Here is a 57005-nt window from a genome sequence, read left to right as displayed (position 1 = left end):
TCGATACGTACAAGTATCACTTGTTCACATACGGCGATGCGAAAGGGCTGGAGAAGCTCCGCCTTACGCTGACTTCCCATTTGGCTGACTCCCAAGTGTTTGCGAAGGCGGAGCGGATCGTGGTGACATCGGGCGTGCAGCAGGCGCTGGAAATTTTGGCGAAAATGCCGTTCCCCAACGGGAAGTCGGCCATTTTGGTCGAGCAGCCAAGTTACGATATTTATTTGCACTTCCTTGAAGCGGAGGGAATCCCGGTTTGCGGCATTGCGCGCAGCGCGGCGGGGATTGATTTGCTGGAGCTCGAGGCCATATTCAAGACCGGCGATATCAAATTTTTTTACACGATGTCCAGACACCACAACCCGTTGGGCACTTCGTACAGCATGGAGGAGAGGAAAGCGATCGCCGCTTTGGCCGGCAAATACGACGTATACGTTGTGGAAGACGATTATATGGCCGACTTGGGCGAAGATCAAGGGTTCGATCCGATTTACGCCTACAACCGGACGTCGCACGTCGTTTATTTGAAAAGCTTTTCGAAAATCATATTCCCAGGCTTGCGGCTCGGCGCCGCCGTATTACCGGAAGCGCTGTTGAGTCCGTTCCAAACGCGAAAAAGATATGCCGACACTTCGCTCCTTTCGCAGGCGGCGCTCGAAGTATATATCAAAAACGGGATGTACGAGCGGCACAAGCGCAAAATTGGCAGCCAATACGCGGCGCGGATTCGCCTGTTGAATGAGGCAGTGAAGCGGCATAACGAAGCGGGACCGATCGCAATAACGGAACAAAGCTCCGGCGTGTACGTGCAATTCAAGCTGCCGCAAACGGTCAATCTGGAGCGTCTGACGAAACGGCTTGAAGCGAGGCATATTCTCGTGATGTCCGGCAAGCGATTTTATTTGTCGGATTACCTGGAGCGGGACAAGTTTTTGCGGATCAGCATTTCCCGGGCGAAGCCGGAGCGGATCGACGAGGGGATACAGGCGATTGTCGAAGAAGCGAAGCGGGGAAGCTGGGAGGAGTAAAAACGTCTATCTGATAAAAAAGCAGTTGACTTTCCACAGCGGTAGAACGTTTATACTTGCTCTGAAGTTGAAAAACGGCATGCCAAGGCCTCGGAAAGGAGAAGCTTATGTTTAAAATCAGCGAGTTTTCCAAGTTGAGTCAAGTCCCGGCCAAAACATTGCGGTTCTACGATCAGCTAGAGCTGCTCAAACCCGCTTATACGGATCAACAAAGCGGCTATCGCTATTATACGAGCGAGCAACTGCTGCAATTGCATCGGATTCTCGCGTTCAAAGATCTCGGTTTTACGCTCGAACAAATCCGGCAGCTGCTCCATGACAACGTGTCTCCTGCGGAAATTCGCGGGATGTTCCGATTGAAGCAAGCCGAGGTGCAGAGACTCGTCCAGTCGGAAATGGAGCGGTTGACCCGCATCGAAGCCAGATTGCATCAGATTGAGCGGGGGGGCGGCGAGCTGCCTTCGCACGAAGTGCTCGTGAAGCGGGTTGCGCCGATCATGGTCTTGTCATTGCGAGAGACGACAAGCCGAGCCAGCATTCCCGGATTGTTCGAAGAAATCGACACGTATTTGCAATGGGCCGGCGTACCGCAGACCGCTCCTCACATGGTCGTATGGCATAGTTGTCTGGAATGCGAGAGCAGCATCAATCTGGAAGTCGCTTGCCCGATTCCGCATCAAGTGCCGGACTCTGCCCGGTATCGGACGAACGTGCTTCCGGAAATGACCGTAGCGTCGGTGACCCACATCAGCCGACCCGAATTGGAATCCGCGGTAAGTGTAGACCTGGGCTCGTGGATTGAGATGAACGGCTACCGGATTAACGACGAAGTACCGAGCCGGGAAATTTATACGCCGATGCAGGAAGACGGCAAGCAAATTTACGTTACCGAAAGCCAAATGCCGATTATCACGGCGGGCGTGGCTCTTTGAGCTCACAAGGCGCTTGTTCGCTAGTTGAGATAACAGGAGATGGAGGATGATGAGCATGCGAACGATGGAGCCAATCGACTCAACCAACGAACTTGGCGGCCGAAGAAGAACGGCGGCGATCCTGATGCTGGCGCTTTGCGTATTCATTATCGGCACAGCGGAGCTGCTGCCTATGGGACTGTTATTGCCCATCTCCGGCGATATCGGCGTAACCATTCCAACGGCCGGCATGCTCGTAACCGGGTACGCACTCGGCGTTGTCTTCGGCGGTCCCGTACTCTCGATCTTGACCGGCCGACTGCCGCGCAAAGCGCTGATGTGCTCGCTGATTGTATTGTTTATGGTGGGCGGAGGCATCTGCGCGGTTGCGCCCACATACGCAATATTGATCATTGGCCGAATCATCAGCGCATTGGCGCACGGCGTCCTGTTCGGAATCATGGTTGTCACGGCAAAAACTATCGCCCCTCCCGGCAAGGAAGGCGCAAGCATCGCTATGGTCGGATCGGGACTTACGATCGCCGTGATCTTGGGCGCGCCGCTTGGGGCTTTCCTCGGTCAACAGTTTGGCTGGCGGCTGCCGTTTCTTGTCGTGACGCTGCTTTCTTTTGCCGCTTTGCTAGGCATAATGAAGCTGGTTCCGTCCATGCCGAGCACCGAAAGCGCACCGATCAAAGGACAGCTGCGCACGGTGAGCCGTCCCCAATTCATCTTGGTGCTGCTGATGACTGTGTTTGGAGCGGGAGGCACCTTCGTCGCCTTTACGTACATTACTCCGATTTTGGAGCGAATCACTTTATTATCCGAAGGAGCTATTTCCGTTGTACTGCTTATTTTCGGTATCGGTTCCATGATCGGCAACTTGCTTGGAGGCAAATGGTCGGATCGACGGCTGCTGCCGACGCTGTTTGGCGGTATGGCGCTGTTGGCCGTATCGATGGCGTTCTTTTCCATAACGAGTCACAATAAAGCCGCTGCGATTGTTACCGTGTTCGTCTGGGGGATGGCCGCGTATAGCATCATTACGCCGCTCAATATCCGCGTGCTCCAGAAGGCAGGGCATGCGCAGGAACTGGCGTCGACTTTGAATATTTCCGCCTTTAATTTGGGCAATGCGCTAGGCGCTTATATCGGCGGGCTTGTCATCGACAGCACGCTGGGACTGCCCGCCGTACCTTGGGCAGCCTCGCTCGTCACCGTTGCAGGCATCGCTTTGACCGCCTGGAGCGTCCATTTGGACCGGCGGGTCGCCGGTTGTACCGAAATCGGATCTGCCGGGATGGGCCGTTGTGAAGCATAGCTTGCAAAAAAAGATCTGGAAATCGTTCCCAACCATTTTAGTTATTTATGGTAAAATACAACGTAAATGACTTGAAATGGAGCGCATTGAACCTTATGGCTTACAAGGTTTGTGACCATTGTAAAGAGGAAAATCCGGAACATGCTTCCGTTTGTTCTAGCTGCAGTCGCCCGCTTCATAACGCTGCATTGTTTGGAACGCCAAGCCATCGTGGGCGGGTTTTAAGTTTTACATGATGACCCGGATAAGAGCAGCGTAGGCAAAGGATTAATTATTTTCGGCTTAGTTATGTTAGTAATCGGATTCATTTTTTTGAACATCATTTTTTAAGATGTTCTTTTTTTTGTGATTTGACAAGTATACAAAGGACCGCTCAGCGCCGTAAGCTCATGCTGCCGCGTTGTTTGTATGCTTGTACGAGACACGGCCTGATACGCAGCTGCTTGTTGACACATATATCGGTCCGACATATAATACATGTATCGATAAGATATATCGATTCGACATATATCGGAGGTATGGTAATGTACGAATTGTTTGTGCTGGGCGAGTTGATGACGGGAGAGAAACACGGCTACATGCTCCAGGAAATACTCAAAAACGCCGCCGGACCGGGTCGGCAGATCAGCTCGGGAACCTTGTACCCGCTGCTGTCCCGATTAGTGGATAGCGGACAGATCCATCTCCGGCACGAGGAAGAATCGGAGGGAGGAAGACTTAGGAAAGTATATGCGCTGACGGAAGCCGGACGCGTCCGATTTCACGAGCTGATGGAGGAACCGCTCGAGTCCAATACCGATACCGAACGGCTCATTAATTTTAAAATGGTCTATTTCCAGTATGTGACGAAGGACGTTCGGCTTGCTTGTCTGAAGCAGTATTTGAACCATCTCCAGACGATACGGAAATACGTGAAAAACTTCGAAACGCAGCTTATTTCGCATAAACCGGAACCGGCCAAACAACGCAACCAGCTGCTTCGCGTGTTCGATCACAGATTGCGTGTCGGCGAGGCCGATATCGAGTGGGTCACAGAGGAAATCGAACGAATCGAAAGGGAGGAATAACGATGGAACGACTATGGACCAGGCCGTTTATTCAAATGACGGTAGCTATGCTGTTCTTGTTTACCGCGCTATATTTGCTGCTTCCAACGCTGCCGCTGTACATTAAGCAGCTCGGAGGAAGCGAGTCGCAGGTCGGACTGGCGGCGGGGGTATTTACTTTGTCCGCCGTCGTGTTCCGGCCGGTCGTCGGGGGGCTGCTCGACCGGTACGGCCGGCGGCCGTTTATTATATGGGGACTGCTCGTTTTCGTGTTGTCGATGTATGTGTACGACTGGATCGCCGGCATTGCGGCGTTGATGGCACTGAGGGTGCTGCACGGCATCAGCTGGGCGTTCTCCACAACCGCTGTCGGCACCACGATCACGGATGTGATTCCGGCCAGCCGCCGCGGGGAGGGGATGGGATGGTTCGGCATGGCGATGACGGCGGCGATGGCGATCGGGCCGGTGCTCGGGATATGGCTGATGAACAACCATTCATCCCATGGGTTGTTTCTTACCGCGGCGGGATGCTCCGCAGCGGCGCTGCTCGTGGCGTTCGCTACAAAAATCCCGTTCCAGCCGAAAGCCGGAACGGGACGTATCGTCCTATTTGAAAAATCGGTGTTGCCCGTGTCGGCGACGACATTTTTTCTGGCCGTCGTGTATGGCGGAATTACGGCATTTGTGCCGCTGTTCTCCGAATCGATCAAGGTGAATCCGGGCACGTTCTTCCTCGTATATGCGCTCGCGCTCACCGTCATTAGGCCCGTCGCCGGCAAACTGTCCGACCGAAGGGGAGCGGCATTCGTTATTGTGCCTTCGCTGATCGTCACGGCTGCCGCTTTGCTCGTGTTAAGCGCTGCCGACGGACTGACCGGCGTCATCATTGCCGCCATTTTGTACGGCATCGGATTCGGCTCGGCGCAGCCGGCCCTTCAAGCGGCCAACTTGCGGCTGGCCGATCCGGACAAACGAGGGGCGGCTACGGCGACCTTCATGACCGCATTCGATTTGGGCATCGGTCTGGGGTCGATCGTACTCGGATGGGTTTCCCAATACGCGGGCTATCCGTTTCTGTTTACGGCCAGCAGCGTCTCGGTTGTCATTTCGCTATTGATTTTTATATTGTTCGTCAGACGGTCACTGTTGAATTATCAAGTGAAACAAAGTATCGCTCCATGAAAATATATTATCCTTGACACTATCCGTTCCTTGCGATCATTTGGGATAGTAAGTGAATCCGGGATGCTTGACGACCGGCGATTTCACTTTTTGCAGATGCTCGATCAGCTCCGGCCCGACGTGCAAATTGTTTTGCACAAGCTGCCGTGGGGTAAGGGCCATCCATTGGTTTAAGGAAATATCGACAAACCGGTCGCTCTTGAATATTTCCAAAAACCATAAGGTTTCATCGCCGGTGTTTTGGATGTAGTGGCCGAAAGCGAACGGAACATAGCCGACGTCCCCTGCTCTATAATCGAAGGTCCGCGCTGCCCCGTTGCCTGCAAATACGGTCATGCGCCCTTGCCCGGTAAGATAATACTGCCACTCGTCGTTATTCGGATGCCAGTGAAGTTCCCGCATCGCGCCGGGCTTGATCTCAACCAGGGCGGCGGCCACTGTTTTGGAGATCGGAAAATTGGTGGAGTCCACAATGCGCACGGATCCGCCGGATGTTTGCAGCGGTGCTTGGGCCAACAGTCGATGCTTGAAGCTCAGAGGCGTCGTGCCGTAAGGGGACTGCACTTCTTGACTGGCTAGCGGACCCGGCGGCTGATCTTGATATATGTACACTTGTTCGGACGGGATGGAATCGAACGCACTCTCGGGGACGCCGAAATTGGCGGATAGGACGTCTTTGGGGGTATGCGCAAACCAATCGGAGATCGATAGCGTATTCAGGTCGGAGAAATGTCCGTCATCGAACACCAGCAAAAATTCGCAGCCTTCCGCAAGCCCTTGAATCGAATGCGGCAAGCCCGCCGGAAAATACCAAAGATCGCCCGGTCCGACGTCCGCGATAAAGTTGCGTCCGTTCGCATCGATCGAAGTAATGCGTGCACCGCCCCAAATCATGTAGGCCCACTCCGCTTGTTGATGCCAGTGCAGCTCGCGTACTCCTCCTGGAGTCAAGCTCATATTAACGCCTGCAAGGGTGGTGGCGATCGGCAAATCCCTCACCGTGATTTCCCTGGACCATCCGCCTTGATTGAGCTGCATGTGAGTGTCGGAGAACGACATTTTCAAATTCGGCACTAGCCCCGAATCCGTAACGGGAGGGACTAACAAATCCGGATTTTCCAGATCCCGCATCACATCGCGAGGGCCGAGATCCGGCCCTCCGGCACCGTCTACCCTGATCGGCTGAGGGACGTTAAACGGTTTTTCGCTGTTCGGCGGCTTAGTTTTCATAGGTATCGGATTCCTCCAATGCATGAAATAGCAAGGAACTTCTAAACGAAACGTACATCGTAATTTATGAGTCATGACCGGTTAATATGAAAAAGCCTTTTGGGCCTGCATAATAGTGCCCGAATGGGCTGCGCAGGAGCTCGTCGGAGTCTGAGGGTACCTTCCAAGAGATGCGCGTGCTCTATATATGACAAAAAATCGTGATCTCGACGGATCACGATTTTTTTATATGACGGGGCTATGTTTCGCCGGAACCGGCCTTGCGCTCAGTACTGGTTCCAATACCCGATCCCATTGCCGATGACCGGCTGTTGGTACTGCGGATAGTAGAAGTTCTGGCGATGGTGCTGCCCATAATATTGCTGGTTCGGGTGGGCCGGATTCGAATAAGCGGGGTTCGCCGCCGTCTTGCCTTGCGCTTGCGCTTGCTTGCAATCGTTGGGCGGGCCGATGAAGACCGTATTGGTGATCGGAGCGAGCGTCTCTTTTACTTTCGCCTCATCGAGACAATACGTGTGTGCAAGCACGCTAGCCGGTGTCAATCGCAGCAGGTCGGAACCGCCGATGAATTCCGGAACCGGCGCGTCGAAGATGGCGATTAAATGCGTGTTATCGACCGAAGCGATTTCGTAGTGCCACCAGCCTTGGGGCACATTCGCGACTTGACCCGGCTGGATGGGGAAATGGAGCAGCTCTTTTGTAAAAGGATTAACGATCGAAACTACAGCTGCGCCGCTTACGCAATAGACAAGCTCAGAAGCGTTTTGATGGATATGCGGTTCGACTACATTGCTCGTGCTGAGAAAAATATCGAGCATCGATACGTTTCCAAGCGTGTTCAGCTCGTTGATGGAAAGAGCGTTGATATAGTTCCGCTCATCCTTTTTGAAAAACTGATTATGGCTCAAATCGTAAGTAAATTGCGCATGCGGCGAAGTAAAATCCATATAAGAGGTCGCCATTCCGTTCCCTGCCCTTCGAAGCGTGTTGTGGGCTTTTGCCCGATAGCATACCTTATGCAGCCGTGCAGACAGGGGTGAGACATTTTTCCGGCGATCAGCGTCCAACGATAAAAAAGTACAGTGCCTGCTATTGACAAAACGATTCGCACGGCATATAATTGCCAATAATTAATTCAAAATTCAAATGTTGCGATTAGAAATAGTAGAAGTGAGTTAACCTTTCAGAGAGCCGTTGGTCGGTGCGAAGCGGCAGCGTTAATCATTTCGAACTCGTCTATGAACTGTTGCCTGATATGTAGGGTTAGCCGGAGTTCCACCGTTACAGGGATAGATGGTGATGGCCATCGAATGAGCTCATTTCGCAAGAAATGAATTAGAGTGGTACCGCGGGTTCAACCTCGTCTCTATACGTAGAGACGGGGTTTTTTTGTTGGTTAAATTCCGGGTTTAATCAACCCCGCTTCATATACAGACAATCCAATTGCTTAGGAGGAACATCGAATGAACCGTAAAATTATCGTATTTGACACAACATTGCGCGACGGCGAACAAGTACCGGGCGCCAAGCTGAACATACATCAAAAAATAGAGATCGCCCAGCAGCTCAAGCGGCTTAACGTAGACATAATCGAAGCCGGGTTCCCCGCTTCTTCCGCCGGTGACTTTCAAGCGGTGCAGGAAATTGCCCGCAGCGTAGGTGACAGCGTATCGATTACCGCGCTGGCCCGTGCAGTCCAAAAAGACATTGACGCCGTCTACGAAAGCGTGAAATTGGCGCAAAACCCGCTCATTCATATCGTGCTCGGCACCTCGAACATTCACGTGGAGAAAAAATTCAACCGCTCCAAGGACGCCGTCATGCAGATGGGGGTTGACGCGGTCAAGTACGCGAAAACATTGCTGCCCCATGTGCAATATTCCACGGAGGATGCATCGAGGTCGGATTTTGAATATTTGTGGAAAACGATCGAAGGCGTCGTAAAAGCGGGAGCGACGATGATTAACGTGCCCGATACGGTTGGCTATGCCATTCCCGAGGAGTTCGGCGACCTGATTCGCAGACTTAACGACCGTCTGAAAAATTTGAACGACAGTGTCATCCTCAGCGTGCACTGTCACAACGACCTTGGGCTGGCGACGGCCAACACGCTCAGCGCGATCAAAAACGGCGCGCAAAAAATAGAGTGCACCATCAACGGCTTGGGCGAACGGGCCGGCAACGCTTCTCTGGAAGAAGTCGTCATGGCACTGAAAGTAAGGGAAAGCTCTTACAACTGCTACACCGATATCAATACGAAAGAACTGCTGAGAACGTCCAGGCTTGTGAGCCATTTGACGGGGCTGGATGTGCAGGTGAACAAAGCGATTACGGGCGAGAACGCCTTTGCGCATTCCTCCGGCATTCATCAGGACGGCCTGCTGAAAGATAAACAGGTGTATGAGATCATGTCGCCGGAAGAAGTCGGGGCGGAAAGTATGGAATTGATCCTGACGGCCCGTTCCGGCCGGCACGCCTTCAAAAACGCCGTAGAGAAAATGGGCTTCGATACGAGCGATGCGGCGGACTTCGAGCTGCTGTTCGAGAAGTTTCTCACTTTGGCCGATGCGAAGAAAGAAGTGTACGATCACGACGTATTTTATCTGGTCACCAATCACCGTACCTTGGGCGACGGCAGCACCCATCTGTACGAGCTGGAATCGTTCCAGGTCGTGAGCAACGATCTGTATCCTACGGCTACCATCAAGCTCAGAAAAGGCACGGAGTCGATCAAAGGAAGCAGCGTCGGCGACGGCCCGGTTGATGCCTTGTACAGCGTCATCAAAAATTTGGTCGGCCTGGAAGTGCAGTTGAAGGATTATAAAATCAGCAGCCTGTCCCGCGGGAAAGAAGCGATGGGCCGCGTGAACATTCGCATTGAATACGAAGGCAGAATTTATTCCGGACGCGCGATGGATACGGACATTATTAAAGCGAGCGCCAATGCCTTCCTGAACGGGATTAACGCCGTTCTGCTCGATGCGGCCAATAATTGAACGCTAGGGAAATAACCGTCGCGGCGTCTTCCGGAGGAGGACGCAAACAATAGATTAGCAATCCCCTGCAGGCTTCGGCTTGCGGGGGATTTGTTTTGCGCCGGCTTGGTTCAAATGTTGTTATTCCGGACATATTGCATTGGGGATTTGCCGACTGCCGCCTTAAAGTCTTTACTGAAATGGGCCTGATCGGAGTAGCCGAGCTCTAGCGCCAATTGCGCCATATCCATTCCGTTTTCCAGCAATTCGCCGGCTTCGTGCATCCGATACCGCTGAATGACCCATTTGGGACTCACCCCGACATATTCATGGAACAAGCGCTGTAAGGTGCGCTTCGGGACGCCGAAACGGTCGACGAGCTGTTCGACTTTGGTCATGCTGCGATCATGGATGATTTTATCGATTACATTGTTCAGCAATTCAACCGTTTCATCGCGTTCCGGCATGTTTTGGCGAAGCAACGATTCCACGAGCCCGATCCGTTGTTCCCTATCCTCCAGCGCGAACAGCTGTTGTTCAAAGGCGCTGCTATCGATAGCGAAGCAGTCGGAAATCGGTGCGATGCGGTCCGTAAGCGCGGACATCGGCTCCTGAAAGTAGCAGTGGAAAGCCCCCGGCCTGAAAAGGACCCCTACGATCTGTCCTTTCTCTTCGAGAACGTGGGCGGACTTTTTACTCTCGATGCCGCAAATGCGGGAATGACCCCGCTCGAAAACGACGTTTACTCCCGGATGCTGCAAAACCTCTTGGGCATAAGGGGCTTGTCCCCGCAAATCCCAATCGACGAGCCAATAATGCTGTACAAAAAAGCGGAGGTAGTCGGAAGGAAGATATCGGGTAAGCGAAAACTTCGTTTTTCCTGTATCGTAATGCAGTATCCCCATATTCGGATTTCGTTCTTTAGTCACAGCAGTTCACCTCATAGTATATTGGCGCGTTTTTACAAGAACGAGAGCGTGACCCGTGCTATAGTTTCAATGAAATCGGTCTGCGGTAAAGAGCTTTGTCGCCGCAGCAGGACAATCGTTTTTTTCATAAAAGGAGGCCATTACGATGAAACTAGAGTACGTATTTTATATCGGCACGCACCCCGATGAAGTGTGGGACGTGCTGTTCCATCCGGAAAAATCGTTCAAAGCGTTTCTGGGCGGGGTCATCCGTTCGACTTGCCGCGTCGGCGACGATATTGAATTCGTAGGTCCCGGTGCGGACGGCGAGCAGACGGTTCATATCTACGGCAAAGTGCTGGCGTATGAACCGAGCCGGGTATTGAGCTATACGGACCACCCTGGCCCTTCCCATTATGCCGAACACGCCGAGATGGAAAGCCGCGTTACATTAACCCTCGAGCCTTTCGGTTCATGCACCAAGCTGCATCTCATCAACGATCAATGGACCGAGAATAACCCGCTGTTCGGCAAAACCGAGCGGTACTGGTGGATGATTTTGAGCAATATCAAATCCATCGCGGAAACCGGAAAACCGCTCGATTTTGGCTTCTGAGGGACTCTCTACATTGTAACAAAGTGTATAAATAAATAACATGAAGCACAATTTGATTCGTTCCTCTCAACTATGACAAGAGATGACATCGTTATGTTCTACAATCGGATAGAATCATTCATTCGAGGGGGAGAAAACAATGAAATCGTTAGCTGGAAAAGTGGCTTTGGTGGCAGGAGCAACCCGCGGCGCCGGCCGGGGCATTGCGACGGAATTGGGAGCGGCCGGAGCTACCGTCTATGTGACAGGGCGTACGACACGCGCGCAGCGATCCGAGTACAACCGTCCCGAGACCATTGAGGAAACGGCAGAACTAGTAACCGCGGCCGGCGGGACAGGGATCGCCGTACCGACGGATCATCTCGATCCCGCTCAAGTGCAAGCGCTCGTAGCGCGGATAGAGCAAGAGCAGGGACGGCTCGATATTTTGGTAAACGATGTGTGGGGCGCGGAGTATATGACGGAGTGGAATGTGCCCGTTTGGGAGCACTCTCTCGATAAAGGGTTTCGCACGCTCCGGCTTGCGATTGATACGCATATCATTACAAGCCATTTTGCGCTGCCGCTGCTCACGCGAACCGGGAGCGGGCTGGTCGTCGAGATGACGGACGGAACGGTGGAATACAACATGAAAAACTATCGATTATCGCTGTTCTATGATCTGGCCAAAACTTCGGTCATCCGCATGGCGCAATCGCTCGCGCACGAGCTTTTACCGTATCGATGTACGGCCGTGGCGCTCACGCCAGGCTGGATGCGCTCCGAGATCATGCTCGATCACTTCGGCGTCAAGGAGGACAACTGGCGCGGCGCCACCGCGAAGGAGCCGCATTTCGTGATCTCGGAAACGCCGCGCTTCGTAGGTCGCGCCGTTGCGGCGCTTGCCGCAGATCCGGAAGTCGCCCGCTGGAACGGGCAATCGTTGTCCAGCGGACAGCTCGCGCCTATATACGGTTTCCGCGATCTGGACGGATCGCAGCTGGATTGCTGGAGGTATATCGTCGAGGTTCAGGATGCGGGAAAGCCGGCGAACGCTGCCGGATACCGTTAATGGAGAGTCCCATGGTTGTTTGCGCCAAGGCGGGGTAGCGGGAGGCTCGATTGTGGCTGATGGCACACTGGAGGAAGTGACCGCGGTCGAAGCGTCGTTCACCGGTCCGTTTCTGCGGGAGCATTATATGGCAACGTAAATTTTTCGAAAGAAGACGAACGGCCCGGGTTTCTCGGCAGCACCCGTTAGGGTGCGGTCTTTCATCTGCAACATGGGTGTAACATTATGGAGGGGGCTTTCGATCGCAGGTTCTTCTCTGGCGAGAAACGAAAGCGGCCACCATCGTGCGGCATTCCCTGCGCTCATTATCATTCCGGCGATCGGCACCTTGACTATTTGCAAAAATTGCCGTAAGATAGTTACAAATGAAAGTAAGCACTTGCATACTATGAGCGTAAATGTATCGTTACGAAGTGACCTTTGACGAAGTCAACGGAGCGAGAAAGGATACATAGGAGCTGGGAAGGAGGAGAATTCCGTTAGCCAGACTAAAAGCAGCAGCGAGAAATTGCTGACGGCCGTCATTGATTTGGTGGCGGAGAAAGGGTACCACGGCGTTTCCACCAAAGAAATTGCCGCCGCCGCCGGCGTGAATGAAGTTACGCTGTTTCGTCATTTCGGCAGCAAGCAAAATTTGCTTGAATCGGCTTTTCATCATTTTCACTACGCCGAGGAGATGAAGAAGCTTTTTAGAGAGAAGCTCGTAGGGGAGCTGTATGACGATCTGCTGCTTATCAGCCGGACGTACCACAGCATTATGTACCGCAACCGGAAAATGCTTCAGATCGCGCTCAAGGAAAGCGGCATTTTCTCCGAGTTTCGCGAGAAAGCGAATAAGCATCCTCAGCAGTTGAAAGGAATGCTGGCCGAGTATTTCAATACGATGTACGAGAAGGGCAAGCTCATTGAGACCGATACCGAACTGCAAGCATTGTCCTTTATGTGGATGAACTACGGCGCGTTTATTAGCAATCTGCATTCGGATGGCGCTTCATTCCCGTCCGTTACGATGGACGCGTTTATCGAACAAAGCGCTCGAACGTTTACAAGGGCGTTAACGCCCTGACTTGATTGGGATTCTAAAACTTTTGCGAATAGGCTCCTGCATTTGGAGCTTTTTTCACAGCCTTAATGCAAGTGAGTACATGCATGCATGCGATTGCGGATGATTTTACTTTTGGAAGGGGAAACGAAACATGGAAAAGCAAGCGCCACGGCAATCAGGAGATATATTGATCCGCATTCTGATGTTCACGCTCACTTTGTCATCGATGAGCGCTCTTATGTTTAACATTGTGCTGCCGGAAATCAGCAAGGAGTTCGGCCTTACGATCGCACAAGTCAGCTGGCTCACTTCGGCGTATACTTTGATTTACGCCATTGGAACGGTTACTTACGGGAAGCTGGCCGACAAATACAAGTTGAAAAATGTATTGACGGTCGGACTGCTGCTGTTTGCCTTCGGTTCTTTGATCGGCCTGGCTTCGCATACATTTTGGATGGCGCTCATCGGCAGGTGCATACAGTCGGCCGGCGCCGCCGCCATTCCGGCTACGGCCGTCATTATTCCGATCCGCTACTTCGCGCCGGAACGCAGAGGTTCCGCACTCGGCATGACCGCCGTAGGTCTCGCGCTCGGCAGCGCGCTCGGTCCGGTCATTTCCTCGATTATCGTCAGCGTCGCGCATTGGCGCTGGTTGTTCGGCGTACCGCTACTCATCCTGATCACGCTTCCTTTTTACCGCAACTATTTAGGCGATGAACAGAATAATGGCGGTACGTTCGACTGGCTTGGCGGGGGATTGCTCGCAGCCGCTGTCTCGCTTCTCCTGCTCGGCGTAACGAACGAAGCCTGGCTTTACCTTATTGGCAGCTTGCTCTTCGGCGCGTTGTTCGTCGTGCGTATCCGGTCCGCCGCCGTTCCGTTTGTACAGCCTGCCATCTTCGCCAACAAAAGCTACACGTTTGGCATTATGATCGCCGTGATCATAAACGGAATCGGTGTTTCGCTTTATTTTCTCAGTCCGCTGCTGCTGTCCCGCATCTTTGAACTGCCGTCGTATTGGATCGGCTTCGCCATGGTTCCGGCCGCTGCCGCTTCCGCGTTTCTGGGGCGCAAAGGAGGAAAGCTCGCGGATTTGAAAGGAAATTCCTATTTATTTATGATCGCGTCCGCATCGTTGCTAGCTTGTTTCGTTTTGCTGTCGAGCTTTACGGCCGTGTCGCCATGGCTTATTGCCGCATTCCTTATATTCGGCAACGTGGGTCAATCGTTCATGCTCATTGCGATGTCGAATTCCGTTTCCAAGACGATGCCGAAAGAGATGATCGGCGTAGGCATGGGCATTTTCTCGATGCTTAATTTCATTATGCAAGGCATTGCTACCGGCGTATACGGCAAGCTGGTCGATTTTTCAGCTGCCCACCCGTGGAATCCAATCAACGTGAATCCCGGCAGCGCGGTATTCAGCAATATGTATCTTCTGCTTGCCGCTTTGCATGCCGTCATCTTGCTCGTGTACTGCGCACAGTTCGGAACGAAGAAGACGAGCGTTCAGGTCAAAGGGTAGTGGGAAGCCAACATCGAAAGGAGTGCGATGATCCGATGAATACAATACTTGAACAACTGGAGGCGGAGATTCTCTCTTGGGAGGGAGTGATCGTCCGGCCGCACCGTTTCGGCGGAATCGAGTTTCAATATCGCGGAAAGGAGCTCGGGCATTTGCACGGGGAGAGCATAGCCGATCTGCTGTTCCCGCGCAACATGCGGAATGAGCTTGTAGAAAGCGGTCGCGCGCATCCGCATCATATATATCCGGATTCCGGGTGGGTTACGCGGTACATCCGTGGAGCGGAAGATGTGCCGGCTGTCATCGAGTTATTTCGGATGCAGTATGAGCGGATGAAGGGCGACAGCTTTGAGCGGAGTGTCGAGCCGAAGGAGCAATAACCGGACGCATTCACCGTCTTCTGGTGAAATCTATCCCCGCGCAGGCTCCGGTTTCCCTGCTTGCAGCAGCACTTTGTTGCCCAGCATCGTCAGGCTTTGCACCATCATCAGCAGGCCGGTTCCGATCAACAGCCATTCGATGGGAATGACATCGGAGACCGGTCCGAACACCAGCATCCCGAGAGGCATCATGCTGCTTGCGATCATGCCGAAGACGCCGAATACCCGGCCCATCAAAGCTTCATCAATTTTTTGCTGCAGCAGGACGGTGGACGGCGTATTAAAGAGAGGCATCGCCACCCCGGTCAATACCATAAAAAGCAAATACAGCCAAAACAGCGGCACAATGCCTAGAACAGCGGTGCACACGCCGATCACCAGATTGGACAGCCCCATCGTGTGCACTTTGTTTTTGAACCCGCCCCAAACTGCCATAACGAGGCCGCCGATCATCATCCCGCCCGAGAACGTGACCTCAATCGCCGTCAAGCGCCATACATCGTTGCCGAAGCTGCGCGAAACTTGCAGCGGCGTCAGGAAAGCGACGGGCGCGGCCAACATCATGAACACGGCATTAAACAGGCAGAACGTTTTGACGAAGGCATGGTTGTTAATGTAGGCGATGCCTTCGCGCATATCGTTGAAATAGCTGACGGCCTGACCGGACGCAGCTTTGGCATGAGCGGGCACGTTCAGGAACAGCAGCAGCATCAGCACCCCGATCGCCGCAGTAATGACATCGATGAAGAAGATCGCTTCAATAGACACCATCGACAGCAGCGCGCCGCTCAGCATTGGCGATACAAGCGTAACGAGCGATTGGATGCTGCTGTTGGTGGCATTCACCTTCGTAAGCTTGTCCTCCGGCACAAGCTGCGGAACGAACGCGCTGATCGCCGGCGTCTGCACGCCCGTACCGAGCGCGCGGATTGCGGAGACGACGAAGAGCAGCCAGAACGCGTCGTAGCCGGACAAAAAAAGGATGGCCAGCAGCATTGTAGAGGCGGCGATGGACGAGTCCGAGACGATGATCAGCAGCTTCCGGTTGTAGCGGTCGGCCCATACCCCGGCGAACGGAGACAGGAAGAACGTGGGCAGAAAGCCGCAAAGGATCGAGATCGTCATCATGATGCCCGACTGCGTATGCAGCGTGATATACCACATAATGGCGTATTGAACCAAAGAAGACCCGAACAGCGAAATGCTCTGGCTGAACAGGAACAGGACAATATTTTTTTTCCACCCATTGCCGGTCACTTGCATTTTCTCTCCCATCGGTACTGCTTCATTGCTGCCGCGCGCCACGCCATATCCATCTCGATCACATAAGCGGCATAGGCGCAGAAAGCGACTGAGTACTAGTGTAACCATCCCGAATTGGAATTATTTAGCGCGTTTGGAATGCATATTGCGATCGAGGGAGCGCAGCCATATTTTGTTGTGATATTAGGTTCGCGGATATGTTCTTTCGTGCAACGCCGGCTTGATCTCGTATTGACATTAAAAATGAGGAATGATATAAAAATGAATGGGTGGCACTCATAGAGCGAGAGTGCTAATAACGACTATCGCATTGTTTCATTTGTAGACAACTGAAATTGACGCAAATCGATGTAACTGTTGCAACGCCAGAGAGGAGAGATTCAAATGGAGAAAAAGCAGTTTCAAGCAGAATCCAAACGGCTGTTGGAAATGATGATCAATTCGATCTATACGCAAAAAGAAATCTTTTTGAGAGAATTGATTTCCAACGCCAGCGACGCGATCGATAAGATTTATTACAGAGCGTTAACGGATAAAGACCTGGTTTTCGACAAAGACAACTATTTTATTAAAATCGTTCCCGACAAACAAAGCCGTGTGCTCACAATTAGCGACACCGGGATCGGGATGACCAAAGAAGATCTGGAAAACCATCTGGGCATCATTGCCAAGAGCGGATCGCTTGCCTTCAAATCGGAGAACGCAGCACAAGAAGGGCACAACATTATCGGCCAATTCGGCGTCGGCTTTTATTCCGCGTTCATGGTAGCGGACGTCGTGACGGTCATCAGTAAAGCTTTGGGCTCGGATACCGCGTACAAATGGGAATCGACCGGTGCGGACGGATACACAATCGAGCCGTGCGAGAAAGATACGGTCGGAACCGACGTTATTTTGAAAATAAAAGCCAATACGGAAGACGAAAGCTACGACGAGTATTTGGAAGAATATCGTTTGAAATCCATCGTCAAGAAATATTCCGATTTCATCCGGTATCCGATTAAGATGGACGTTACGGGCAGTAGACCGAAAGAAGGCAGCGACAACGAATTCGAAGACTACAAGGAAGAACAACGCGTCAACAGCATGGTTCCGATCTGGAGAAAAAATAAAAACGAGCTGATGCCGGAAGATTACGAAATGTTTTACGCCGAGAAGCATTACGGCTTCGACAAGCCGCTAAAGCATATTCATATCAGCGCGGACGGGGCTGTCGTATACCAGGCGATCATGTTTATCCCCGAGAACATTCCATTCGACTACTATTCGAAGGAGTTCGAGAAGGGGCTCGAACTGTACGCGAACGGCGTACTGATCATGAACAAATGCTCCGACCTGCTTCCCGACTATTTCAGCTTCGTCAAAGGGATGGTCGATTCGGAAAGCTTGTCGCTCAATATTTCCCGAGAAATGCTGCAGCATGACCGGCAACTTAAGCTGATCGCGAAAAACATCGAGAGCAAAATCAAAAGCCAACTGCTCAGTATGCTGAAGGATGAAAGAGAGAAGTACGACCAATTTTACAAGTCGTTCGGCAGACAATTGAAGTTCGGCGTATACAGCGATTACGGTACGCATAAAGAAGTGCTGCAGGATCTGGTCATGTTCTATTCTTCCAAAGAGAAGAAGCAAGTGACGCTGGAAGAGTACGTATCGAGAATGCCGGAAGACCAGAAGTACATCTACTACGCGACCGGGGAATCGAACGAAAGAATCGAGAAGCTGCCGCAGACGGAACTTGTGGCCGACAAAGGTTATGAAATCTTGTACTTTACCGACGATATCGACGAATTCGCAATCAAGATGCTTATGAAGTACAAGGACAAAGAATTCAGATCGGTGTCCAGCGGCGATCTCGGCATCGAGGCGGACGATACGGAGAAGGAATCCGATGCGGAGAAGAACGAGAACAAGGAATTGTTCGACTACATGAAAGAACAGCTGTCCGATAAAGTGACAACCGTCAAAGCTTCGAAGCGGCTCAAAACGCATCCGGTCTGCTTGTCCACCGAAGGCGAAGTGACGATCGAGATGGAAAAAGTGCTGAATGCGATGCCGAACAATCCGAATGTGAAAGCCGACAAAGTGCTTGAAATCAATACGAACCATGCGGTGTTCCAATCGCTCAAAGACGCGTTCGACAGCGATAAGGAGAAGCTGAAACTGTACACGAACCTGCTGTACAGCCAGGCGCTGCTGATCGAAGGATTGCCGATTCAAGATCCGGTCGAATTTACGAACGATATTTGTAAAATCATGGTTTAAACAGAGCTGAGACAGGCATCCCTACATCGCATTCGACGATGGGTGAAGGGCGGCCTGTTTTTTTATTATTTGCGCACCGCCACGCCAAGCTTGAGCCGATCGGAATGGCGCAGCGTGTGCAGCACGCGGACGTTTAACCAGAAGACCGATGAATGCGAACACGAGCGTATCGGTCAAACAAAACACGTGCATGAAATATGTAATATATCGAAACAAAGGTTTGCCCGCTTTCACTTGGCGTATCCACATTCGGGTTAGCCAAAAGAAAAAGAGCAGCGAGACGACGGTATACCTTATTTTCCACCAATGATGCTCGTATACGCCAAGACGTATGAACAACCAATCGATCCCGCCGTACAAAAGGCGAAAAAGACGATCCAGCGGACGGTCAGCTGCGAAGTTCAGATCAGCATGGCGGCAACGGGAACGGCGGCAAGGTTGGAAACAACCGCTCCGATCATATTGTTGCCGACGAAGCTTAAAAAAAGAACGACGGTAGTTTATGGAGTGGATATATAATTCCATTTCTAACTGATTATGGATGTATTATGCTGCGCGGCGTTTTTTTTATTCGCAAAAAAACCGCTCCATGTTTGCCGAGCGGTTTTGGCTGAAAGCTATGTATGCTGAATGCTTATAAGGATACGGTCATCATGTCGGACGCGAGCACGACTTTAGAGCGGACGGATTCGCTGCACTCGGTCAGCACTTCGTGGTACGGCTCATGATCAGTCAAATGGACCGCATACACTTTGCCGATCCGTTCCATCGGATAGAAGCGGACGACGTCTTCCAGGCTCGTATGGGTTTTCATCTTGCCCCGCGCTTTGGTCGCTTCATGGATGAGCATATCGATCTTCGGCTCGCTGCAGATCCGCTCATTCGGGCTCGTATCGGCGGAATAGATCAACACGCGATCTTCCGTTTCGACCTTGAAGCCGACCGTAGGTACACCGTGCAAGCTCGGAAACGTTGAGACGGTCATCCCTTGCTCGCTGAATAAGCGTGACGGCTGTGTCCAGTCGAACGCCTGAATGCGCAGATCGAATTTGATCGGCCACTGCGCAACCTGGTAACCTTCCAGAATGGCGCGAAGCTGCGCTTCTCCGGTCGAAGAGCAGTACACCGTGAAGGGAGCCGTTCTTCCCCCAATCCACATGCCCCACAGCAAGGACGGCAGCCCGTACATATGGTCGACATGGAAGTGGGTCAGCATCACTCCCTTGATCCGATCGAGCGCGATACCGGCTTGTTTCAGCTTGCCAAGCGGGTTTCCTCCCGTATCTATCAACCAGCAATCTTCGTTATGAGTGAGCAGCAAATAGGTGTTATCCCGCTCTGTGCTTCCCGCTGCAGAGGCGGTTCCCATAAAAATAATATTCACTTGTCAGTCCTCCCAATCTGGCTTAGAATACAAAATATGTTATCCGTGTTCAACTGAATCGTCAATAGTTTTGCTCGGGGTGGCGCGGTCTGATGATGTGCTGCTTTAAAGCTGAACAGAGTGCAAAACCTGGCGTGTCGAATTTTATTGTCAGGCAGAATGACGCGTGATAGAATAAAACAAACAAGTGAGCATTTGGAGTTTTCGTGGACAAATGCTCAGAAAGATTGGGGATGACTATGCAGTCTATTGATTTGAACGAGAGCTTGTTCAAGGGCGCCGTTTCGATTCAAGCGACGGAGGGCTGGGTGAAGCCGTGGCGCGTCCCGTACCGGGATGCCGAGCTGTTTCAACCGGGACACATTAACGGAAAAGCGGAAATTCCGGCCGGTGTCCGGCTCAGCTTTCACACGGATTCGTCTCGTGTTCAAGTTCGAGTGGTTCCGGAGGCCTACGAGATCGCCATGGATTGCGTCGTGAACGGCGTTCTGGTGCATACGGCCCTTATGGAAGCGGGATCGGAGTGGGCATCGTTCGAGTCACTGCCTTCGGGCACGAAGCTTGTCGAAATCTACTTGTCGCAAAAGCAGCCCGTACGCATCCGGGAAGTGAACATCGACAGCGGGGCGACATGCAGCGCTTCCTCGGAAGAGAAGTTTCGTTGGGTCGCTTACGGGAGCTCGATTACGCAATGCGCTGAAGCCGCAAGCCCTTCGCAAACTTGGCCCGCTCTGGCTGCCGCAGAGCTCGGTCTCGATTTGACGTGCCTGGGGTACGGGGGAAACTGCCACATGGAACCGATGGTTGCCCGGATGATTCGCGATTTGCCGGCCGATTTTATCTCCGTGTGCGTCGGCATCAACATTATGGGCGGTTCATCCTACTCGGAGCGAACGTTTCGTCCCGCGCTCATCGGCTTTCTGCAAATCATTCGCGAGAAGCATCCCGACACGCCGATTGCGGTCATTTCGCCGATCTACAGTCCGGACCGCGAAACGAACGAGAACAAGGTGGGCCTCAATCTTCAGAAGATGCGCGAACAAATCGAGGACGTTGTCACGCTGCTCAAACGGCGCGGAGACGACAAGCTTTATTACCTGCACGGGCTTCACCTGTTCGGAGAGACGTACGGCTCCTATTTGCCGGACCGGCTGCACCCGAATGCGGAGGGGTACCGGATCATGGCAACCCGTTTTGCAGAATGGGCTGGTTCCACAGTTCCGCTGCTTAACCATAACCGGCATTCCCGATAAACGGGATGCTGGTTTGTTACTATTTTTTTGGGAGAGTACAGGAGGTAGGTCGAACGTATGAAGGAACAAATCAAGAAACACGGGTTTAAAATGGCGGGCGTAATCGCTGTAAGCGCTTTACTGATTACGGCTGCCTGTGCGCAAATTAACCCGGAGCCTAAGCAGGCGGCTGCTCCAATGCCGCAAGAACAGAAGAAGGATGAAGCGCCGCCGCTCAGGACGAAGGAAGTGTTCGACACCGAGAAGTACAAAGGGTTGCTGCAAATCCGCTATTTCCATCTGAAGGACCCGAAAGTGGCTACAGGGGACAGCTACCTGATCACGACGCCGGACGGGAAAAATATGCTGATGGACACGGGGATCGCCGAAGCGGGTGGGCAAATCGTCAAATATTTGGACCAGCTCGGCATCAAGGAGCTCGACATCGCCTATAACACGCACCCGCACGCCGACCATCTCGGCGGCTATGCCGAAGTGCTGAAGGCGAAAGACGCGAAGGCTTACTACAGACAAAGCCACGATTACACGGCATCCAGCCAGTACCGCAATGCAATTGCGCAAGTCACGAAGAAGAAAATTCCGCAGACGGTATTGAAAGCGGGAGACACGTTCCAGCTCGGAAACGACGTGAAATTCGAGGTACTCTCTCCGAACGAAGCCGAACTGAACAGCGTCATTAAAAACAACGAAGCTTCGACGATCAACTTCTACTCGCTTGTTCTCAAAATGACGTATAAAGACAATTCGTTCATTTTCCCGGGCGACATTTACAAGGACCGCGAAGCGCAGCTCGTTGAGCAGTACGGCAGCAAGCTGGATGCGGATTTCGTTCACGCGCCGCACCATGGGCACGCGACCTCCTCTTCTCCGACATGGGTAGATGCGGTAACGCCGAAAGTAACGATACTGAGCAACAACATCTTCAGCAGTCTCGACGTGCTCAAACGTTATGAGAAAAAAGGTTCCGAAGTGTATTCTACGGGACTTAACGGAAATATCTTGGTTACGTCGGACGGGAAAAACTTGAAAGTCATTACCGAAAAAGATAGGGTTTCGACGAAATGATCCGCCGCTTCTTTGCCATGATCGCGCTGCTCATGCTGCTGACCTCCTGGCTTGGCGTTTCCGCGTGGGCGCATAATTACAATAACGGCTATTCCTACCTTCATATTTACGGCGATCGGGTGGAGTACGAGCAGCTGCTTCCGTATCCTGTCATGCTGCAGTACGATACGAACGGGAACAGTTCGCTCGAAGCGGAGGAGGTTGCCAGTCAACGGGCGGCCATCGAAGCTTATTTTTTGGAGCATTTGTTTCTCTTCAACAATGAGCAGCGGATGGACGTGACCATCGATGACGTCAAAACCGTCATACAGGAAAAGACCGAGGACCCGATGGTTCGCGTGCTGCTCAATTTTACGTCTCCGATGGAGATCGGTAATTTGACCATATTGTACAATCTCATATTCGAGACGGATGACACGCACCAAAACTATATCGTGCTTTCCGATGCAAATGACACAATGCTGGAGCATTGGGTGGTGGAGAAAGGCGCCGGTTCCGTTCGTTACATGCCGGACAACAAATTCCGCTTTGATTTGTCGCTCATGGGCAAATACACGGTACTCGGTGCGCAAAAGACGCTGTTCAGCGTCTATTGCTGGCTGCTGTTGCTCTTTGTGCTGCTGACCGCGCCAACGGTGAAGGAAGCGGCGCTGTCGCTAGGGATCGGCACGCTGTATACGCTGCTCGGACTGATCGTGACCGACAGGCTCGGCGTCAATCCGCTGGCGGCTTGGCTCCATCCTGCAGCGCTGGTCGTATTCGGAGCGTTTGCGTTTTATACGCTTTTTGCCGGACGCGGCGCTTATCCCAAAGTGATTTCCGCCTTGTTCGGGCTCGCTTGGGGGACCGGTTCCGTCTCGCTGATTCAAAGCCTGTACCTGAATCATCAATTCAAGGTCGTCTCGCTCGTATTTTACTACCTCGGCGCCGCTCTGGCCTGGGGAGGACTGCTGTACGTCCTCTACATCGGCATTGCACCCTTTCTGCGTTCCAGCCGATTCGGCAAGAAGGCGCGGGCGCTGCTCTGGCGAAACCGGTCCGGCTTTGAATTTAACGAATGAGGGGAGAAGGCTCGCTTGGACTTGTTAACGGTTATATTTATGTATATCAATCTCGGTCTGGAGCATATCATTACCGGCTATGACCATCTGTTGTTCCTGCTTGGACTCATCATTATCGCGGAACGGTTTAAGGCGATTCTAAAAATCATTACCGCTTTCACGATTTCCCACAGCCTTACGCTCTGTTTGGCCGTACTGAATCTCGTACCCGTGTATCCGAAATGGATCGAGGTGGGAATCGCGCTGACGATTTGCTATATTGCGGTCGAAAATTTATTCGTCAAAACGTTCAAATGGCGCTGGGCGCTTACGTTTGTGTTCGGCTTAATCCACGGGCTTGGGTTTGCGAGCGGGATTAGCGAGATCGGGTTTCAAAAAAGCTACCTCGCGACCTCACTCATTTCGTTCAACGTAGGCATTGAGCTCGGGCAATTGGGCGTCGTCGGCATTTTGCTGCCGATCCTGATTCGCTTCCGGGAGAAAAATGCGGCGTATTATACGATCTTTTTCCGGACCGTCTCCGTGTGCATTTTCTTAATCGGTCTGTACTGGGTGTACGTTCGGCTCAAAGGATTCATTTAAGCATCGTCATGGCGCTTCATTATAACTAAAAAAGAACGGCTCTTTCGCAGCGGGCGAGAGGGCCGTTCTTCATTTGTATACTGACGCAGGTTTATCTGAAAATGACTCTACCGCGTTCGTCCTTCTTTGAGCGCGTTGCCTGCTTTTTCAATCCGCCGCTGCCGCGTCTCGACCGTTTTCGCACCTTCGACCGCCACGCTGCAGCATCTTGCTCGCATGCCGCTTGTTGATTTCAGCTGCAACATGGTCACCTGTTCCGGGCTCAATCATTCGTATTACGATTTGAATTTCAGTGCTTCACGACGTCGGCGACAATTTCGTAAGAACGCAAGCGGGCAACGTGGTCATATATTTGCCCGGCGGCGATAAATTCGTCGGCTCCGGTTTCATCAAGCAGCGCCTGAAGCTTGGTCTTTACCGTTTCTTTGCTTCCTATCGCGGAAAAGCCCAATTGCTTGCGGATATACGCTTTTTCATGCTCGGCCCACAATTCGTCCATGTTATCGACCGGAGGATTCAGCATGCCGGTTCGGCCGCGAACGAGATTCAGAAATTGCTGCTCCTGCGATGTGGCCAGCCTGCGCGCTTCCGCATCCGTATCGGCGGCGATCACGTTGATGCCGACCATCGCATACGGCTGCTCCAGCACCTCCGACGGACGGAAGTTGCTGCGATACAGCTGCAGGGCTGGCAGCAGGTAGTCGGGAGCGAAATGGCTGGCAAAGGCGAAAGGCAAACCGAGCTGACCGGCCAATTGGGCGCTGAAGCCGCTTGAGCCAAGCAGCCAGATCGGAATGTTCAAGCCTTCGCCCGGCACGGCGCGCACGCCGGGCGGACGGCCCTCGCGGGACGGATCGAAGTAGCTGCGAAGCTCGCTGACCAGCTCCGGAAAATCGTCGCCGCTGCTCCCGAGACCGCGGCGCAGCGCGCGGGCCGCCGGCTGGTCGGAGCCGGGAGCTCGGCCGAGTCCGAGATCGATCCGGCCCGGGTAGAGCGATTCAAGCGTTCCGAACTGTTCGGCAATGACGAGCGGCGCATGGTTGGGCAGCATGATGCCTCCGGAGCCGACCCGAATCGATTGGGTACCGGCCGCGACATGGCCGATGACGACCGAGGTCGCAGAGCTGGCGATCCCCGGCATATTATGATGCTCCGCGAGCCAGAAGCGGTGGTATCCCCAGCTTTCCGCATGGCGGGCAAGATCCAGTGTGTTGCGGAATGAATCGGCTGCCGTAGCGCCTGTGACGATCGGAGCCAGGTCCAATATCGAAAACGGTATATCTTGCAATCGTTTGTGTGAATCACGATGTTCCTGCATAAATCGCTAACCTCCCTAAACCTGAATTGTTCCCGTGGGAACCGTCCGCGCCTGAGTTTCCGGCATGCGAGATGCGCGATACAGCCGCTTTACTCATTATGTGTCATGTAGTGCATAAATACAAGTACACATACTTTTGTTAGTAAGTATCTTTTTTAGCGTGAGAACGGAACGGTCTGTAATACAGCATATTATTAATATTTTCAAAAAAACATTTACGATTCTATAAATATTGTGATACTATCAAATTGAATTTGGACAAATGCTCATAAATAGCTGAATTGTCCGAAATATAAATTGAAAGGGGTTTCATTCCTTGAACACATGGAAACCACAGAAGATTTTACTCAGCTTGTCTTTGTCCGCAGTCGCATTTACCGGATGTTCCTCTGGAAGTCCTGCCAGCTCAAGCGGTTCGGTGGAAGCTCCGCCGCTTAAAGAAGATAATTCGCCGATTACGATCCAATATTGGCACAGCCATCCGGAGACGCAGCTCGAAGGGATGAAGCTGATCATTGCCGAGTTTAACAAGAAGTATCCGAACATTACGGTAGAACCCGTATACCAAGGCAGCTATGACGAGCTGTCCCGCAAGCTGACGGCAGCGATGGCTGCCAAGGACGTTCCTGCCGTTACGGTAACCGAAAATTCGCTGATGCCGAATTTGGCTATTAACGGCGCATTGATGGAGCTTGGCACCTACATACAGCGCGATAAAGTCGATACGAAAGATTTTTCAAAAGGAATGTTGGAAGCGTATTCATTGAATGGGAAGCAGTATGGCATCCCCTTCGTCGTGAGCACGAACGCTTTCGTTTATAACAAAACGATGTTCGACAAGGAAGGCATTAAGCCGCCGGAAACATGGGCGGATGTAGAGACGTTCGGGCAGAAGATCGTCAAGAAAGAAGGCGACAAAATTAGCCGCTACGGCTTCACCGTCAACTTGTCCGGCCCGTGGGATTATGAGCCGTGGCTGCTCAATGGCGGAGGGACGATCTTCACGAAGGACGGCAAGTCCGGCGTCGATCAGCCGGAAAGCTTCCGGTTCATGAGGCAGTTCCAGGAATGGAAGAAGAAAGGCTATATATACTATACGCACGGCAAAGGCGGCACGGATACGGCGAAGCAGATGTTCCTCGACGGCCAGCTTGGCATGTTCCAGATTTCTTCCTCCGGCTTGAAAGCGTATCAGGATACGGCGAAATTCGAGATCGGCGCTGCGTTCCTGCCGGGAGATAAACGCAGAATCGCCGAAATCGGCGGCGCAGCCCTGGTCATTATGGACATGGCTCCGCAAAAACAGAAGGAAGCGGCATGGAAGTTCGTCCAGTTTGCGACCGGGGCGGAAAACAATATCAAGTTCGTCGACGCGCTTGGCTACATGCCTACACGCAAGGCGGCCGTCAATTCGCCGCAAGGGCAAGAGTTTTTCAAGAAGTATCCTTACATGAAGAGCATTTTCGACCATTTTGACGATGTCATCTCGAGACCCCAGCATCCAGGCTATTCGGAGACGAAGGCTTCCCTTCAAAAGGCAATCGACCGCGTCGTGCTGGAAAATACGGACGTGGAAGCTTCCTTCAAGCAGGGAGCGAAAGAAGTGAACGAAATTTTGAAAGATTATAAGTAATGATACGGGGGAGGCCCGGAATCGAAGCCTCCCCGATCAGAAAGGTGGACATGCGCATGAACCCCGAGGCTAGTACAGCCCGTTCTCCTTCTCCCCGAAAGAAATGGCTCCATTATCAGAGGCTTGAGAAGTTAAAAGATTTTTCGCTTATTATTCCGGCATTCGTGCTGATGGGCACTTTCTCCTTTTACCCGCTTGTGTATTCGTTTTATTTAAGCTTTACGGATTGGAACTTCGTTCGTCCCGTCAAAAATTTCATTGGACTGTCCAATTACGAAAAGCTGCTCGTCGATGCGCAGTTTTACAACGTGCTTAAAATTACGTTTTTGTACACCGTTCTGGATGTGTCGCTTGTCATTTTGATCGGATTACTGCTGGCCATGCTGTTCAATTCCAATTCGAAGCTGTTCGGCTTTATGCGGTTCTTTATTTTCATGCCGCATTATATTTCCATGGTCGTCGCTTCTCTTGTTTTCATGTGGCTGCTGAACTACCGGTACGGATTGCTGAACGTGGCGCTCGGAGCGGTTGGAGTGGAGCCGGTCAACTGGCTCAATAACCCGGTTTCCGCGCTGTGGAGTCTTGTATTCGTTGCGGTGTGGAAAGGCTGCGGCTTCTGCATGATCATCTTCATCGGAGGGCTGCGGGGCATCCCGCTCGAATATTACGAGAGCGCCGGCATGGACGGCGCCGGTCGCTGGCACCAGTTCCGGCACATTACGCTTCCGCTGCTGTCGCCGATCACGCTGTTTCTTGTGATCACGACGTTTATCGGCGCGATGCAGGTGTTCCAATCGGTCGACGTCATGACCGGCGGCGGTCCGCTCGACTCGACGAGGGTGATGGTGATGTGGATTTACGAAGTCGCATTCAAACAGTTCCGCATCGGCAAATCGTCGGCGCTCGTTATTATATTCTTCGCAATCATCGTTGCATTCTCATTTCTGCAATATTACATCTCGAAGAAAAGAGTTCATTACGAAGGGTAGGGTGACCAATGGCTGCTTCCAAAACGATTGCATCGATCCGGGTCATCGCCGCTTTGCTGGTTACGGCCGCATTCGCATTTCCGCTGTACTGGCTTTTCATTACGGCTTTCAAGACGGTGCCGGAGCTCAAGAGCGCGGTGCCGACCTTTTGGCCGGAGACGTTCGCCTGGGAAAACTTCAAGCGCATTTTCCAAGTGGCGCCGATGCACATTTATACATACAACACGGTTGTAATGACAGTCGTTAATATTTTTTTGCAGATCAATATATCGATCATAACGGCATATGCATTTGCCAAAGGCCAGTTTCCGGGCAAAGAGAAGCTGTTCCTCGTGGTCATCGCCGCTTTGATCGTTCCCGAGCAGATCATCTTCGTTCCGACCTACGTCATGCTGTCGAAGCTCGGTTGGCTCAATACGTTCCTTGCCTTGACGATACCGCATGCGGCGTCCGCCTATTCGATCTTTCTGATGCGGCAAGTATTCAAATCGATCAATAACGATGTGATCGATGCGGCGAAAGTGGACGGCGCGAACAAGTTCCATATCATGTACCGCATTCTCGTACCGATGGCCAAGTCGACAGTGGTCACTCTGGTGATCTTGAAGTTCATCGGCAACTGGAACGCTTACTTCTGGCCGCTTGTCATGACGAACTCGGAAAAAATGCGCGTCATTACCGTTGCCGTCGCCGTGCTGAAAAATGTCGCCAACGAGGAAGCCGTCAACTATCATATCGTCATGGCGGGCAGCTTGATCGCGATCGCTCCGATCATCGTGCTGTTCATCATAGCCCAAAAACATATTATTACAGCAATGGCCCATTCTACCTTTAAATAAGGTGTGAAAACTAGGTATAATCTATTTACACACTAAATTTTGTTATGATAGAATGGGGATATTATGAACAAAACAACCAATAATGAGCAAACGTCCAAAGACGGTTTTCTGGAGCGCATCGCCCGCATGTATTATGTGCTCGGCATGAATCAGCAGGAAATATCGGAGCAGCTGAACATCGGCCGCTCCTCTGTAGCCCGCTTTCTGAATGAAGCGAGGGAACGCGGCATCATTCAGTTTCAAATCCGGTCGGATCTGGATAATAGCCGTCACACTGCGCTGGAAAAGCAAATTTCGAAGCAGTACGGGCTGAAGGATTGCGTCGTGTTTCGCAGCGACGATTCGCCGGGCGCTTTCGAGACGCTCTCCAGCCAGTATTTGAATTCCGTTCTCCCTACGCACGGGTCTATCGGGCTCGGATGGGGCAAGTCGCTTTACTCGATCGGCACGCAGATGCACCTGTGCGAACCGCGGCCGGGTCTGAAGGTTGTGCAGCTTTCCGGCGGCTCGGGGGCCAAGGAAGAACTGGTGCCCGCAGCTTCCGTTATTCAAGTGTGGTCTCATGCGCTGCGCGGCAAGCCCTACTTGTTCCCGGCACCGGCCATTGCCCGGTCGGAGGAAAGCAAGATCGGATTTTTGAACGATCCGAGCATTCAGGAAATTGTCGAGGAAATCCGTAAAGTGAGCGTGGCGGTCGTAGGCATCGGACATACCGGAGAGGATGCGACGATCATATCGTCGGGGCTCGTTCCCGGTCTGGACAGCCCAACGTTAAGCGAGACGAGCGTAGGAGACGTTATTTTTCATTTTTACAACGAACAGGGGAAGTTCTCCAATCCGTCGTTGAGCGACCGTGTGGTCGGCGCCTCGCCCGAGGATTATTTGAACATCGAGCTGCGCATCGGCGTCGCCTACGGTCCCGGCAAGACAAGAGCCATAAGGGGTGCGCTAAACGGCCATCTGCTCCACGTACTCATTACGACGGAGGAGACGGCTTTAACGCTGCTGGATTCGATTTGATTGCAACATAGAAAGGTTGAGGAAGAATGAATATTCTGGTGACGGCCCCTTACTCAAGCGAAGCGCTGCAACAACTGGAGCGGTATGGTACCGTCCATTTCCGCCCGTGGAAACCGCACGGCAGAGCATTTCATTCGGATGAATTGATTCGGTTGATTCAGGAAACGGGAGCGGACTGTTTGATCACGGAGCACGATCACGTGGATGCATCCGTCATCGAGACTGTCGATTTGAAATTTATCGGCGTATGCCGGGGCACGCCTTCCAACGTGGACATCGCCAAAGCGACGAGCCGCGGCATTCCCGTTTTCAATACGCCGGCCCGGAACGCGCAGGCGGTGGCCGAGCTTGTAACGGCAGGGCTGATCGTATTTTTGCGGAAAATGCGGGAGGGCGAGGCGTGGCTGAAGTCCGGGCAGTGGAAAGGGGATGCGCACGAATCGTATCTTTATTTCCGCGGCCATGAAATTTGCGGCAAGACGGTAGGCATGGTCGGATTCGGCGGCGTCGGCCAGCGGGTGGCTGCAGTCTTGTCCGGGTTCTCCTGCAAAATACAGTATTACGATCCGTATTTGAAGCAGTCTCCGAATCCGGAGTACGTGCCGATCACGTTGGAAGAAATTTTTTCGACGAGCGACATCGTATCCATTCATCTTCCGGTTACGGCGGAGACGACCGGTTCTATCAACGAACGTTTGTTCCGAATGATGAAGCCGGAAGCGATCTTCGTCAATAGCGCCCGGGCAGCGGTCGTCGACAGGGATGCTTTGTACAATACGCTGAAGGAACAGCGAATCGGCGGAGCAATTCTCGATGTGTTCTATAACGAACCGCCGGACGCATCGGACTATGAGCTGATTTCGCTGCCGAACGTGTATGCGACGCCGCATATCGCCGGCGCTTCTTTCGAAGTGGACGGATACAGCGTCACGATTATGAACGATGTCTTGAAAGAATGGTTTGTTCACGGCAACAGGGAGATCCGTCAGTTGGTCAACCCGTCCGTCCTTTCTTCGCTGGAATCGCATCGGACAGCGCTGTAAGCAGGAGAAGCCGAGTGCTGCGGCACCCGTTTGCCAACGAATGCAGAGTAACAGTTGCAACGCAGGTTGACAACAGACTCTTAGCTATGCAGAGTGACAGTTGCAACGTAGGTTGACAACGGACTCTTAGCTATGCAGAGTAACAGTTGCAACGTAGGAGGGGAACGAACATATGTCGCATCAACAACGCCTCGTTGTCATAGGAACGGATATCGGTACGCAAGGCGTGCGCGTGATGGCGCTGAACGACCACGGCGAGCTGCTGTCGTCGCACGCGGTTGCTTTTTCAATCGAAGGCTCGCGAGAGGAACAGTCTCCCGCCGGTTGGTGGAGAGACCTGCTTTCATGTCTGACCAGGCTCATGGGAGACTTGAATCGGATCGTACCGAAGCCGGAGGTCAAGGCGATTTCGGTCACATCGACGTCAGGGACGATGATTGCTCTTGACGCCCGCCATGAACCGGTCAGCCCGGCGCTCATGTACAGCGACCCCCGCTCGTTTCGGGAGGCGCAGCTGTGCAAAGCGGCCGCGGAGCGGGCCGGGTCGGCGGGCTATACGGCGTTCAACGCCTCCTCCGGGCTTCCGAAAATGCTGTGGTTTCGGGAGCATGACCCGTCTGCGGCGGAACGGATCGAGCTGTGGGCGCATGCAACCGATTACATCGTCGGCAAGCTGAGCGGGGTTTGGGGCGTGACGGACTATTCGAACTGCCTTAAGACCGGCTACGACCTCGTCCAGGAGCAATGGCCCGGCTATGTGACCGGCGAGCTCGGCATTCCGGCTTCATGGCTGCCGAAGGTCGTCCCGCCGGGAACCGTGCTCGGCACCGTAGCGCCCGAGGTGGCGGAGGCGACGGGCCTGCCGCGCAACGTCCTCGTTGTGACGGGGATGACCGACGGCTGCACGTCGCAGATCGCTTCCGGCGCCATTCGCCCGGGCGAATGGAGCACGACGATCGGGACGACGCTGGTCGTCAAGGGCGTCACCCGCGAGCCGATCGACGATCCGCTTGGGAGGCTTTACAACCACAAGCACCCGCAAGGCTTCTGGATGCCGGGCGGCGCGAGCAACACGGGCGGGGACTGGGTATCCCGCGATTACGCCGGAGCCGATCTGGCCGCATTAAACCGCGAAGCGGCGTCGCTTGTTCCGACGCCGTGGATTTGTTATCCGCTCCTGCAGCATGGGGAGCGATTCCCGTTCGTCGCGGCCGGGGCGCGAGGGTTCGACCACGGCGGCTTGACCGCCGAGCAGCGGTTTGCGGCGCGGATGGAAGGGGTAGCCTATCTGGAGCGGCTCGCCTACGAAATGATCGAAGCGCTATCCGGCGAGACGGTGGCGAATGTGTATACGGCCGGGGGCGCAAGCACTAGTCCGGTCTGGCTCGGCATCCGAAGCAGCGTTCTGCGCAGGCCGATCCGCAAGATGAAGCACGTCGAAGGCGCCGTCGGTGCAGCGGTTTTGGCCGCATCCGGTACGCTGTTCTCGGGCCTCGAAGAAGCGGGTTCCGCAATGATTGCGCCGGAGCAGCTGATCGAGCCATGGGATGCATCCGTCTGTGAGAAGTATGATGACAACTACCGCCGATTCGTCGAACGATTAAGAGAACTCGGCTATTTGGCGGACGAAAGCGAGAGTGAAACGGCTTGACGCGATTTTACCTAATGCGGCACGGAGAAACGGAATGGAACCGCGATCACAACCGTTACTGCGGAAGATCGGATATCGATTTGTCCGATCACGGCATGGAGCAGGCCGAGCGGGCTGCGCAATATTTGCGGCATGCGGCGATCGACCGCGTGATTGCTTCCGATCTGCGCAGAGCGGCCCAAACGGCCGGGCCGACGGCCTCGCTGCATCGCCTGCAAGTAGAACAGGATGAACGGATAACGGAGATCGATTTCGGATTGTGGGACGGTCTGCATTATCCGAAGATCGTAGCGCAGTATCCGGAAGCCTGGCAAAGCTGGTACGACGACCCGGAACATACGAACGCGGGGGTAACGGGCGAAACTGCATTGCAAGTATTTGACCGGATGAACCGTTTTTTTACGGAAACGGCTCAGGAGCATCCGGACGGCAGCATTCTGGTCGTCAGCCACAGCACCTCCATCCGCATTTATTTGGCGGGCATGCTGTCGATCCCGTTTCGTAATTACAGGCAGCTGGTGAAAGGCAACACGGCGGTTTCCGTGTTGGAGACTTCGAAGGAAGGCATGCGGCTGATTCATTTCAATGTGATCCCGAGCGAAGCTCCCTTTTTATAGGAAGATCCCCCGTTTGTGAGGAAGCGGAGCAAGGGAGGATCATCGACAGGTACGGCTTAGCATAGCGGCGGATAAGCCGCTGAATATAGCCTTTTCATACATGGAAAGCGGAGCGGACGAATCTAAGGAAGCGACGAAGGAGCGAATGAGGCGGAATGAGCAATGCAGCGGGAATGCGATTCATGACGGTAAACGTCAGACATGCGACCGATCCGAGTCCGAATTCATGGGAAGAGCGTCTGCCCCTGATCGAGATGCTGCTGAAGCGGGAAGCGCCGGATATGATCGCAACGCAGGAATGTTTTTACGGTCAGGTGAAGGACATGCTGTCGGTTTTGCCCGGCTTTGATTGGCTCGGCCTCGGCCGCAAAGGCGGCAGCGGCGGCGAGTATATGGCCGTCTTTTACCGGAAAGACCGTTTTGAGCTGCTCGAATACGACCATTACTGGCTGTCGGCGACACCGAATGTCATCGGTTCCGTCACATGGGGGAACGCGGCTCCGCGTATGGTGACATGGGGCCGGTTTCTCGATCTCGCCGCGGAACGCCCGTTTTACTTGTGCAATACTCATTTTGACCACAAATCGCCGGAATCCCGCGTCAAAGCGGCGCAGCTTATGGTGGAGCGGGCCAGATCGTTCGATCCGGCACTGCCGGTCATTATCACGGGAGATTTTAACGTCGGACCGGAATCAGAGGCTTATGATGTGTTTATCCGCGAGGGCGGCTTCACGGACACCTGGGATTCGGCGAAGGTAAAGATCGGTGAAGGGCTGGGGACGTTCAACAATTTTAACAATCCGGCCGGCCGCGGCAAGGCGTGGCGCATTGACTGGATCTTAACCCGTGGTCCGGTAGTTGCAAAGCGGATTCAAATATTGGACGATATCGTCGAGGGACGATACCCAAGCGATCATTATCCGTTAATAGCGGATCTTCAGCTATAATGAAGGGAATGGGGTCAATGAAAGTAAGAGGTATCGCTCACCGGGGATACCCGGTCAAATATCGCGAGAATACGCTGCCATCCTTTCAGGCGGCTTGCGATTTGTCGTACACTCACTTGGAGCTTGACGTGCATTTAAGCAAAGACGGCGTACCGATGGTGATGCATGACGCTTCGCTTCGCCGGATGACCGGCGCACCCGGCCAGTTCAAGGACTACACCGCGGAGGAGCTTCGCGCTTTGCGCATCGGCGGAACGGAAGTGATCCCGACGCTGGAGGAGTCACTGCTGCTGCTCAAGGACAAGCTCATCGTCAGCATCGAAATGAAACAGACGGGCGATCTGTATCCGGGGCTGGAGGAAGCGGTGGTCGACGTCGTGCGCAAAACCGGCATGGTGGATCAAGTGTACGTCATTTCCTTCGATCATTTTTCCGTGGCCCGGCTTCGGGAGCTGGACAAGGAGATCGATGTCGGCCTTGTATTTAGCGGAAGCATGCCGTACGTATTTCCGTTCATGCAGGAGATTCGCGGCAAATACCTCGCGGTCAAGCTTCCTTTTTTGACGGAGAAGTATGCCGAGATGATTGCCGACCACGGTCTGGAGCTGATCGCCTGGCCGGTAGATACCGAAGAAGAGATGAAGCTCATCAAAGACCAATACCCGCAGGCGCTCATCTGCACCAATGAGCTGGAGCGGTGGAAAGCGTTTGTTCAGCAGCATATGCAATGAGCCGGCGTAAGCGCAAGGCTCGATCGAATCCCGTTATGTCTGTCATCGACACGACATGGCGGGATTTTTTTTGTTTGGAAAAGCAACCCTAGTCAAACCAAACATTACAAAACGACAATAAATAAAGAAAAAAATCATCAATAAACAACAATAAACAATTATAAATATCAGAAAAGTAATTGACAAGTAATGATATAAGTGCAAAAATAATAGTGAACAGATGGCATATATTTGCAATACACATTTGATATATTGTCAAATGACGGCAAGTGATTTTTGTTCATCCAAGATGAAAACGTTTTCGAAAACCAGGGGGTGAACCGATCGCGAAGCGAGTCACCGACCGGCAGCGAATTGCCGCCTGGTGCCAGCAAGACACGTTCATTTCTTCGATGCAGGTGTTCCAGTCGGTTGACGTTCTGACCGATGGCGGTCCGCTCAGAGCGACGAAAGTGATCGTCTACTGGATCTAATAGATGGCTTTTCATGATTTCAGGGCCGGACGTTCTTCCGCGCTGGTCATCATTTTCTTCCTGATCATTATCGCATTGACGATTTTGCAGTTCTTGCTTTCCAAGAAAAAGGTTCACTACGAAGGATAGGTGGGGTAAAATGACAGAAAGTACAGTTATCTGGAAGTCGACGCGGATCATCGTCGCCGCCCTGGTCACGCTTCTGATGTTTTTCCCCCTCTATATGGCTGCTGATTACTTCACTTAAGTCTCCGGCGGAAATGAAGTCGGCGATTCCGACGTTTTGGCCTGTGTCTTTCGCCTGGCAAAATGATGTGGACGTATTCAAAGTAGCGCCCTTCGGGCGATATGCGCTGAACACGCTCATCCAGACGGTAGGCATCGTCGCCTTGCAGCTCAATCTCGCTGCTTGCGGCTTACGCCTTCGCCAAGGGGCTTTTTTGGGGACGGGACAAATGGTTTTTCTTCGTGCTGGCCGCACTCATGATACCGGAGCAAGTGTTTTTCGTGCCGGTCTACGTCATGCTGTCGAAGATCAATTGGCTGGATACGTTTTGGGCGCTCATTATTCCGCACGGCGTATCCGCTTACAGCATTTTTTTGCTGCGCCAGAGTCGTTCAAGTCGATCAATAACGACGTGCTGGAAGCGGCGCGTGTCGACGGAGCCGGAAGGCTGCGGGTGCTTTACGGCATTCTGGCGCCTATGGCGAATTCCACTTTCAAATAAGACGCTTGGGGGATGCGAATCGATGAAGAAGCTAATGAATGTACCGAACGACGTAGTCGACGAGATGATTGAAGGCTACGCCGCAGCTTATCCGCAATATGTGAGAATATGCGCCGAAAACAAACGCTCCGTCGTCAGCTCGCAGCTGGTGCGTCTGGGTAAAGTCGGGATCGTGATCGGCGGAGGGTCGGGTCATGAACCGGCCTTTATGGGACTGATCGGTCCCGGTTTCGCAGACGGAGCGCCGGTCGGGAACGTATTCGCTTCCCCGCCGCCGGACCCGGTGCTGCAGGTGACCAAGGCGGTGAACGGCGGCGCGGGCGTTCTATATATGTATGGCAATTATGCGGGAGACTGCATGAACTTCGATATGGCAGCGGAGCTGGCGAACATAGAGGGCATTCGCGTGGAAACGGTGCTCGTCACCGATGACGTAGCGTCCGCCTCCAAGGAGGAAGCGCATCGCCGGCGGGGTATTGCCGGAGGGTTCCTCGTATTCAAGGCGGCAGGCGCGGCTGCGGACAAAGGATACACGCTGGATGAAGTCGTGCGCGTGGCGCAGAAGGCAAATGCCAACATTCGTACGATGGGTGTTGCTTTGTCGCCGTGCTACGTTCCGCAGACCGGCAAACCAAGCTTCGTGCTGGGCGACGATGAAATGGAAATTGGCCTTGGCATTCACGGCGAACCGGGGGTGAAACGAGGCAAGTTGGGAACCGCCGATGAGGTGGCAGAGGCGCTGCTCTCGACCATTACGGAGGATATGCCGCTTGCTGCCGGTGACCGCGTGGCGGTCCTAGTCAACGGGCTCGGCTCCACTTCGCATATGGAGCTGTTCATCGTCTTCCGGCGCGTATCCCGGCTGCTCGCGGACCTTGGGGTGGAGATTCACCGTTCTTTCGTCGGGGAATTCGTCACCTCGCTGGAGATGGGAGGCTGCTCTGTATCGATCATGAAGCTTGATGAAGAGCTTGCCGAAATGGTCGATCACCCGGCGGATACGCCGCTCTATGTACAGAAATAAACGAACACAAAAATTATTCATAATGGAAACATGAGCAGCGGATGCCGGCGGAACGCCCGCTGCCACGGCTGGATGAAACGGGAGGCTGACGCATATGAAACTGACGATAGCACAATGGAAACAACTGCTGCGCGCGGTGGCAGCGCAAATCGAGAGCAAGAAAGACGAATTGTCCGAGCTGGACCGGGCCGTCGGCGACGGAGACCATGGGGTTACGATGTCGGTCGGCTGGCAGGCGATCGTGCACAAGCTGGATGAGCATAGCGGAGAAGATTGCGGCGCATTGCTGAATGAAGTGGCGATGTCTTTTCTCAACGCGGTGGGATCGTCGGTCGGCCCGTTGTACGCGACGGCTTTCATGCGCGGCGGCGCCGTACTGAGAGGGAAGGCAGAACTTGAGGAAGACGACGTCGTACAATTTTGGGCGGTCGCGGTGCAAGGCATTCAGGATCGCGGAAAAGCAAAGCTCGGCGATAAAACGATGATGGATGCGTGGCTGCCCGCCATCGAAGCGTTGCGGCTTGCCAGAAGCGAAGGCAAAGGATTGATCGACAGCCTCGACGAGGCGGTGCGTGCGGGAGAGCAAGGGATGCGTTCGACGGCGGCGCTCGTATCGCAGCTCGGCCGTTCCAGCCGTCTGGGCGAGCGATCAACCGGCCATATCGATCCCGGGGCGGCATCGGCGCATCTCATTTTGTCCGCCTTCACGAATGCGCTGCGCGAAGTAGGCTAATTCCCTCTGGATATCATTCAACAAGTGCTGTATCCCGTACGGATACGGCGCTTTTTTTTGTCCATTTGCTTTTTATGAAACGGGCGGGCTGAATCGGACTCGGATGTCATTTTAGCAATTCAGAAGAAACATCCGTGATGCGTTTATGATAATGTAACGGTATCAGAACAATTGACCATGTACAATGGCGAAAAGGAGAAATGAATCATGACGAAATCAATATCGAAAGGCCGTCTTTGGACGGCGAGAGTGATGTACGGACTGGCTTTGCTGTTTATGTTGTTCGACAGCATTTCGAAATTTATGATGCCGGCCCCTGTCGTGGAAGGAACGGTGCAACTCGGTTATGCCGAGCATCATATCGTGGTGATCGGGGCGCTGGGACTGATCGCTACTATTTTGTACGCCATTCCCCGCACATCGGTATTGGGGGCAGTGCTGCTAACCGGATATTTCGGCGGAGCGATCGCGACACATGTTCGGTTGGATAATCCGCTTTTTTCTCATATTTTATTCCCGGTCTATATCGCCATATTGGTCTGGGGAGGCATCTGGCTGAAGGATGACAATGTGCGTAAGCTCATTCCGTTTCGCCAAAAGGGTGATTGAGGATGGGGAACATCGTTTTGTACATGCAGATGTCGCTTGACGGCGTCGTTTCGGACCTAGAGCGGTGGATGCAAATAAGCGATCATATTCTAGAAGACGCCCTTGCGTATTACGATACGCTGGATACGGTTGTGGTAGGAGGCAATTCGTATCTTTCGATGGCGGAATATTGGCACCATGCGGAGAAGTCGTCCGAGTCCGCGCTTGAACGCGCGTTTGCCAAAAAAATAAACGAGATCTAGAAAGTGGTCATTACCCATTCCAATATGGATCTTGTATGGAATAATTCGCAGCAACTGCTTATGAAAGACCGCGAAACTTTTATCCGTGACATCGAGAGGCTTAAACATCAGAGCGAAGGCAAACATATATCTGTGGAAAGCGGAATAAGAACGTGGCGGTTATTTTTGCAAAATACGCTTTTTGATGAAATGCGGCTGTTCGTTCATCCTGTAGTCGCGGGGCAAGGCGAAAAGCTGTTTAACGGGATGGAAACGATGGTCCCCATGCGCTTAAAGAGCAGCGAAACGTTTGAAAACGACGTGGTCCTCTTGCATTATCAAAAAAAATAAAACGCCTAACCCCAAAAAAAGTCAAGGATACGCCAACCGTAACCTTGACTTTTTGGCATGCCGCAAGACTTACAACGGATCGGCGATCACGACTTCGACGCCCTTTAACTGCTTCAAGAAATCCGGATTTGCACCGGGATCGGTAATGATCGTATCGATCTGGGACATCTCCGCAAACGTAGCGATCGACCTGCGGCTAAGCTTCGTATGGTCCAGCAGCGCGACGACTTTACTCACATTCGAGACGATCGACTTCTTCAGTTCGGCTTCATACACGCTGAAATCGGTCAATCCTTCGGCTAAGGTGAAACCGCGCGCGGATGTGAAGAAAATATCCGCGTGAATTTGCGACAGCAGCCCTTTACCAAGCAGCCCTTCCAGCGAGCTGGAGCCGGGTCGCAGGACGCCTCCTACCACGATGACGCTAATATGCGGGTTGCGGGTCAACTCCTGCGCGGTGGCCAATCCGTTCGTGACGACCGTCAAATAATCGTATTGAATCAAATGCTTGGCAAGCTCAAGCGAAGTGGAGCTGGCGTCGAGAATGATGCATTGACCGTTCTGCACAAGACCCGCCGCCGCCTTGCCGATCATCATCTTCTCCGTTTGATTCACCTGGCTTCGGGAATGGAACGTGTATTCTTGCGTCGGGGGCTTGGGCAGTACCGCTCCGCCGTGCGTTCTCTCCAGCAGGCCGTCTTCCTCCAATATTTTCAGGTCGTTCCTGAGCGTCCCTTCGGAAACGCCAAGTTCAAGCGACACGTCTTTGACCAGGAGCTGCTTATGTTGATTCAATATTTGCATAATCCGGTTCCGGCGTTCAGGTGCTAACATCCATCGCATCTCCCATTACTGAATATTTATTAAAATTATAACAAAACAAAAAAGTTCAATCAATAAAATAATGCCGAATGTCGCGTAAACAAAACGTTTTAAGTTATATTTTTAAGATTAAATAACTATAAATGAAAATAAACGATAATAAACAACAGTAAAAATCAAAAAATTTATTGACAAATACAAGGTGTGATGCAAAAATGGTAATAAATAACCGTTATGTTTACGCGCGCCAGCCATGGTTTCATTATTGATTATTAAAGGAGGCGATCTCATGCAGAACATGGATATCCCTGAAACAATGAAAGCGATTGTCGCTTACGCCCCGGGCGATTACCGGCTGGAGAAGGTAAACGTGCCGCAAGCGGGGCCGGGCGAAATCGTCATTAAGGTGGAGGCTTGCGGCATTTGCGCCGGCGACATTAAAGCATACGAAGGAGCGCCCAGCTTCTGGGGCGATGCGACGCAGCCGCCATATATTAAGGCGCCGATGATTCCGGGACATGAATTTATCGGCAGCATCGTACAAATCGGCGAAGGCGTGCAAGGATTCGAGATCGGGGAACGGGTTATCTCCGAGCAGATCGTACCTTGCTGGGATTGCCGCTTTTGTAAGCGCGGTCAATACTGGATGTGCGAGAAGCACGATTTGTACGGCTTTCAGAATAACGTGAACGGCGGCATGGCCGAATATATGAAGTTTACGAAGGAAGCGATCAACTACAAAGTCCCTCGCGATCTTCCGCTGGAGAAAGCGATTTTGATCGAGCCGTATGCGTGCTCATTCCATGCCGTACAGCGGGCGCAAATTCAGCTCGGCGATGTCGTCGTCCTCTCGGGAGCGGGAACGCTCGGACTCGGGATGGTCGGAGCCGCCAAGATGGTCGGTCCGGGGAAGCTCATCGTGCTCGACTTGTTCGAGGATCGGCTGGAGCTCGCGAAGAAGTTCGGCGCGGATCTTGTTCTGAACCCCAGAGAAGTGGACGTCGTCGCCGAAATCAAGCGGATGACGGAAGGTTACGGCTGCGATATTTATATCGAAGCGACAGGTCATCCCAAATCGGTGGAGCAGGGGCTTGCCATGATCCGCAAGCTCGGCAGGTTTGTCGAGTTCAGCGTTTTTAAAGATCCGGTGACCGTTGACTGGAGCATTATCAGCGACCGCAAGGAGCTCGACGTTCTCGGCTCCCATCTCGGCCCTTATTGTTATCCTCCGGTCATCGAAGGCATTGCTAACGGAAAGCTGCCGACGGAAGGGGTCGTAACGCATCAGCTCCCGCTTGAAGAATACGTAAAAGGGTTCGAGCTTGTGAAGAAAGGCGTCAATTCTTTGAAGGTTATTCTTATTCCTTAGCGGCACATGCTCGTCTTGAGTGGCGCATGTTCATCTTTCACCTGCGGTTCCCAATTTATCAATTATAAGTTTCACGGGTCACTGTTTACTGCTTACTCTTCAGAGTTCATTTTCACGGTTCATGGTTGGTTCGCCCTATATTACCTGATGGAGGCTGTCGAGATGAGAATAGCGATTGGGGCCGACGAGGCCGGTTATTCATTAAAGGAGATCATTAAAAGCTACCTCGGCGAAAAAGGCGTGGAATGCGTAGACTTCGGCCCTTCCGACGGCAATGAGCAAATCGATTACCCCGACGTCGGGTTTGCGGTAGCGGAACAAATTGCGCAGGGCTTGTTCGACAGAGGCATACTCGTATGCGGCACGGGGATCGGTATGACGATTACGGCGGACAAAGTGCCGGGTATCCGTGCGGCGCTTTGTCACGATACGTACTCGGCTGAGCGCGCGAGAAAGAGCAACAACGCCCAGGTGCTGACCATGGGGGCCAGAGTGATCGGCTCCGAGCTTGCCAAGCATGTGGTGCAGGCATGGCTGAACGCGGAGTTTGACGGCGGTGCGTCCGAGCGGAAAGTGCAAAAAATAATAGACGGCGAGCAGCGCCTGTATCAAGCTTTGGGACCGCAATCGGAAATCAATTCGTGTTCCTTGGCATGGAAAACATTACGAAGCTGAAGGCTTGTCCGAGCCGGCGGGACGGCTGATGCTTCAAGACTTGGTCGCGACCGACGAAAGCGTGTTTGCCGCAACGGCCGTTACGCCTTGGACGCTGTTGAACGGCATCGTCCACGCATCAAGCGGCAGGCTGCTTACGCATTCGCTGCTGACGTTCGGCGGTCCGAACGGCGTTCATTTCGTTCGTTCGATGCACGCCGGCAGCATCGCAGGGTAAGCGGGACGCAGTGGCATAAGCCATGTATAACGTAAGCGAGCAGAATCGCTAGAACATCGGAGTGCTGCTTTGCCGACATCATTGGACAGAAAAAACCGGGTGCGGTTCAAACAAAGGGGAGAAACATGCATGAGCTCTATTCGCTTAATTGTGAGCGACCTGGACGGAACGCTGCTATCGGAAGACAATCGATTGAGCGATTCCGTCATCGACGCCGTTCGGCGATTTCGGGCGTCGGGCGGCCTGTTCACGATCGCTACCGGCCGGTTCGGGCCCAGCGCACAACCTATCGTCGACAGCCTCGATATCGATATTCCGTATATATTGTGCAACGGCTGCGTCATTGCCGATCGTCATAAAATATGGGAGACGGCGCAGCTGCCGCTTGGGGAAATCGCGCCGTTCCTGCTTGGGGCGGATCAGGCGGGAGTGACCGTCCTGCTGTTTGGCGAGGACGGCATCCGGACGCTGCGTGCCACGCCGGAGACGGAGTACTTTGTGAAGCGGGAAGGGCTGCCTTGCATCCCGCTCGATTCCGGGGATGAAACGTGGCCTGACCGGCCGGTTCAGAAAGTGGTTTTGATCGGCGAGATGAACCGGATCAAGCCGTTATGGGACCGCCACCGGAGCGGCTTTGCGAGCGAGTATGCAGCCGTCCAGTCGGAGGATCATTTTTTTGAAATTATGCCCGCCCGGCAGAGCAAAGGGGAGGCGCTCAAAAAACTGATGGTGCACCTTGGCGTCGCACCGTCGGAAGTGATGAACATCGGCAATCAGCTGAACGATCTGGACATGATCGAGCAGGCGGGCATCGGCGTGGCCGTGGCCAACAGTCACGACGAACTGATTCGGCAGGCGTCATACGTATGCCGCAACAGCTACGGAGACGGCGTCGTGGAAGCGATGGAGCGGTTCGCCGCCATCGGCAGCGGCTCGATGGGAGGCGGCAATCATGACCATTAGAGGCGTTGCTCATCGGGGCTACCCGAAACGTTATCCGGAAAATACGCTCGTCTCGTACCGTGCGGCGGTTGAGCTGTCCTATTCGCATCTGGAGCTGGACGTTCAGCTCAGCAAGGACGGGGTTCCCGTCGTCATTCACGATCCGTCCGTCGACCGGACGACGGACGGAAAGGGCCGGGTCAGAGATTTGACGCTGGCGGAGCTGAAGGAGTTCCGCATTGCCGGAACGGAGGAAATCCCGACGCTGGAAGAAGCGCTGCTGCTGCTCAAGGACAAGCTGATCGTCGATATCGAGCTGAAACAAATGGGCGATTTGTATCCGGGGCTGGAACGAGCGGTACTCGATACGGTGAAAAGGCTCGATATGCGCGAGCAGACGTTTCTTACGTCCTTCGATCACTATTCTTTGTCCAGAGCGAGGGAACTGGACGATCGCATGGAGCTCGGCGTCATCAATCACGGCACATCGCCTGCGCTATTTCCGTTCATGAAGGATATACGCTGCCGGTATATTTCCGTGCAGCACCCGTACATTTCCGACGAGTTTCTGGAAATCTGCGAACGCGAGGGAGCGGTATTGATCCCGTATACAGTGGATAAAGACAGCGATATGGCGCGGTTCAGCCGGTACCCGACTCTGTTGATTTGTACAAACGAGCTGGAGAAGTGGGCCGCGTACGCTCAAGGCAACAAATAAGAAATAAAATACAATCCGGCCACGGATGGAAGCGACTCGCCTCCATGCGCAAAGGCCGGAATTTTTTTTGTGTCAAAAAGAAAAAATACGCCACTTTTATAAATAATTCTGGAGAAATATTTCTTTTGGTGCTATACTTTTGACAGGCAATCATACCATTTATTGTCATGATCGGCCAATGCTTGATGGGGGAAGCGGGAATGGGGAAAAAAATCGTCTATGTGCCGCTCGACGAGCGGCCTTGCAACTACGCCTTTCCGGCTCTGCTTGCCGAAGGAACCGATATTCGCCTCGTCCGGCCGGGGCCTGAGCTGATGGGGCTCAAGAAGCGGCCGGCGCTTGTCGACCGGCTGTGGCAGTGGCTACTGCAGGAGGCGTCTGACGCCGACGGGGTTATTTTATCGCTTGATCTGCTGCTGTACGGCGGCATTATTCCTTCGCGCCTGCACACGCATTCGGCGGAAGCTTGCGTGGAACGGCTGAAAGGACTGACGCGTCTGAAGGCGCGCAACCCGCGGCTTACCGTATACGCCTTTCAATTGATTATGCGCTGCCCGCGCTATTCGTCGAGCGATGAAGAGCCGGATTATTACGAACATTGGGGAAAAGAAATTTTTCGCACCGGATACATTCGCCATAAACTGGATGCCGGGGTTGCCACGGAAGAAGAACGCGCGGAGCTTGCAGAGATCGGCAAGAAGCTGCCTCAGCCGGTTCTGGACGATTATTTGCGGCGCAGAGCCGTCAACCGCGAAGTGAACCGGCAGGCGCTGAGCTATGTTCAGGACGGGACGATCGATTTCATGATCGTGCCGCAGGACGATTCGGCTCCTTACGGCTGGACGGCGATCGACCAGCAGCTGGTCCGCTCGCGCATTCAGGAGCTGAATGTGGAGCTGCACGCCTATATGTATCCCGGAGCCGACGAAGCGGGCTGTACACTGCTCGCCCGTATGGTTAACCGGGCTCATCGCCGGATGCCGACCGTCTATCCGCGTTTTTCGAGTTTACAGGGACCGTTTGTCACGCCTTTGTATGAAGACCGGCTTCTATACGAGAGCCTGAAATATCATATACTGGCTGCGGGCGGCATGCTGGCCGAATGTGCGGCGGACGCCGATCTTGTACTGCTCGTCAACACGCCCGGCCAGACGATGGCGGAAGCCGAAGCGCAAGCGGCGCCGAATGCCGGCTATCACGTGCTGCGCAATATCATCGAGCTGACGGAGTATGCGCACTATGCGGTGCATGTGCTCGGCAAGCCGTGCGCCGTCGCCGATGTGGCGTATGCGAACGGAGCCGATCTGCAGCTCATCAAGCTGCTGCGTCAGAAAGAGCTGCTGTTCCGGCTCGCCGGCTATGCGGGCTGGAACACAAGCTCGAATACGCTTGGAACCGTTCTTGCACAAGGCATGATTTGCCTGATCTTCGGCCATACCGCGAAGCACAATGATTTTCTTGCGCTCCGCTATACGGAAGATGCAGGATATTGCGCCTGCGTCCGGAAGAAGGTGACCGAAGGAGCGGTACGGGAGCTCGGGCTTAGTTATTTTGGCGTGGATGGGACGAAAGGGCAGGTGGCGGCGATCGTCGCCATGGAGCTGGGCCGTTTTACGAAAGATCATGTGGACGACGGACGTCATCGGGTCGTCATCGAAGATTGCTGGATGCCTTGGAGCCGAATGTTTGAAGTGGGTTTAACCGTCCGACTGGAAACGTTACCGTCATCGCCGCCGGGCCGACCGGCCTTGGGTGCGCGATAAACGCGATAAACAGGAGTGAAATCAAGTGAGTGATCCGTTTTTTGAACAGATTCGAGCCAGGCTGATCGTATCGTGCCAGGCTTTGGAAGACGAGCCGCTGCATGGCTCCGACGTGATGGCCAAGATGGCCAAAGCAGCCGAAATCGGCGGTGCCGCAGCGATCAGAGCGAACGGGGCGGATGACGTGCGTGCGATTCGTCAGGCCGTGCCGCTGCCGGTGATCGGGCTCGTGAAGCGAAACTACCCGGACAGCGAGATTTATATTACGTCGACCAGGCGGGAAGTCGACGAATTGATCGAAGCGGGGGCATCCATGATCGCTTTCGATGCCACGCGCCGGCCAAGGCCTTCCGGGGAAACGCTGGAGAGCCTGATTGCTTACATGCACTCCCGCGGGGTGAAAATGATGGCCGATATTTCGACGCTGGAGGAATCGGCGTATGCCGCATCGCTCGGAGTCGACTGCGTATCGACGACATTGTCCGGCTATACGCCGTATTCGCCGCAAGATCCGGGGCCGGATCTTCAATTAATCCGGGAGGCTGTTCGCGCATTGTCGATCCCGGTCATCGCCGAAGGAAAAATATGGGACCCGTCGCAGGCGGTTCAAGCGCTGGAAGCCGGAGCGTATGCTGTCGTCGTCGGCTCGGCGATTACGCGTCCGCAGCTCATTGCAGAGCGGTACGCGTCAGCCATCCGGAGAGCCGCGAAGGCCGCTCAACCGGCCGAACAGGCGTGCAATGAAGGGCCTCGCGCGCATTCCTGAATGTATAAAACAAGGCGTATGAGGCTATGGGAGCGAAGTTCCCGACAGGCCGTCATTTGCCCGATCATGAAGGAGTAGTGGATGATGAACGTCATCGGTATTGATATCGGGGGGACTTCGGTCAAAGGGATCGTGTGCGACCGGGAAGGCCGATCGCTGGCCGAAACGAAGCGCCCGACGGACGCCAAGGCCGGACGCGAGGCAATTTTAGCGGCCGTCGCATCGACGGTGGAAGCGCTGCTGCGCGATCGTCCGGAGGCGTCCGCCATCGGCATCGGCACGGCCGGGAGGGTGAACGCGGAGACCGGCGTCGTCGTGTACGCCACCGATAATCTCCCCGGCTGGCAGGGATTGAACTTGAAAACATGGGCGGAAGCGGCATTCGGGCGCCCCACCTTTGCGGATAACGATGCAAACGCCGCGCTGCTTGGCGAATCATGGATCGGCGCCGCCCAAAGCTTGAACGACGTCGTCATGCTGACGCTTGGCACCGGCGTCGGCGGAGCCAACATGGCGGGCGGCAAGCTGATCCGAGGCGCGAATTGGAGCGGAGGCGAATGGGGCCATGCCGTACTCGTGCCCGGAGGTGCGGAATGCAACTGCGGCCGAAGCGGCTGCATGGAGCAGTATTTGTCGGGCACGGCGCTCGTCCGTCTCGCTTCGGAAGCGGTCGGCCGCGCATTTCCAAGCGGCCTCGACGTCCTGAACGCCGCAGACGCTGGAGACCCGGCCGCCAAAGCGGTAGTCGACCAGTTCGTCTTTCGCCTGGCGGTTGCCGCAGGGAATATCTCGAACGGGCTGGATCCGCAAGCGATCGTGATCGGCGGCGGCGTTGTCGACGCGCACGGCTTATGGTGGCCGGCATTTCATTCGGCGCTCGGGCTTGCGGGCATACAAGCCGACGTGCGGCCCGCTTCTCTCGGCAACCGGGCCGGCATGCTGGGCGCGGCAAAGCTGGCATTGGACGGGTTATCAGGTGGCACGGTGGCGTAACCGCGGCCTTTTTATGACGACAAACCGTGACTTGCGCGTCTTCGTCGTAATGTTCATTGACGAACCTCACCCGATATGTTATGGTACTACAAATGAGGCATTCCGCTCGGTTTGAGAGCGGAATGCCTCACTGCTTACCGGTCGATTTTTACATTAAATGTATAAATCGGACCGCATGCAACGAACTCAAAATGGAGGCGAAAATCATGATTCAAGTGAAAGAATTTGTCGATTCGGACAGCAGCCTTGCCGCGAACAAAGTGAACGAATTTTTGGCAACGATAACGGAAGAGCAGTTCATCAGCATCAGCTACGGAACATTGCTGAAAAGCAAGCCGGATAAAAGCGAATACCAGCGAAGCGCCATCCTTGTCGTATATAAAACACATCATAATACTGGGGATTAGTTGGAATGAAATTTCGTTCGAATCATGGCAAGAGCAATGAACAAGGCCGTGAGTACGTTTACCGGATGTTTTTCCTTTATCTATCGGTCGCATCGGCGGTTGTTGCACTATTATTGCTCGTCGTATTCCTTCTTTTTAAATGAAAACGCACAATAAAAGGAGAACCGCATGGCGCTGGATGCAGCCTATGGCGATTCTCCTTTTTCGTTGTAGGCCGGTTGCGTTTACTCTTTGGAAAAGCCTCCAATGTACGCAAACTTAACATCTTCGATTCGAACGTCATGCCGGCCGACCGGCGTCTCCAATATCATCCGGTCGCCGGCTGCGGCAAACAGCAGCTGCTTGCCGATCGGCGACAGAAAGGAAATCCGGTTTTGATCGGGATCGATTTCCGTCGGGAACACGACGGTGAACGAGTCCTCGTAACCGTCTTCTTCGTAAACGACCTTTGCGCGGCTCCCAAGCAGAGTAACGGAATTCAGCGATTGCGCCAGATCGGTATCGCTTTGCTCCAGCAATGTTTCGAGCATGCCCGCATATTTCCGGATCATTTTTTCCATATTCGCTCGCTTTGTACCCTGTTCCGGGAAGTAATGATGAATAAAATCAGTGTACTGCTCGTCAAAAAAAATAAGCTGGTTCACCAGATGCGTACGGGAGCCGTTGACGATCCTAGGGTTCATAGTATATATCACCCCCGATTTGCTTCTCCAAAACATGTTTGATGCGATACATCGTTTCCATGCAAACAACCTCCTTAGAAAAATAAGCTCCCGAAGGAACTTTCCAAACATTGTATCAGATTCGAATCGCTTATTCCATGCGTTTCGGATACGGACTGCATAAACCATTGCAACCATTGGAACGCTATACAGAAAATGCCTGCCGAGGTGCATTCATGTTTTCTTTCCTCCGGTTTCCTAAGCGGCGCAAAGGGATGTTAAACGGCTCTTCCCCAAATGTTTCGGTTCCTACGCCGTCCGGCTGCGATTTGCCTACAAGAATCGGATGGTTTCGGGTCACGTTCAACCATAGCGACGACTTCAAGATTCATGAAGTTCGATTGCCGGGGGATATTGCTTGCGCATTCCTGTATATCGAAAACATGATCGATCAGAAAATGCTTCAACAACAGGTGATCGCCCCGCTGCTGCTCGAAGAGTCGTTCGATTCCGCGGACAGCCTGATCCGTCACATTGCGGAACGGGGACAAATCCCCGTAGCAGGCATGACGGCCGTCACGGAAATCCGTAAAGCGGCGGATGCCTTGTTTGAGGGCACCATCGTGATGCTCGTTCATGACGAAGCGCAAATGCTGCTGTTTCCAATGAGATCGGTAGAGAAAAGACAAATTGCCAGTGCGGAGAACGAGAATGTCATTCGAGGACCGAGGGCGGCGTTCGTCGAGGATTTGGCGACGAACGTGACGATGGTGCGGCGAATCATCAAGCATCCCGATCTCAAGATGGAGCATCATCAGTTCGGTACGTATACGAATACGAACGTCACCCTTTGTTATATCGAAGGACTTTGCGAGAAGAAGCTGGTGGATGAAGTAAAGGAGCGCATGTCGCGAATCGATATTGATAATGTGCTTGGCAGCAGCTATATCGAAGACTTCATTGAAGACAATCCGTTTTCTCCGTTCCCCCAGGTTCAATATACGGAACGGCCCGATACGTTCAGCGCGGCGCTGCTGGAAGGAAGAGTCGGCATCATGGTGGACGGTACGCCGGTTCCGATGCTCGTTCCGGTCACGTTGTACATGCTGCTTCAGTCGGCTGAAGATTACTACCAAAGGTTCGTGGCGGCAACATGGATCCGGTGGATTCGCTATTTGTTTTTGTTGATTTCTTTTTTGCTGCCGTCGGTCTACATCGCGGTTACTACGTTTCATCCGGAGATGCTTCCCCCGAACTTGCTCATTACCGTGGCGGCAGCCCGCGAGAATGTGCCTTTTCCCGCGATCGTCGAGGCGCTGATTATGGAGATCACCTTCGAGGCGTTAAGAGAAGCGGGCATCCGGATTCCGAAGCCGATTGGACAAACCGTTTCCATTATCGGAGCGCTCGTGATCGGACAGTCGGCGGTGCAAGCCGGCATCGTCTCGGCTCCGATGGTCATCGTCGTATCGATTACCGGCATCGCTTCGTTTATTATTCCGCATTTCGACCTTGGGCTGACGTTCCGGCTGCTGCGGTTTCCGGTGATGTTTCTTGCCACCAGCTTCGGCTTGTACGGCATCATAATCGCCATTATTTTGATCTATATTCATCTGGTCTCGCTGCGTTCGTTCGGCACACCTTACTTGTCGCCGACGGCGCCGCTCGTAACCAGCGATTTGAAGGATGTGCTCGTGCGGGCTCCCCATTGGCTGATGAAAAACCGACCGATGCTTTACGGCACGGCCAATCGGAAAAGGCTCGGTTCCCGCTCGAGATTGCCAATTCGACAAGATGATGGTGACTAATCATGATGTTATTACGAGTCATCGCCGTGAGGTTGCTGCCGGCGGCGGCGTGTCTATTAATGCTATCCGGCTGTTGGTCCAGAATCGAGATAAACGACAGGGCATTTGTAACGGCGATTTATATGGATAAGGCCGAGGAAGGCGGCTATGAAGTGTCTCTCGGATTTCCTTTGCCGAACCGGCTCTCGATAAGCGGGGGAGTGTCGGGCGTCTCGTCTGAAGGAGGAAACCCTTATACGATCCTGACGAAGACGGCGGAAAGCATTCCCGTCGCGATTCGTAAAATACGTTCCGACTTATCTCGGGAACTGTCCTGGGGGCACTGCCGCGTGATCGTCGTCGGAGAGCGCATGGCGCGTGCGGGACTGGATCCGCTGATGGAATTCGTCGCCCGGGAACCCAATTTTCATACGAAAAGCTACTTGATGGTCGCCCCCGGTCTGGCGAGAGACATCAGCAAGTTAACCCCGGTTTTCGAGCGGCTTCCAAACGAGGTGCTGCGTGAATTTGCCAGAAGACGGGTGACGCTCGATACGAGTGTCAAAGACTTTTTGGAAGCGGCAGGAAAAGGCGGGGACACCGTTGCCGCCCTGCTGACGATCGGGGAGATGGAAATGCTTAGCGAAAAAGGGAAGAAAAGCGTCTGGGTCGGAACGGACGGCGCAGCTTTGTTTAAGGGCGCGAAAATGATCGGGAAACTGACGGTGCCGGAGATGCGAGCGGCGCTTTGGATCCAGGGCAAAATGAAAAACTCGGTCATTTCGCTGAACTCTCCGACGGACGGGAAGCCGGTCAGCTTTATCATTCTGACTTCCAAATCGAAAATACGTCCGGTCGTGCTGCGGGATAAGATTCGCTTTGATGTGACGATCGAGGCGGAAGACGATGTCATGTCGTCGGAATCCAACATCGATCTGATGGATCCGGTGCAGATTGCCAAGCTCGAATCAATGCTGTCGGAGCAGCTTGCCGGCAGAATCGAGAAGGCGGTTAAGAAAACGAAGGATGAGGAAGTGGACGCGTTCGGTTTCGGAAGGTATGTCGAATGGCGCTATCCTAAAGTATGGTCTCAATACAAGGATCGCTGGCGCAGCGTCTATAAGAACTGCCCGATCCACGTAACCGCCAGGGTAGCGGTGAAAAGAACGGGCGTTGAGAACAACTCGGTTGTTCTCCAGCGTCGCGAGCGTCAGCGGGAGGGTATGAAATGATCGTAATTACGTTGGTCTTCGCGGGAATGGCTTGGTATGAGTGGCATTATTTGAAGCAGCGCAACCGGCGAACGAGAACGTTCTGGATTGTCGGATGTTTTTTGGCAGCCGCATTCCTGTATATGTCGGCGGTATTTTGCATCAAAGATTTCGCAAGCCCGAACAAGCTGATCGAATTTGCGCTAAGCCCCGTGCTGAAAAATATTCGCTATTAGGAGATGGCGTTCGATGCAGCGGATCACCCAGCTTCAACTCGGATTGTTGATCATCATAATTCACTTCACGACGATCGTCGGGTTTATCGTCCCCATGATTGCCGACGTAGCTGCTTATCGAGGATGGCTCGCGCTCCTTGCAGCCAATGTCTCCGGTTTGCTGGTTGCATACATATCGGTCACGTTGGCAAAACGGCGACCGCATGAATTTTTGGCGCATTACGGGCATGCGCTTGTCGGCCGCTGGCTCCATATCGCCATAATGGTATTGTTCAGCTTCTTTTTTTTGCATCTTGCAAGTTTGATCTTGCGAAACATTACCGATTTTCTCGTACAAATCTATTTGCCTTCGACGCCTCAATGGGTCGTTGCCGCCATCTTCGTATTCGTGATATCCATCGGGGTCAGATCGGGCATTGAAGTCATTTTCCGCTGTGCCTCGGGCTTTTTTTTCATTATTTTCAGCGTCGCTTCGCTCAATCCGTTCTTAGTGGGAAGAGAGCTCAATTATGAGCGGGCGATCGCCTTGATAACCCATCTGCAGGCGAGCCGTCTCGTTGGCGATACGTATCCGTATATAGCCATCTTCGGCGAAATGTTTGCGGTGCTGTTTATATTTCCTTACTTGGCCCGTTCCGACAAAACGTTCCGGACGCTGCTGTGGTCGTCGTTCTCTTCCCTTTTATTCATCGAGACGTATTTCATCATGTGCTTGCTGCTACTCGGTTCGCATTTAACGGCGCAATTGACGTATCCGGTACTTGAAATGATTCGCTTCATCCGCATCGGAGACTTTCTCGAAAATTTGGACCCGATCGTCGTCGCCATCTGGATCTCCGGGTTGTTTATTAAACTCAGCTTTCTTCTATATATATCGGTGCTGATCGTCTCGCAGCTTTTTGGTTTGAAGGATACGAGACCGTTCTCTTTTTCATTCGGTGCGATCTTGCTGACGCTTTCCGTTCATGCCGCAGGCAACTCGACGGAATTGAACCATTTCATCATGTACGTCTGGCCGACATATGCGCTGCTGGTGGAAAGCATGCCGCTCATCTACTTGTTGATGGCCTTGTTTAGGAATCGCCGCTCTGCGGCCTCTTGATTGGGGCCGGATCGCGAATCAATATCCGTGTGTTCATTTGTCCGATCTTCATCTATACATCCGGCGGATGCTTAGGTAAAATTTAGAACGTATGGACTGGCGGATAGGTTCGGTCGTTATCGAGACAGCGAAGGGGATGGGTCGATGAAAGTCGTATTGGCGGGATTAGGTGTCGCGGGATTCAGCATGTATAAAAAACTAATCAATAATGGCGGTCTCACGGTTGCCGTAGCGGAGCCGGACGCCGCGATGAAGAGCAAGCTGGAGGGACAGGACACGCCTTTTTATTTGTCATTTGAGGAAGCGCTTCAGGAGGAGAAACCGGATTTCGTCGTGAATGTCACGCCGCCGATGGTGCATACGGCGATTAACAACAGGGCATTTGATTTACGGCTGCCGGTGCTTTGCGAGAAGCCGATCTCCTTCGATTACGGTGAATCGCTTCAAGTGGTCGAGCGGGCGGTGAGAGAAGGCATTCCGTTCATGATTGCGGAAAACTACAGGCGGTTTCCTTATATCCGCAGGTTGAAGACGCTGCTTGAGGAAGGGATCATCGGCCGGATGACGACGATCGACGTCCAATTTTACCGGTATCATCATACCGAGCGGAAATATACGGTCAGCTTGCTCGACGATATCGCGATACATCATTTGGATATGATTCGCTATTTGACGGGCCGCGAAGGGTCGCGCATCTTTGCCCGCAACTTTAATCCGATCGGAAGCTGGAGCAGCGAGCCGGCCGACATTAACCTGAATTTTTTTCTGGAGTTGGATAACGGCATCGCGATCAGCTACACCGGTTCGATTGCGTCCAGAGGGCCTTCTACCGAGTGGGGGGCGAATTGGCGGATCGAGGGAACCGAAGGCGTGGTTCAAGTGACAGGTAAGCAATTCACCGTGTATCGGACAGATGGCAGCGAGCCGGTCAAGTATAACGATTTTAGCGAGCTGCGAGTGACCGATACACTGACCGAGTTTTTAAGCAGCCTGCAGGAAGGCCGGGAAAGCGAATCAAGCGGACGGGATTATTTGAAAACGCAAGCGTTGGCTCATTACGCCAACGAATCGAGCCGCAGCGGGAAAGTTACGGACATCGTCCTGCCCGCCTGGTAGAACGCGCACAGCAAGCCGAGCGTAGCGCCGCTCGGCTTGTTTCTTTTACCGCAAATTCCTTTTAAAGATCGCTTGACTCTGACCTTAGGGGAGACGTTATCGTATAGGATGAAAGGAGGGCGAACCGCTTGCTGTATACGGTGAAAGACGTATCGGAGCTATCCGGCGTCACGATAAAAACGCTGCATCACTACCACAAGATCGGTCTCCTGATGCCTTGCGAGACTAGCGAAGCGGGATACCGGCTATATGGGATGAAAGAGCTGGAGCGTCTTCAGCACATTTTATTTTATCGGGAACTGGACTTCCCGCTGGAAAAAATCAAGCGTCTGCTCGAAGGCCCGGCCGAGCGTCCCGAATTATTGGCGGAACAAAAAAACGAGATGGTGGCGCGCAAGCACAGACTGGAGCGTTTGATTCAAACGATGGACGAGGCGCTGAAGTGCGCCGCGAAAGGAGAATCTATGGATACGTCGAACATGTTCAAAGGGTTTGAAAGCGAGGAAGCGTGGAAAGCGGCGCTGGAGGAACAAAACCGGCATTTGAAGCAGACATACGATTATGACATGCTGGAAGAAAAAACGATCGATGTAGATGAAATGAACGAGAAGGCAATGGAAGCGATGCAATTTATGAAAGGAATGGCAGATAGGCTGGTGAACGGGGTTCGTTACGACCACGAGGATGTTCGGCTGCTGATCCGCAAGCATCTGGATTATATGAACGGCAGCGGAACGGTTACTGCCGCTTCGGATTTTGCGGCGCAAACGCGTTTTTTTGTGAGCGACGAGTTTCACCGGCATATGCTAGAGTCGCAGCAAACCGGGCTTGCCTATTATCTTTGTTTCGCGGCGGAAGCTTTTGCGGCCGAGTAAGCGGAAGAAGGGTCCTTCCGGGACCCTTCTTCCATTCTGACTGGGGATGCGTTCGGCAGCGGATCGCAGACGCTCTCGTCAAAGGAAGCTCGTTCAGATCCGTTCCTATTTGAGTGCACTCGCATCGTTCAGTATGGAATAAGCATTTTGAATGTAATGGAGCGCCGCCGTATGTTTCAAGATGTTGTTGCCAACCGTTACAAGGACGAATATTAAAATAACAAACGTCAATGTTTTTTGGACAGAGCCGCGTTCGATCGCTGTAACGTATTTTCCGCTGAGCAGAAACAAAGTGAATAAATAATGCCCGGCATATAAGTACATATCGTACTCAAACGCGGCGAGACCGAAGCCTACGACAATATGCAAGAAAACGGCGAATAAAATAAACGGGACAAGCGTCCACGTTTCTCTGGATCGCATTGTCTTAACAAATCCAAGTCCGGCCATAACCGTTAGCGAGAGCGCGATCACGTAAACGTATATTGGAAACGGGTTGTTCAGATCGGTAACGAACGCGGTGATCCCCGGATCGATCAGCGTAATGTTCGGCGTCAACACCGGGCTTGCGACCATCATATGGAATACTTTCCAATGCTGATGGAAAGAAAAGGGGGCAACATAGCTGAATCCACCGCTATTCAGGCTCTGCACCCAACTCGTAATCCAGGTTTGGCCTCTGAATAGGACAAGCTGCACTGCGGTAACAACGACGACCATCAGCCCAAAACTCAACATGGTGGCGACGAAGGATTTCATGCTTTTTTTGTTGCGCAAGCTAACCGAATGGAACAACAATGCAGCAGTAAACGGAATGACGTTCGTGGAAGTTACGGCAAAGTTAAGCAGCCCCAGCAAGGCCAACGGCAGTACGTTTGTATGTTCCTGGGTTCGCTCGTATTGCAAATACAGCACGGATACAATAAGAATAAACTGTGCAAACGGATAAGAATCCGGAATCATGGCCGTAAATATCGTATAAGAGCTGACACCGAAAAATAATGAAAACAGCAGGGCGATGTTATTGTCCGAACCGCTTTTTCGCAAAAAATAGTAGAGCACGACCGCACTCAGCGCATTCATCGCGGACTGCATCACGGCAAATAGCCAATTGCCTAACAAGTGACCGGCCGCGTAGGTCAACGGACCGGATATAAAATTAATAAACGGATGGATGATGGAAGTGTTGCCCGAGCTATAGTACATGGAAGGATCGAAATTAAATAAATTAAGCGTAAACGGCGCCCCGTAAAAAGGGGAATGCCGCGCAAGAATTTCCGCATGACTTGCCATATAGTTAAGAAAAGGCACGTTCATTGCCGTATAGAAAAGAAATAACACGACAAACAAGATAGTCGCTTTATGATTGTCCTGCTTGTTCTGCCGCAAAAATCGAATAAAATTCATTGTTAAACCGCCATTTCCAGACATAATTGAGAAGCTTATAACAATAACAGTATCAGCAATCCAAGAACGATGATACCGACTCCGCACATTTGGTACACCCGGATCGGTTCATTAAAAAAACATTTCGCAAACAGTAATGCCCAGATGAACGTAAGCGCGTTGGCGGGCACTACGATGGTGTAAGGAAGCTTGTTGAGCAAGTAAATGTTCAAAAGCGCCCCCGTCCCGTAAAACGTCAAGCCGGCTAATAAAATGACGACGCTCTTCCGGGAAGTGTACAATTTGAAACAGACGCTTCCAAGCGACCCGAACAAGGTCATTACAAACAGCAAAAGAAAAGGCCAACTACTTCTCATACGATGTCATCGTCACTCCGATCCCTAACAACAGGGCGGCTACCGCCTTTTGTATAGTAAAATGTTCTCCGAGAAAGAGATCGCCGTAAACGAAGGCGAATATATAACTGAAGCACATAAGCGGATAGGCGACAGACAGCTTCTCGAGCGAGAATGATTTAATCATGAACAAGGCCCCCAAGGCGTAGCATATACATCCGATAGCCGTATAGAGAGGGTTCGTATGCCCCCATTTCCAAAAGAGCTGCCCCGTGGCTGTAAGAAAAGCGGAGACGATCATCAACGCTTTACCCATTATTCAAACACCGCGAAAATAAGCACAAGGCTGGCAACATAACAAATAACGGTAGCGAGTATATGCTTGTCCTCAAACAGCAGCCGGTCCGGAGACCCTCCCTTGCCTTCGATATGAATCAGATACAAATATCGGAAGATCCCGTAAATGACAATCGGGATGGTCCACATCAGGTGTATGGTTCGCCCGGATGTAAAGGTGAACAACGAGTAGCTGATAATCGCAGCCATTGTCACAATGGCGCAAAGCTGATCCAGCAGCGCAAA

The 57005-nt window shown here is 53.0% G+C and carries 61 protein-coding genes and 1 other annotated feature (2 of these 62 cut by a window edge); of the genes, 47 read left to right on the top strand and 14 right to left on the bottom strand.

Going from position 1 to position 57005, the window contains the following annotated elements; all coding sequences use genetic code 11:
* The 5 genes from ACFQI7_RS22775 to ACFQI7_RS22755 form a co-directional block, all read left to right on the top strand.
* Positions 1–1028 carry the 3' portion of an aminotransferase-like domain-containing protein gene (locus ACFQI7_RS22775; RefSeq protein ID WP_218102053.1) on the top strand. 310 nt of this gene lie to the left of the window's left edge, so 1028 of the gene's 1338 nt are visible here — the last part of the coding sequence; the start codon falls outside the window, past its left edge; its stop codon occupies positions 1026–1028.
* A 107-nt stretch (positions 1029–1135) separates the two neighbouring features.
* On the top strand, positions 1136–1960 hold the full coding sequence (locus ACFQI7_RS22770; protein WP_218102052.1) for a MerR family transcriptional regulator: 825 nt from the start codon (positions 1136–1138) through the stop codon (positions 1958–1960).
* 46 nt (positions 1961–2006) lie between these two features.
* Positions 2007–3260, top strand: coding sequence for an MFS transporter (locus ACFQI7_RS22765; RefSeq protein ID WP_218102051.1), 1254 nt, complete (start codon positions 2007–2009; stop codon positions 3258–3260).
* 524 nt (positions 3261–3784) lie between these two features.
* Positions 3785–4327, top strand: coding sequence for a PadR family transcriptional regulator (locus ACFQI7_RS22760; RefSeq protein ID WP_218102050.1), 543 nt, complete (start codon positions 3785–3787; stop codon positions 4325–4327).
* A gap of 2 nt (positions 4328–4329) precedes the next feature.
* Positions 4330–5490 carry an MFS transporter gene (locus ACFQI7_RS22755; RefSeq protein WP_218102049.1) on the top strand — a complete coding sequence of 387 codons (1161 nt, stop codon included), beginning with the start codon at positions 4330–4332 and terminating at the stop codon, positions 5488–5490.
* A gap of 36 nt (positions 5491–5526) precedes the next feature.
* Here the strand turns inward: ACFQI7_RS22755 and ACFQI7_RS22750 are convergent, their stop codons facing one another.
* On the bottom strand, positions 5527–6720 hold the full coding sequence (locus ACFQI7_RS22750) for an oxalate decarboxylase family bicupin (RefSeq protein ID WP_329958276.1): 1194 nt from the start codon (positions 6718–6720) through the stop codon (positions 5527–5529).
* Positions 6721–6986: 266 nt separating this feature from the next.
* Positions 6987–7682 carry a cupin domain-containing protein gene (locus ACFQI7_RS22745; protein WP_218102048.1) on the bottom strand — a complete coding sequence of 232 codons (696 nt, stop codon included), beginning with the start codon at positions 7680–7682 and terminating at the stop codon, positions 6987–6989.
* A 180-nt stretch (positions 7683–7862) separates the two neighbouring features.
* Positions 7863–8091: a binding site (T-box leader), on the top strand.
* Positions 8092–8183: 92 nt separating this feature from the next.
* On the opposite strand from ACFQI7_RS22745, the gene ACFQI7_RS22740 reads away from it, so the two are divergent.
* Complete coding sequence (locus ACFQI7_RS22740; protein ID WP_218102047.1) at positions 8184–9716, top strand: 2-isopropylmalate synthase; 1533 nt, start codon at positions 8184–8186, stop codon at positions 9714–9716.
* Between the two features lie 110 nt (positions 9717–9826).
* On the opposite strand, the gene ACFQI7_RS22735 is transcribed toward ACFQI7_RS22740, so the two are convergent.
* Positions 9827–10624 carry a helix-turn-helix domain-containing protein gene (locus ACFQI7_RS22735; RefSeq protein WP_230415501.1) on the bottom strand — a complete coding sequence of 266 codons (798 nt, stop codon included), beginning with the start codon at positions 10622–10624 and terminating at the stop codon, positions 9827–9829.
* A gap of 145 nt (positions 10625–10769) precedes the next feature.
* Between ACFQI7_RS22735 and ACFQI7_RS22730 the strand changes: the two genes are divergently transcribed.
* The 6 genes from ACFQI7_RS22730 to ACFQI7_RS22705 all read left to right on the top strand — a co-directional run bounded on the left by ACFQI7_RS22730 (position 10770) and on the right by ACFQI7_RS22705 (position 15220).
* Positions 10770–11219 (top strand): SRPBCC domain-containing protein, encoded by a 450-nt coding sequence (locus ACFQI7_RS22730; RefSeq protein ID WP_218102046.1) that lies wholly within the window; start codon positions 10770–10772, stop codon positions 11217–11219.
* A gap of 139 nt (positions 11220–11358) precedes the next feature.
* Positions 11359–12270 carry an SDR family oxidoreductase gene (locus tag ACFQI7_RS22725; RefSeq protein WP_218102045.1) on the top strand — a complete coding sequence of 304 codons (912 nt, stop codon included), beginning with the start codon at positions 11359–11361 and terminating at the stop codon, positions 12268–12270.
* Positions 12233–12409: a hypothetical protein gene (locus ACFQI7_RS22720; RefSeq protein ID WP_218102044.1), complete on the top strand. Its 177-nt coding sequence runs from the start codon at positions 12233–12235 to the stop codon at positions 12407–12409. The genes ACFQI7_RS22725 and ACFQI7_RS22720 overlap by 38 nt, the downstream gene beginning before the upstream one ends.
* 369 nt (positions 12410–12778) lie before the next feature.
* Positions 12779–13336: a TetR/AcrR family transcriptional regulator gene (locus ACFQI7_RS22715; protein WP_230415499.1), complete on the top strand. Its 558-nt coding sequence runs from the start codon at positions 12779–12781 to the stop codon at positions 13334–13336.
* 130 nt (positions 13337–13466) lie between these two features.
* Complete coding sequence (locus ACFQI7_RS22710) at positions 13467–14840, top strand: MFS transporter (RefSeq protein ID WP_218102043.1); 1374 nt, start codon at positions 13467–13469, stop codon at positions 14838–14840.
* Positions 14841–14875: 35 nt separating this feature from the next.
* Positions 14876–15220: a luciferase domain-containing protein gene (locus tag ACFQI7_RS22705; protein ID WP_218102042.1), complete on the top strand. Its 345-nt coding sequence runs from the start codon at positions 14876–14878 to the stop codon at positions 15218–15220.
* A 30-nt stretch (positions 15221–15250) separates the two neighbouring features.
* Here ACFQI7_RS22705 and ACFQI7_RS22700 read toward each other — a convergent pair whose 3' ends face one another.
* Positions 15251–16495 carry an MFS transporter gene (locus ACFQI7_RS22700; protein ID WP_230415496.1) on the bottom strand — a complete coding sequence of 415 codons (1245 nt, stop codon included), beginning with the start codon at positions 16493–16495 and terminating at the stop codon, positions 15251–15253.
* A gap of 372 nt (positions 16496–16867) precedes the next feature.
* Here ACFQI7_RS22700 and htpG point away from each other — a divergent pair, with 372 nt between their 5' ends.
* Complete coding sequence (htpG, locus tag ACFQI7_RS22695) at positions 16868–18748, top strand: molecular chaperone HtpG (protein ID WP_218102041.1); 1881 nt, start codon at positions 16868–16870, stop codon at positions 18746–18748.
* Between the two features lie 634 nt (positions 18749–19382).
* On the opposite strand, the gene ACFQI7_RS22690 is transcribed toward htpG, so the two are convergent.
* Positions 19383–20132, bottom strand: coding sequence for an MBL fold metallo-hydrolase (locus ACFQI7_RS22690; RefSeq protein ID WP_218102040.1), 750 nt, complete (start codon positions 20130–20132; stop codon positions 19383–19385).
* A gap of 233 nt (positions 20133–20365) precedes the next feature.
* Here ACFQI7_RS22690 and ACFQI7_RS22685 point away from each other — a divergent pair, with 233 nt between their 5' ends.
* From ACFQI7_RS22685 to ACFQI7_RS22670, 4 genes are read left to right on the top strand one after another with little or no spacing between them, the layout of a single operon-like run.
* On the top strand, positions 20366–21385 hold the full coding sequence (locus tag ACFQI7_RS22685; RefSeq protein ID WP_230415494.1) for an SGNH/GDSL hydrolase family protein: 1020 nt from the start codon (positions 20366–20368) through the stop codon (positions 21383–21385).
* Between the two features lie 57 nt (positions 21386–21442).
* Positions 21443–22450, top strand: coding sequence for a ComEC/Rec2 family competence protein (locus ACFQI7_RS22680; protein ID WP_218102039.1), 1008 nt, complete (start codon positions 21443–21445; stop codon positions 22448–22450).
* Positions 22447–23511: a hypothetical protein gene (locus tag ACFQI7_RS22675; RefSeq protein ID WP_218102038.1), complete on the top strand. Its 1065-nt coding sequence runs from the start codon at positions 22447–22449 to the stop codon at positions 23509–23511. Before ACFQI7_RS22680 ends, ACFQI7_RS22675 begins: the two co-directional genes overlap by 4 nt.
* A 15-nt stretch (positions 23512–23526) precedes the next feature.
* Entirely contained in the window at positions 23527–24093 is a 567-nt protein-coding gene (locus ACFQI7_RS22670; protein ID WP_218102037.1) for a HupE/UreJ family protein, read from the top strand.
* Between the two features lie 107 nt (positions 24094–24200).
* On the opposite strand, the gene ACFQI7_RS22665 is transcribed toward ACFQI7_RS22670, so the two are convergent.
* Both ACFQI7_RS22665 and ACFQI7_RS22660 read right to left on the bottom strand, forming a co-directional pair.
* Positions 24201–24338 carry a YdeI/OmpD-associated family protein gene (locus ACFQI7_RS22665; RefSeq protein WP_218102036.1) on the bottom strand — a complete coding sequence of 46 codons (138 nt, stop codon included), beginning with the start codon at positions 24336–24338 and terminating at the stop codon, positions 24201–24203.
* Positions 24339–24382: 44 nt separating this feature from the next.
* Entirely contained in the window at positions 24383–25411 is a 1029-nt protein-coding gene (locus ACFQI7_RS22660; RefSeq protein ID WP_218102035.1) for an LLM class flavin-dependent oxidoreductase, read from the bottom strand.
* A gap of 316 nt (positions 25412–25727) precedes the next feature.
* On the opposite strand from ACFQI7_RS22660, the gene ACFQI7_RS22655 reads away from it, so the two are divergent.
* The 9 genes from ACFQI7_RS22655 (at position 25728) to ACFQI7_RS22615 (ending at position 34881) form a co-directional block, all read left to right on the top strand.
* The gene (locus ACFQI7_RS22655; RefSeq protein WP_218102034.1) at positions 25728–27044 is read left to right on the top strand and encodes an ABC transporter substrate-binding protein; all 1317 of its coding nucleotides are present in this window, start codon (positions 25728–25730) and stop codon (positions 27042–27044) included.
* A gap of 56 nt (positions 27045–27100) precedes the next feature.
* Entirely contained in the window at positions 27101–28033 is a 933-nt protein-coding gene (locus ACFQI7_RS22650) for a carbohydrate ABC transporter permease (protein ID WP_218102033.1), read from the top strand.
* Between the two features lie 8 nt (positions 28034–28041).
* Positions 28042–28872: a carbohydrate ABC transporter permease gene (locus ACFQI7_RS22645; protein ID WP_218102032.1), complete on the top strand. Its 831-nt coding sequence runs from the start codon at positions 28042–28044 to the stop codon at positions 28870–28872.
* A 63-nt stretch (positions 28873–28935) separates the two neighbouring features.
* Positions 28936–29892: a sugar-binding transcriptional regulator gene (locus ACFQI7_RS22640; protein WP_218102031.1), complete on the top strand. Its 957-nt coding sequence runs from the start codon at positions 28936–28938 to the stop codon at positions 29890–29892.
* Positions 29893–29918: 26 nt separating this feature from the next.
* On the top strand, positions 29919–30935 hold the full coding sequence (locus ACFQI7_RS22635) for an NAD(P)-dependent oxidoreductase (protein ID WP_218102030.1): 1017 nt from the start codon (positions 29919–29921) through the stop codon (positions 30933–30935).
* Positions 30936–31107: 172 nt separating this feature from the next.
* Positions 31108–32586, top strand: a complete 1479-nt coding sequence (locus tag ACFQI7_RS22630; RefSeq protein WP_218102029.1) for an FGGY-family carbohydrate kinase — start codon at positions 31108–31110, stop codon at positions 32584–32586.
* On the top strand, positions 32583–33203 hold the full coding sequence (locus ACFQI7_RS22625; RefSeq protein WP_218102028.1) for a histidine phosphatase family protein: 621 nt from the start codon (positions 32583–32585) through the stop codon (positions 33201–33203). The genes ACFQI7_RS22630 and ACFQI7_RS22625 overlap by 4 nt, the downstream gene beginning before the upstream one ends.
* A 155-nt stretch (positions 33204–33358) precedes the next feature.
* Positions 33359–34150: an endonuclease/exonuclease/phosphatase family protein gene (locus ACFQI7_RS22620; protein WP_218102027.1), complete on the top strand. Its 792-nt coding sequence runs from the start codon at positions 33359–33361 to the stop codon at positions 34148–34150.
* A 17-nt stretch (positions 34151–34167) separates the two neighbouring features.
* On the top strand, positions 34168–34881 hold the full coding sequence (locus tag ACFQI7_RS22615; RefSeq protein ID WP_218102026.1) for a glycerophosphodiester phosphodiesterase: 714 nt from the start codon (positions 34168–34170) through the stop codon (positions 34879–34881).
* Positions 34882–35048: 167 nt separating this feature from the next.
* Here ACFQI7_RS22615 and ACFQI7_RS22610 read toward each other — a convergent pair whose 3' ends face one another.
* Complete coding sequence (locus ACFQI7_RS22610; protein ID WP_218102025.1) at positions 35049–35534, bottom strand: hypothetical protein; 486 nt, start codon at positions 35532–35534, stop codon at positions 35049–35051.
* An 80-nt stretch (positions 35535–35614) separates the two neighbouring features.
* Between ACFQI7_RS22610 and ACFQI7_RS22605 the strand changes: the two genes are divergently transcribed.
* The 6 genes from ACFQI7_RS22605 (at position 35615) to ACFQI7_RS22580 (ending at position 39020) form a co-directional block, all read left to right on the top strand.
* Positions 35615–36082 (top strand): ABC transporter permease family protein, encoded by a 468-nt coding sequence (locus tag ACFQI7_RS22605; RefSeq protein WP_329958275.1) that lies wholly within the window; start codon positions 35615–35617, stop codon positions 36080–36082.
* A 22-nt stretch (positions 36083–36104) separates the two neighbouring features.
* Complete coding sequence (locus ACFQI7_RS22600) at positions 36105–37106, top strand: dihydroxyacetone kinase subunit DhaK (RefSeq protein ID WP_218102024.1); 1002 nt, start codon at positions 36105–36107, stop codon at positions 37104–37106.
* A 94-nt stretch (positions 37107–37200) separates the two neighbouring features.
* Entirely contained in the window at positions 37201–37839 is a 639-nt protein-coding gene (gene dhaL, locus ACFQI7_RS22595) for a dihydroxyacetone kinase subunit DhaL (RefSeq protein WP_218102023.1), read from the top strand.
* A gap of 207 nt (positions 37840–38046) precedes the next feature.
* Positions 38047–38448, top strand: coding sequence for a DoxX family protein (locus tag ACFQI7_RS22590; protein WP_218102022.1), 402 nt, complete (start codon positions 38047–38049; stop codon positions 38446–38448).
* A gap of 2 nt (positions 38449–38450) precedes the next feature.
* A complete protein-coding gene (locus ACFQI7_RS22585; RefSeq protein WP_230415492.1) occupies positions 38451–38690 on the top strand; it encodes a hypothetical protein in 240 nt (79 codons plus the stop codon).
* Between the two features lie 3 nt (positions 38691–38693).
* Complete coding sequence (locus ACFQI7_RS22580; protein WP_230415489.1) at positions 38694–39020, top strand: dihydrofolate reductase family protein; 327 nt, start codon at positions 38694–38696, stop codon at positions 39018–39020.
* A gap of 69 nt (positions 39021–39089) precedes the next feature.
* Here the strand turns inward: ACFQI7_RS22580 and ACFQI7_RS22575 are convergent, their stop codons facing one another.
* A complete protein-coding gene (locus ACFQI7_RS22575) occupies positions 39090–39854 on the bottom strand; it encodes a DeoR/GlpR family DNA-binding transcription regulator (RefSeq protein ID WP_218102021.1) in 765 nt (254 codons plus the stop codon).
* Between the two features lie 277 nt (positions 39855–40131).
* Between ACFQI7_RS22575 and ACFQI7_RS22570 the strand changes: the two genes are divergently transcribed.
* From ACFQI7_RS22570 to ACFQI7_RS22530, 9 genes are all read left to right on the top strand, one after another.
* Positions 40132–41211, top strand: a complete 1080-nt coding sequence (locus ACFQI7_RS22570; protein WP_218102825.1) for an MDR/zinc-dependent alcohol dehydrogenase-like family protein — start codon at positions 40132–40134, stop codon at positions 41209–41211.
* A 162-nt stretch (positions 41212–41373) separates the two neighbouring features.
* A complete protein-coding gene (gene rpiB / locus ACFQI7_RS22565; protein ID WP_218102826.1) occupies positions 41374–41886 on the top strand; it encodes a ribose 5-phosphate isomerase B in 513 nt (170 codons plus the stop codon).
* A gap of 4 nt (positions 41887–41890) precedes the next feature.
* Entirely contained in the window at positions 41891–42103 is a 213-nt protein-coding gene (locus tag ACFQI7_RS22560; RefSeq protein WP_218102827.1) for a fructose-bisphosphatase class II, read from the top strand.
* A gap of 129 nt (positions 42104–42232) precedes the next feature.
* Positions 42233–43066 carry a Cof-type HAD-IIB family hydrolase gene (locus tag ACFQI7_RS22555; protein WP_218102828.1) on the top strand — a complete coding sequence of 278 codons (834 nt, stop codon included), beginning with the start codon at positions 42233–42235 and terminating at the stop codon, positions 43064–43066.
* Positions 43056–43763, top strand: a complete 708-nt coding sequence (locus ACFQI7_RS22550) for a glycerophosphodiester phosphodiesterase (protein WP_218102829.1) — start codon at positions 43056–43058, stop codon at positions 43761–43763. Before ACFQI7_RS22555 ends, ACFQI7_RS22550 begins: the two co-directional genes overlap by 11 nt.
* 200 nt (positions 43764–43963) lie before the next feature.
* Positions 43964–45526 carry a DUF4127 family protein gene (locus ACFQI7_RS22545; protein WP_218102830.1) on the top strand — a complete coding sequence of 521 codons (1563 nt, stop codon included), beginning with the start codon at positions 43964–43966 and terminating at the stop codon, positions 45524–45526.
* Between the two features lie 25 nt (positions 45527–45551).
* On the top strand, positions 45552–46292 hold the full coding sequence (locus ACFQI7_RS22540) for an N-acetylmannosamine-6-phosphate 2-epimerase (RefSeq protein WP_230415647.1): 741 nt from the start codon (positions 45552–45554) through the stop codon (positions 46290–46292).
* An 81-nt stretch (positions 46293–46373) separates the two neighbouring features.
* The gene (locus ACFQI7_RS22535) at positions 46374–47285 is read left to right on the top strand and encodes an ROK family protein (protein ID WP_218102831.1); all 912 of its coding nucleotides are present in this window, start codon (positions 46374–46376) and stop codon (positions 47283–47285) included.
* A gap of 206 nt (positions 47286–47491) precedes the next feature.
* On the top strand, positions 47492–47692 hold the full coding sequence (locus ACFQI7_RS22530) for a sporulation protein Cse60 (RefSeq protein ID WP_218102832.1): 201 nt from the start codon (positions 47492–47494) through the stop codon (positions 47690–47692).
* Between the two features lie 224 nt (positions 47693–47916).
* Here the strand turns inward: ACFQI7_RS22530 and ACFQI7_RS22525 are convergent, their stop codons facing one another.
* Complete coding sequence (locus tag ACFQI7_RS22525; protein WP_218102833.1) at positions 47917–48375, bottom strand: GreA/GreB family elongation factor; 459 nt, start codon at positions 48373–48375, stop codon at positions 47917–47919.
* Positions 48376–48590: 215 nt separating this feature from the next.
* Between ACFQI7_RS22525 and ACFQI7_RS22520 the strand changes: the two genes are divergently transcribed.
* The 6 genes from ACFQI7_RS22520 (at position 48591) to ACFQI7_RS22495 (ending at position 54681) form a co-directional block, all read left to right on the top strand.
* Positions 48591–50162 (top strand): spore germination protein, encoded by a 1572-nt coding sequence (locus ACFQI7_RS22520; RefSeq protein WP_218102834.1) that lies wholly within the window; start codon positions 48591–48593, stop codon positions 50160–50162.
* Between the two features lie 2 nt (positions 50163–50164).
* Positions 50165–51373, top strand: a complete 1209-nt coding sequence (locus ACFQI7_RS22515) for a Ger(x)C family spore germination protein (RefSeq protein WP_218102835.1) — start codon at positions 50165–50167, stop codon at positions 51371–51373.
* Positions 51370–51588 (top strand): hypothetical protein, encoded by a 219-nt coding sequence (locus tag ACFQI7_RS22510; RefSeq protein WP_218102836.1) that lies wholly within the window; start codon positions 51370–51372, stop codon positions 51586–51588. Before ACFQI7_RS22515 ends, ACFQI7_RS22510 begins: the two co-directional genes overlap by 4 nt.
* A gap of 13 nt (positions 51589–51601) precedes the next feature.
* Complete coding sequence (locus tag ACFQI7_RS22505; protein WP_218102837.1) at positions 51602–52690, top strand: GerAB/ArcD/ProY family transporter; 1089 nt, start codon at positions 51602–51604, stop codon at positions 52688–52690.
* Positions 52691–52834: 144 nt separating this feature from the next.
* Entirely contained in the window at positions 52835–53806 is a 972-nt protein-coding gene (locus ACFQI7_RS22500; protein WP_218102838.1) for a Gfo/Idh/MocA family protein, read from the top strand.
* 128 nt (positions 53807–53934) lie between these two features.
* Positions 53935–54681: a MerR family transcriptional regulator gene (locus tag ACFQI7_RS22495; protein WP_218102839.1), complete on the top strand. Its 747-nt coding sequence runs from the start codon at positions 53935–53937 to the stop codon at positions 54679–54681.
* A gap of 105 nt (positions 54682–54786) precedes the next feature.
* On the opposite strand, the gene ACFQI7_RS22490 is transcribed toward ACFQI7_RS22495, so the two are convergent.
* The 4 genes in view from ACFQI7_RS22490 to ACFQI7_RS22475 are tightly spaced (at most 35 nt apart) and all read right to left on the bottom strand, a layout consistent with a single transcriptional unit that may run on beyond the window.
* Positions 54787–56088, bottom strand: a complete 1302-nt coding sequence (locus ACFQI7_RS22490; protein WP_218102840.1) for a DUF6080 domain-containing protein — start codon at positions 56086–56088, stop codon at positions 54787–54789.
* Between the two features lie 35 nt (positions 56089–56123).
* The gene (locus ACFQI7_RS22485) at positions 56124–56444 is read right to left on the bottom strand and encodes an EamA family transporter (protein WP_218102841.1); all 321 of its coding nucleotides are present in this window, start codon (positions 56442–56444) and stop codon (positions 56124–56126) included.
* On the bottom strand, positions 56434–56724 hold the full coding sequence (locus tag ACFQI7_RS22480; RefSeq protein ID WP_230415655.1) for an EamA family transporter: 291 nt from the start codon (positions 56722–56724) through the stop codon (positions 56434–56436). Before ACFQI7_RS22480 ends, ACFQI7_RS22485 begins: the two co-directional genes overlap by 11 nt.
* A gap of 14 nt (positions 56725–56738) precedes the next feature.
* Positions 56739–57005 carry the 3' end of a decaprenyl-phosphate phosphoribosyltransferase gene (locus tag ACFQI7_RS22475; RefSeq protein WP_218102887.1) on the bottom strand. The gene runs 609 nt beyond the window's last position, so the window shows 267 of its 876 coding nt (coding positions 610–876); its start codon lies beyond the right edge, outside the window; its stop codon occupies positions 56739–56741.

The sequence above is a fragment of the Paenibacillus allorhizosphaerae genome, assembly GCF_042659105.1.
Lineage (GTDB): Bacteria > Bacillota > Bacilli > Paenibacillales > NBRC-103111 > Paenibacillus_G > Paenibacillus_G allorhizosphaerae.
Note: the sequence above shows the minus strand (reverse complement) of the source record. Positions and strands in the feature narration are given on the sequence as shown.

Coding starts and splice junctions, on each gene's coding strand:
- ACFQI7_RS22770 (WP_218102052.1), top strand. CDS start 1,136: ATGTTTAAAATCAGCGAGTTTTCCAAGTTGAGTCAAGTCCCGGCCAAA.
- ACFQI7_RS22765 (WP_218102051.1), top strand. CDS start 2,007: ATGATGAGCATGCGAACGATGGAGCCAATCGACTCAACCAACGAACTT.
- ACFQI7_RS22760 (WP_218102050.1), top strand. CDS start 3,785: ATGTACGAATTGTTTGTGCTGGGCGAGTTGATGACGGGAGAGAAACAC.
- ACFQI7_RS22755 (WP_218102049.1), top strand. CDS start 4,330: ATGGAACGACTATGGACCAGGCCGTTTATTCAAATGACGGTAGCTATG.
- ACFQI7_RS22750 (WP_329958276.1), bottom strand. CDS start 6,720: ATGAAAACTAAGCCGCCGAACAGCGAAAAACCGTTTAACGTCCCTCAG.
- ACFQI7_RS22745 (WP_218102048.1), bottom strand. CDS start 7,682: ATGGCGACCTCTTATATGGATTTTACTTCGCCGCATGCGCAATTTACT.
- ACFQI7_RS22740 (WP_218102047.1), top strand. CDS start 8,184: ATGAACCGTAAAATTATCGTATTTGACACAACATTGCGCGACGGCGAA.
- ACFQI7_RS22730 (WP_218102046.1), top strand. CDS start 10,770: ATGAAACTAGAGTACGTATTTTATATCGGCACGCACCCCGATGAAGTG.
- ACFQI7_RS22725 (WP_218102045.1), top strand. CDS start 11,359: ATGAAATCGTTAGCTGGAAAAGTGGCTTTGGTGGCAGGAGCAACCCGC.
- ACFQI7_RS22720 (WP_218102044.1), top strand. CDS start 12,233: ATGCGGGAAAGCCGGCGAACGCTGCCGGATACCGTTAATGGAGAGTCC.
- ACFQI7_RS22710 (WP_218102043.1), top strand. CDS start 13,467: ATGGAAAAGCAAGCGCCACGGCAATCAGGAGATATATTGATCCGCATT.
- ACFQI7_RS22705 (WP_218102042.1), top strand. CDS start 14,876: ATGAATACAATACTTGAACAACTGGAGGCGGAGATTCTCTCTTGGGAG.
- ACFQI7_RS22700 (WP_230415496.1), bottom strand. CDS start 16,495: ATGGGAGAGAAAATGCAAGTGACCGGCAATGGGTGGAAAAAAAATATT.
- htpG (WP_218102041.1), top strand. CDS start 16,868: ATGGAGAAAAAGCAGTTTCAAGCAGAATCCAAACGGCTGTTGGAAATG.
- ACFQI7_RS22685 (WP_230415494.1), top strand. CDS start 20,366: ATGACTATGCAGTCTATTGATTTGAACGAGAGCTTGTTCAAGGGCGCC.
- ACFQI7_RS22680 (WP_218102039.1), top strand. CDS start 21,443: ATGAAGGAACAAATCAAGAAACACGGGTTTAAAATGGCGGGCGTAATC.
- ACFQI7_RS22675 (WP_218102038.1), top strand. CDS start 22,447: ATGATCCGCCGCTTCTTTGCCATGATCGCGCTGCTCATGCTGCTGACC.
- ACFQI7_RS22665 (WP_218102036.1), bottom strand. CDS start 24,338: ATGTTGCAGCTGAAATCAACAAGCGGCATGCGAGCAAGATGCTGCAGC.
- ACFQI7_RS22660 (WP_218102035.1), bottom strand. CDS start 25,411: ATGCAGGAACATCGTGATTCACACAAACGATTGCAAGATATACCGTTT.
- ACFQI7_RS22650 (WP_218102033.1), top strand. CDS start 27,101: ATGAACCCCGAGGCTAGTACAGCCCGTTCTCCTTCTCCCCGAAAGAAA.
- ACFQI7_RS22645 (WP_218102032.1), top strand. CDS start 28,042: ATGGCTGCTTCCAAAACGATTGCATCGATCCGGGTCATCGCCGCTTTG.
- ACFQI7_RS22640 (WP_218102031.1), top strand. CDS start 28,936: ATGAACAAAACAACCAATAATGAGCAAACGTCCAAAGACGGTTTTCTG.
- ACFQI7_RS22635 (WP_218102030.1), top strand. CDS start 29,919: ATGAATATTCTGGTGACGGCCCCTTACTCAAGCGAAGCGCTGCAACAA.
- ACFQI7_RS22630 (WP_218102029.1), top strand. CDS start 31,108: ATGTCGCATCAACAACGCCTCGTTGTCATAGGAACGGATATCGGTACG.
- ACFQI7_RS22620 (WP_218102027.1), top strand. CDS start 33,359: ATGAGCAATGCAGCGGGAATGCGATTCATGACGGTAAACGTCAGACAT.
- ACFQI7_RS22615 (WP_218102026.1), top strand. CDS start 34,168: ATGAAAGTAAGAGGTATCGCTCACCGGGGATACCCGGTCAAATATCGC.
- ACFQI7_RS22610 (WP_218102025.1), bottom strand. CDS start 35,534: ATGATCCGCGTCGACTTCCAGATAACTGTACTTTCTGTCATTTTACCC.
- ACFQI7_RS22605 (WP_329958275.1), top strand. CDS start 35,615: ATGAAGTCGGCGATTCCGACGTTTTGGCCTGTGTCTTTCGCCTGGCAA.
- ACFQI7_RS22600 (WP_218102024.1), top strand. CDS start 36,105: ATGAAGAAGCTAATGAATGTACCGAACGACGTAGTCGACGAGATGATT.
- dhaL (WP_218102023.1), top strand. CDS start 37,201: ATGAAACTGACGATAGCACAATGGAAACAACTGCTGCGCGCGGTGGCA.
- ACFQI7_RS22590 (WP_218102022.1), top strand. CDS start 38,047: ATGACGAAATCAATATCGAAAGGCCGTCTTTGGACGGCGAGAGTGATG.
- ACFQI7_RS22585 (WP_230415492.1), top strand. CDS start 38,451: ATGGGGAACATCGTTTTGTACATGCAGATGTCGCTTGACGGCGTCGTT.
- ACFQI7_RS22575 (WP_218102021.1), bottom strand. CDS start 39,854: ATGTTAGCACCTGAACGCCGGAACCGGATTATGCAAATATTGAATCAA.
- ACFQI7_RS22570 (WP_218102825.1), top strand. CDS start 40,132: ATGCAGAACATGGATATCCCTGAAACAATGAAAGCGATTGTCGCTTAC.
- rpiB (WP_218102826.1), top strand. CDS start 41,374: ATGAGAATAGCGATTGGGGCCGACGAGGCCGGTTATTCATTAAAGGAG.
- ACFQI7_RS22555 (WP_218102828.1), top strand. CDS start 42,233: ATGAGCTCTATTCGCTTAATTGTGAGCGACCTGGACGGAACGCTGCTA.
- ACFQI7_RS22550 (WP_218102829.1), top strand. CDS start 43,056: ATGACCATTAGAGGCGTTGCTCATCGGGGCTACCCGAAACGTTATCCG.
- ACFQI7_RS22545 (WP_218102830.1), top strand. CDS start 43,964: ATGGGGAAAAAAATCGTCTATGTGCCGCTCGACGAGCGGCCTTGCAAC.
- ACFQI7_RS22535 (WP_218102831.1), top strand. CDS start 46,374: ATGATGAACGTCATCGGTATTGATATCGGGGGGACTTCGGTCAAAGGG.
- ACFQI7_RS22530 (WP_218102832.1), top strand. CDS start 47,492: ATGATTCAAGTGAAAGAATTTGTCGATTCGGACAGCAGCCTTGCCGCG.
- ACFQI7_RS22525 (WP_218102833.1), bottom strand. CDS start 48,375: ATGAACCCTAGGATCGTCAACGGCTCCCGTACGCATCTGGTGAACCAG.
- ACFQI7_RS22520 (WP_218102834.1), top strand. CDS start 48,591: ATGTTTTCTTTCCTCCGGTTTCCTAAGCGGCGCAAAGGGATGTTAAAC.
- ACFQI7_RS22515 (WP_218102835.1), top strand. CDS start 50,165: ATGATGTTATTACGAGTCATCGCCGTGAGGTTGCTGCCGGCGGCGGCG.
- ACFQI7_RS22510 (WP_218102836.1), top strand. CDS start 51,370: ATGATCGTAATTACGTTGGTCTTCGCGGGAATGGCTTGGTATGAGTGG.
- ACFQI7_RS22505 (WP_218102837.1), top strand. CDS start 51,602: ATGCAGCGGATCACCCAGCTTCAACTCGGATTGTTGATCATCATAATT.
- ACFQI7_RS22500 (WP_218102838.1), top strand. CDS start 52,835: ATGAAAGTCGTATTGGCGGGATTAGGTGTCGCGGGATTCAGCATGTAT.
- ACFQI7_RS22490 (WP_218102840.1), bottom strand. CDS start 56,088: ATGAATTTTATTCGATTTTTGCGGCAGAACAAGCAGGACAATCATAAA.
- ACFQI7_RS22485 (WP_218102841.1), bottom strand. CDS start 56,444: ATGAGAAGTAGTTGGCCTTTTCTTTTGCTGTTTGTAATGACCTTGTTC.
- ACFQI7_RS22480 (WP_230415655.1), bottom strand. CDS start 56,724: ATGATCGTCTCCGCTTTTCTTACAGCCACGGGGCAGCTCTTTTGGAAA.